This window comes from Bradyrhizobium sp. INPA03-11B (assembly GCF_040446015.1).
Classification (GTDB): Bacteria; Pseudomonadota; Alphaproteobacteria; order Rhizobiales; family Xanthobacteraceae; genus Bradyrhizobium; species Bradyrhizobium macuxiense_A.
In genome coordinates this window covers 1-57671 of record NZ_JASGSR010000033.1, presented here as the reverse complement: position 1 = coordinate 57671, position 57671 = coordinate 1, and the positions used below count along the sequence as shown (strand labels likewise).

Here is a 57671-nt window from a genome sequence, read left to right as displayed (position 1 = left end):
CGGCTTGATTTTTAGGCCGATTCTGCCTGTCGCGCGGCGCCACCGCGCTCCCGGAACAGCTTCTCCTCCCAGGCCAGCGCGTGGCTCGCGATGGTCTCGAGATCGTCGTAGCGCGGGGTCCAGTCGAGCAGCGAGCGGATCCTTCTCGTATCGGCCACCATGGTCATGATGTCGCCGGGCCGCCGCGCGGCATAGGCGACGGCAAAATTTCGCATTGAGACCCGGCGCACCGCCTCGATGGTCTCGAGCACGGAATAGCCGCGGCCGTAACCGCAGTTCATCGTCACCGATTGCCCGCCGGAGCGCAGATAGGAGAGCGCCGAGCGGTGCGCCTCGACGAGGTCGCTGACATGGATGAAGTCGCGCACGCAGCTGCCGTCCTGGGTCGGATAGTCGGTGCCGAACACGTCGATCTTGGCGCGCTGGCCGGTCGCCGCCTCGACCGCGATCTTGAGCAGATGGGTGGCGCCGATGGTGGCAAGACCGACCCGGCCCTTCGGGTCGGCGCCGGCGACGTTGAAGTAGCGCAGCACGACGTAGCTCATGCCGTGGGCGGAGGCGACATCGTGCAGCATGATCTCGGTCATCAGCTTGGATGAGCCGTAGGGCGACAGCGGACGCGTTGGCGCGATCTCCGGCACCGGCACCTGGTCCGGATTGCCGTAAACGGCCGCGGTCGAGGAGAAGATGAAGCGGCTGACGCCGCCCTTCACGGCGGCATTGAGCAGGCTGCGCGTCGTCATGGTGTTGTTGCGGTAATAGCCGAGCGGATCGCGCATCGAATCCGGCACCACGACCGAGCCGGCGAAATGGATGATGCTGTCGATGCCGTGCTGTGCGATCACGCCCTCGACGAGGTTCTCGTCGCCGGCATCGCCGATGAACAGCGGCACGCCCTCGGGCAGGAACGCGGAGAAGCCGGTGGAGAGATTGTCGACGACGACGACGCTCTCGCCGGCATCGACCAGCGCATGAACCATGTGACTTCCGATATAGCCGGCACCGCCGGTCACGAGCACGGTCATGGTAGAGCTCTCCCGATATCTTTAACCGGCGATGCTAGCGGGAGTGCGGTGAAGAGGGGGTTTCGCCGCGGCCGAACTGGCCACTATGCTTAATGTTGCGTATAGGAACTGGCGCGAAACGGAGACTTGCGTGCCGATCGAGAACACACCTGCCGGCGAGCTGCAGCTCATCGTGCCGAACCTGCACCGACGCTATTCGGGTGTCACAGCGACCAACCGCATGGTCGCGCCGAAGCTTGCAAAGATGTTTCGCGCAGGCTGGCTCGGCTCGCATCGGCCTGACGGCATCGATGCGATGGGATTCGCAGATCTGATGCGGCTGTGGCGGCGCGCGCAACCTGTGATCTGGCACGCGCGGCGCAATGACGAGATGATCGTGGGGCTCGTGCTGCGCGCGCTCGGCTGGCCGCTGAAGCTGCTGTTCACCTCGGCCGCGCAGCGTCATCACACCTGGCTGACGCGCTGGCTGATCCGCAACATGGATGCGATCATCGCGACCAGTCCACTGTCGGCCTCGTATCTCAAGCGCGAGGCCACCGTGGTGATGCACGGCGTCGACACCGACCGCTACGCGCCGCCGACCGACCGCGCGGCAGCCTTCGCCGAGAGCGGATTGCCGGGGCGCTATGCGATCGGCTGCTTCGGGCGGGTACGCGCGCAGAAGGGTAGCGATGTGTTCGTCGAGGCGATGTGCAGGCTGCTGCCGCGCTATCCCGATTTCACCGCCGTCATCGTCGGTGCCGTGGTGCCGGAGCAAATGGCCTTCGCGGGCGAGCTGAAGCGCAGGATCGAGGCCGCCGGCTTGCAATCGCGCGTCATCATCACGGGTGAACTGCCGATCGAGGATGTCGTGCGCTGGTACCAGCGGCTGACGATCTACGCCTTTACCTCGCGCAACGAAGGCTTTGGCCTGACCTTGATCGAGGCGATGTCGGGAGGCGCGGCGCTGGTGGCCGCGCGGGCGGGCGCTGCCGAGTTCGTGGTCGAAGACGGCGTCACTGGCGTGCTGACTCCGCCGGGCGATGCCGACGCGCTGGTGGCCGCGCTCGAGCCGTTGATGCGCGATCCGGCTGCGGCCGCGGCGATGGGCGCGCGGGCGCGCCAACGAGTTGTGGATAAGTTCAGCCTCGATGCCGAGGCCAATGCCATCGCCGAGGTCTATCGCACGTTGATCTGAGCCAGCACGCGCTCGGCGATGGCGACGACCTCCTCGGCCGCGATGTCGCGCATGCAGCGATGGTCGTTCATGGTGCAGACCGTGCGCTGGCACGGCTGGCACGGCAGCTTGCTCTTGGTCTGCCGCACGGTCGCGGCGAGGCCGTTGAGCGGAGCCCAGAGATAAGGATCGGTCGGGCCGAAAATGCCCATGGTCGGGGTGCCGATTGCGGCCGCGATGTGCATCAGCCCGGAGTCATTGGAGATGGCGACACTGGCCGCGGCCATCGCCAGCACGCCGTTGCGCAGATCGGTGCCGGTGAGATCGCGGACCCGGGCGCCGCCGGCGGCCACGATCTCCTGCGCCAGCGCCTTCTCGCCGGGCCCGCCGACCACCCAGACATCGAAGCCGCGTTCGGCGAACAGCCGTGCGGCTTCCGGATAATATGTCCAGCGCTTCGAGACCCCGACCGAGCCCGGTCCCAGCGCGACGGCAGGTCCGCTACCGAGGCCGTTGGCATGCCGCCACCGGCTGACGTCATCGGCGGGAACCCGGAGCTGCGGCACCGGCCATTCCGGCGGGCGGGTGGCGCCATCGGGCAGCGCCAGGATGGCGTTCTTGTCGATGAAGCGCGGCTGCTGCTTCTCGCCCCATCGCATCGCGTTGATCAGGCCGAACCGCGCCTCGCCGAAGAAGCCGACCCGCTCCGGGATGCCCGCCAGGGCCGGCGCGATGGCCGCCTTCCAAGTGCGCGGCAGCACCAGCGCGGTGGCGTAGTTCCGCTCCCGAAACTCGGCCGCCAGGGCCCGCTGCCGGGCCAGCGCAAGCCGGCTGCGCGGCAGGTCGAAGACAATTCCGGCGCGGACACCGGGCATGTAGTCGACCAGAGGGGCGCAAAGCCTTGACGTCAGAAGGTCGACCGGCCGGTTGGGCCAGCGCTTGCGGAGCACCCTGACCACGGTGTGGCCGCGCACGAAATCGCCGATCCATAAATAGGGCACGACGAGGATCGGTCTGGTATCCTCGGCATCCTGGGTTTCGATATCAGATGTTGAATCAATATTCATTTCTAAATAGGCCAAGGCCGGACCGGCGCGGCCAAGTCGGTAACCGGTTCGCGATAAGAGGTAAAGCCGTCGTTGCCTGTGGCGCGGGAGTGGGGCAAAGCTGGCGGCTGCAAAGGAATCTGGCGGGATTTCATCATGTTTCTGGTAACCGGGGGCGCCGGTTTTATCGGCTCGAACGTCGTGGCTGCGTTGAATGACGCCGGGCACAGCGACGTGGCGGTCTGTGACATTCTTGGGAACGACGGCAAGTGGCGGAACCTGGCCAAGCGTCAGCTGGCCGACGTCGTTCCCCCGGCGGAGCTCGGCGGCTGGCTGAAGGGGCGGCGGCTGACTGCCGTCATCCATCTCGGCGCCATCTCCGAGACCACTGCGACCGACGGCGATCTGGTGATCGAGACCAATTTCCGCCTCTCGATGCGGCTGCTCGACTGGTGCACCGCGAATGTGACCCCGTTCATCTATGCATCCTCCGCCGCGACCTATGGCGACGGCGATCAGGGCTTTGACGATGACGCGTCGGTCGAGGCGCTGAAGCGGCTGCGGCCGATGAACCTGTACGGCTGGAGCAAGCAGCTGTTCGACCTTGCGGTCGCCGGGCGCGTCGCGAAGGGCGAGCCTCTGCCGCCACAATGGGCCGGGCTGAAATTCTTCAACGTGTTCGGCCCGAATGAATATCACAAGGGCTCGATGATGAGCGTCTTGGCACGCCGCTTCGACGACATCAGAGCGGGCCGGGTCGTGCAGCTGTTCAAGTCGCATCGAGAGGGGATCGCCGACGGCGACCAGCGCCGCGACTTCATCTATGTCGACGACGTCGTGCGGGTGATGATGTGGCTGATCGCGACGCCGCGGGTTTCCGGCCTGTTCAATGTCGGCACCGGCAAGGCGCGCAGCTTCAAGGACCTGATCGTCTCGGCCTATGGCGCGCTCGGCCTTCCGCCGAACATTGAGTATGTCGACATGCCCGAGCAGATTCGCGGCAGCTACCAATACTTCACCGAGAGCGTCGTCGATCGTCTCGCGCACGCCGGATACAATGGCGGATTCACCCGCCTGGAAGACGCGGTCGGGGCCTATGTGAACGGCTTCCTCGATCGCGCGGATCGCTATCGCTAGAGCGGATGACGGTGACTGATGTTTGATTTTGAAGCGATCTCGCGTGCAATGTCCGGCCAGACCGTGCTCTGCGTCGGCGACCTCATGCTCGACGAGTTCGTGTATGGCGAGGTGTCGCGGATCTCGCCAGAGGCGCCGGCGCCGGTGATCGCAGTCAGGCGCAGCGAGATCAATATCGGCGGCGCCGGCAATGTCGCGCGCAATATCGCCTCGCTCGGCGGGCGCTGCATTTTCGTCGGCCTGATCGGCGAGGATGCCGCCGGCACGGTGCTATCGGAGGCGCTGGCGAAAGAGGCCGGCATCGAGACCGTGCTGGTGCGCGACGCCGCGCGGCCGACCACGCGCAAGGTGCGCTTCGTCTCCGAGCAGTTCTCGACCCACATGCTGCGCTCCGATTGGGAGCTCGCCGCGCCGGCTGCGCCGGCCGTCGAGCAGCAGCTGATCGACGCGATCCTGCCGCGCCTTGCGCAGGCAGACATCGTGCTGCTGTCCGACTACGCCAAGGGCGTGCTGACCGCGCGGGTGATCCGCAACGTGATCGACGCCGCGCGCCAGGCGAAAAAGCGCGTTATCGTCGATCCCAAGAGCGCCAATCTCGCGATTTATCGCGGCGCGACCGTCTTGACGCCGAACCGCAAGGAATTCGCCGAGGCGACCCGCAGCCGCGCCGACAGCCAGGACAGCATCGCGCAGGCCGCGCCCGATGCGATGTATCTCGCCGATTGCGAGGCGATGCTGGTGACGCAGGGCGAACGCGGCATGACGCTGGTGACGCGGGAGGGCGGGTCGATCCATGTGCCGGCGCTGCCGGTCAAGGTGCGCGACGTCTCCGGGGCCGGCGATACCGTTGCCGCGGCGCTGGCGCTGGCGCTCGCCGGCGGTGCCGACTGGGAAGGCGCGCTGCGGATCGCGAGTGCGGCAGCCGCAGTTGCGGTCGGCAAGACCGGCACCGCGATCGTCAGGTCGGCCGAATTGCGGCGACGGATCCTGCCGCACGCTTTGCTCGCGGCCGAGGAGAAGATCGTTCCGGCCGGCGGCGATATCGATGCATATCTCGAGGAATGGCGCCGGCAGGATCTGCGGATCGGCTTCACCAATGGCTGCTTCGATATCCTGCATCCCGGCCACGTCAAGGTGCTGACCGCCGCGCGCAGCGCCTGTGACCGCCTGATCGTCGGATTGAACAGCGACGCCTCGGTGAAGCGGCTGAAGGGCGAGGGGCGTCCGGTGCAGAACGAGCGCGCCCGCGCCGAGGTGCTGGCGGCGCTGGAAGCCGTCGATCTCGTCGCGATCTTCGAGGAGGACACGCCGATCAACCTGATCACGAAGGTGCGGCCGAGCGTGCTGGTCAAGGGCGGCGACTACACCCGCGAGCAGGTGGTCGGCCACGAGATCGTCGAGGCCGCCGGCGGCGAGGTGGTGCTGGTCGAGATCCTGCAGGGCCACAGCACGACGTCGCTGGTTGCCCGGGCCCGCGAGGGCAAGGCGTGAGCGCGAGCATGGCATCCCCGGCAGGCGCCGCGGCGTGTCCGGCCTGGCGCGATCCCGCGCGCTGGCAGACCACGACCGACGTGGTCGCGGTCCTGATCGCGCTGTCGCTGCCGTGGTCGACCTCGCTGGTCGGCATCTTCGGCGTGGTGCTGCTGATCGCGATTGCGCCGACCGTCGACCTCCGGGCGTTCTGGACGCTGCTGAAGCGGCCGATCTGCGTCGCGCCGATCGCGCTGTTCTGCCTCGCGCTCGTCGGCACGCTCTGGTCTGACGCCGCCTGGGGCGCGCGGCTGTACGCAGTCGGGCCGACCGCAAAGCTCCTGGTGCTTCCGGTGCTGCTCTATCATTTCCAGCGCTCGACCCGCGGGACGTGGGTGTTCGTGGCTTTCCTCGTCTCCTGCACGCTGTTGATGCTGATGTCGTGGCTGGTGCTGGCCTATCCCCACCTCGCGCTGCGGGCGCCCGGCCCCGGCGAGCAGGGCGTGTTCGTCAAGAACTACATCGACCAGAGCCAGGAATTCACGCTGTGCGCGGTTGGGCTGGCCTATCCGATCGTGATGCTGGTGCGGGACAAACGCATCTTGCCGGCCGTCCTTTTGACCGCGATCGCGCTCAGCCTGTTCGCCAACATGGCGCTGGTGGTGGTGTCGCGGACGGCGATCGTGACGATTCCGATTATGTTCGCGGTGTTTGCGCTGCTGCATCTGCGCTGGCGCAGCATCGTCCTGATCCTTTGCGCGGCCGCCGCGTTGTCCGTGGTGGCGTGGTATGGATCGTCGCCACTGCGACGGACGGCCGAGTCATTCGGGCGTGACTACAAGCTCTACATGGAGCGCAACGAGCCGACGTCGCTCGGCTTGCGGCTCGAATTCTGGCGCAAGTCGCTCGGCTTCTTCGCCGAGGCCCCGGTCATCGGCCACGGCACCGGAGCGACGCGGGGCCTGTTCGAGCGCGTCGCGACCGGTGGTCTGAACCAGGCATCCGGCGAGGTGATCGGAAACCCCCACAATCAAACGTTGAACGTCGCCGTGCAGTGGGGCATTGTGGGTGTAGCAATACTGTACGCGATGTGGCTCCTGCACCTGTTGCTGTTCCGCGGCGACGGTCTCGTCAACTGGATCGGGCTTCTTGTCGTGGTACAGAATATTTCAAGTTCGTTGTTTAATTCACACATCTTCGACTTTCACGAAGGCTGGATGTATGTGCTGGGCGTCGGGGTTGCGGGCGGCATGGCGTTGAAGGGCCGATTGGGGGCCGATTTGGAACCCGAGCCCCCGATCCGTCCATGATCGCTGGCATGGGCTCCGCAGATACGCTACAGCCTGCCAATGTCTTGTCGCCAACTCCCAGTTGCCAGCAACCCGTCTGCTAGATGACGCGCCTTTCACAATTCACCCTGCGCAACTTCCTGATTCTGGCACATGACGCGCTCGCGACGACGTTTGCGTTGCTGGCGAGCTTCTATCTGCGTTTCGAGGGCAGCCTCCTTACCGATCGACTGCCGCATTTGCTGCGCATCCTGCCCTGGTTCGTGCTGTTCAGCATCGTGGTCAGCTATTTCTCCAATCTGACCACGGCGAAGTGGCGCTTCACCTCGCTGCCGGACGCGGTGAACATCCTGCGGGTGGCAGCGGTGCTGACGCTGGCGCTGGTCGTGCTGGACTACGTCTACTTTTTCACGGGAGCGGCTTCGCTAAGCCCGGTGTTCCTCGGCCGGGTCACGATCATCCTGTTCTTTTTCCTTGAAGTATTCGCGCTGAGCGCGTTGCGGCTGGGCTATCGCTACTTCCGCTATTCGCGCACGCGCCTTCATGCCCGGTCCGACAATGCCGCGCCGGCGCTGCTGGTCGGACGCACGGCCGACGCAGAAGTGGTGCTGCGCGGCATCGAGAACGGCGCCATCAAGCGGCTCTGGCCGGTCGGCGTGCTGTCGCCGTCGGTCGCGGATCGCGGCCAGATGATCCGCAACATTCCCGTGGTCGGCGGCGTCGATGATATCGAGGCCGTGATTCGCGATTTCGAGAGCCGCCAGCGGCCGATCAAGCGCGTGGTCATGACGCCCTCGGCCTTCGAGCCGGACGCGCATCCGGAAAGCGTGCTGATGCGCGCGAAGCGGCTTGGTCTGATGGTCAGCCGCCTGCCGTCACTGGAGGGCGGCGATACGCCACGGCTCACCAATGTCGCGGTCGAGGACCTGCTGCTGCGCCCGAGCCAGAAGATCGACTATGCCCGGCTCGAGACGCTGGTGAAGGGCAAGTCCGTCATCGTGACCGGCGGCGGCGGTTCGATCGGCGCTGAGATCTGCGACCGGGTCGCGACCTTCGGCGCGGCGCGCCTCCTGGTCGTGGAGAACTCGGAGCCGGCGCTGTATGCGGTCACCGAGGCGCTGTCCGCGCGCGACAGCGGTCCTGAGATCGAGGGCCGGATTGCCGACATCAGGGATCGCGAGCGCATCACGCGCCTGATGAGCGAGTTCAAGCCCGACATCGTGTTCCATGCAGCGGCGCTCAAGCATGTGCCGATCCTCGAGCGTGACTGGAGCGAAGGGGTCAAGACCAACATCTTCGGGTCGGTGAACGTCGCCGATGCCGCGCGTGCCGCCGGCGCGAGCGCCATGGTGATGATCTCGACCGACAAGGCGATCGAGCCGGTGTCGATGCTGGGTCTGACCAAGCGGTTCGCCGAAATGTACTGTCAGGCGCTGGACCATGACCTGATGACCGAAGCCAAGGGCAGGGCGCACATGCGGCTGATCTCGGTGCGGTTCGGCAACGTGCTGGCGTCCAACGGATCCGTGGTGCCGAAGTTCAAGGCGCAGATCGAGGCTGGCGGACCGATCACGGTGACCCATCCGGACATGGTTCGTTATTTCATGACGATCCGCGAAGCCTGCGATCTCGTGATCACGGCGGCCACGCACGCAGTGACCCCGGCGCGGCCCGACGTCTCGGTCTATGTGCTGAACATGGGGCAGCCGGTGAAGATCGTCGATCTCGCCGAGCGGATGATCCGTCTGTCGGGCCTGCAACCGGGCGTCGACATCGAGATCGTGTTCAGCGGCATCCGTGCCGGCGAGCGGCTGAACGAGATCCTGTTCGCAAGCCAGGAGCCGACGCTCGAAATCGGCGTCGCCGGCGTGATGGCGGCCAAGCCGAACCAGCCGCCGATGTCGACGCTGCGCAAGTGGCTCGCGGCGCTGGAGGATGCGATCGAGCGCGATGACCGCGTGACCATCCGTGCCGTCCTTCAGGACGCGGTGCCCGAGTTCGGATCGAATGCCGCCTGACCGCGCCGTCCTGCGGACGACGAGGCAGGACCGTTTCGAAAGCCATTGATGCCCAGTTCTCGAAAAGTCGTGGTCGCCAGCCAGCACTATCCGCCCGACCACAGCACGACCGCCGCGATCATGTCCGCGATCGCCGAACGGATCGCGCTGGAGGCGGAGGTGGTGGTGGTCTCCGGGATGCCGGGCTCGGCGAGGGCGCCGGCGCCGGGGCGGCCCGCCGTCGTCGAGGTCAGGAACTGGCTGCCGGGAAAGGCGGCGTTGATCAAGCGCGCGCTGGCCGAGGCGCTGTTCACCGGCCGGATGTTCTTTGCATTGTTGTCGCGGCTGAAGCCGGGTGATGTGGCCCTGACGGTGACCGCACCCTTCGCGCTTCCCTATGCGGTTGCCGCCGCGGCGCGGCTGAAGGGCGCGAAGTCGGCGTTGATCCTGCACGACCTGTTTCCGGATGTTCTCGTGATGGCCGGGCTGCTGCGGCCGTCCTCGCTGGTCGCGCGGGCGATGCGCGGCATCAACACGCTGATGTTCCGTGCCCTGAGCGCCGTCATCGTGATCGGCCGCGACGCCGAGAAGCTGCTGCTGCGCTATGGCGGAATGACGCCGGACAAGATCAGGTTCATCCCGAACTGGGCCACGCTCGTCCCCGGCAGTCGTCCCGTCAGCCCCGACAATCCGTTTCGCAAGGCCATTGCCGCCCGCTTCGTCGTCGGCCTGTCCGGCAACCTGGGCTTCACCCACGATCCGGACATCGTCTTCCAGGCCGCGCGGCTGTTGCGCGACGAGCGCGATATCCATTTCCTGCTCTCGGGGTGGGGCATGGGCTTCGCGCGGTTGAAGGAGATGCAGGCCGCGGCGCAACTCGCCAACGTCACGCTGGTCGACCGCGTCGCGGATAGCGAGCTGGATGCGCTGCTCTCCAGTGCGGACGTCTGGCTCATCCCCTATCGCAAGGACGTTGCCGGTGTATCGGTCCCGAGCCGGTTCTATAATCTGCTCGCTGCCGGCCGGCCGGTCATCCTGGTCTCCGAGCCCGAGGCCGAGGCAGCCCTGACCGTCAGCGAGAACAGGCTCGGCTGGGTCGTCACACCGGGGCGGCCCGACCAACTCGCCGATGCCGTCAGGCTGGCGTCGCGATCGCAGGACGCGGAGATGGCCGAGCGCGCGGTCGCGACCGCACGGACCTTCAGTGCCGAGCGGGCCCTGTCGAGCTATGCTGCGCTGGTCGCGGAGCTGCTATCCAATCACGATGCGGAGCGGACAGCATGACTGATCGTCGCCCGACGGTTCTGGTGACAGGTGCGAGCGGCTTCGTCGGTCGCCACGTGGTGCCCGAGCTGGCGCAGAACGGCTGGCTGGTGCGGCGCGCGGTGCGAACCTCGCCGCAGGATGCAAACGACGTGGCGATCGGCTCGCTCAGCCCCGCCACCGATTGGCGCGCCGCGCTCGAGGGCGTGGACGCCGTCGTTCATCTTGCGGCTCGCGTTCACCAGCAGTCCGACGAACAGGCGATCGAGCTCTACCGCAACGTCAACATCGAAGGCACGCTGCATCTGGCGCGTTCGGCGGTTGCGGCGGGCGTTCGGGATTTCGTCTTTGTCAGCACGATCCTGGTGCATGGGCGCAGCAATTACGGGCGCCCTCCGTTTCGCGAGGACGACGTCCTGACGCCCCGCGGGCTCTACGGAAACTCGAAGGCGGCCGCCGAAGTCGGCCTCAAGGAGATCGCGCCGGGCAGCGGCATGAGGGTGACCGTGATCAGGCCGCCGCTGATCTACGGCGCCGGCGCGAAGGGAAATTTCGCCTTGCTCAAGCGCGCGGTGCTCAATCGCATGCCGCTTCCGCTCGCTTATGTGAAGAATCGCCGCGCGTTCCTGTCGGCGGAAAACCTGGCGTCGTTCATCCTGTATCGCTTGTCGCAACCGGGAAACGATTTCGACGTGTTCCTGGTGGCCGACCGCGAGCAGGTCTCGACGCGGGAGTTCGTCGAGCGGCTCGCCCGCGCGGCAGAAACCTCGCCGCGCCTGTTCTGGCTGCCGCCGCCGCTCTTGAAGGTGTCCCTGACGATGGGCGGCCGCAAGGAAGCCTATGACAGCCTGTTCGCCTCGCTCGAGCTTGATCTGTCCAAGATCGCGAGCACCGGATGGCAGCAGCCGATCAGCCTCGATGAGGGGCTGAGGCGCGCGCTGAGCCGAACCGATATCTGAGGTGATCAGAACGCGCGCGAGAACCGGCGCAGCTGCCAGACGACCGCGATCGCGCCGGCCAGCAGCAGGGCGAGGCCGGCAGCCAGCGAGTTGAGGGCGACCGAGGCGAATGCCAGCAGCGCCAGCACCACGTTGAGCGCAAAGACCTCGCCGACGACGCGCCAGACCGTGAATCCGTTGTCGGTCGCGCGCTGGTAGAAGTGTGAGCGGTGGGCGGCCCAGAACGGCTCGCGCCGCGCCATGCGGCGAAACAGCGTCACCGTCGCATCCGTCAAATAGTACAGCGGCAGCAGCAGCGCGGCGGCGAATTGTTGGCGCAGGGCGAGTTCAAGCAGGCACCAGCCGAGCAGCAGGCCGATCGGCAGGCTGCCGACGTCGCCGAGGAATATCTTTGCCACCGGCCGGTTGAACGGCGCGAAGCCGAGCAGCGCGCCGCACAGCGCCGCCGCGACCAGCGCCGGAGCGACCGGGACATGGCCGAAGCTGCCGAGCAGGGCGACCGCCACGGTGATCGGCACGGCCTCGGCCGCGGTCATCAGGTCGAGCCCGTCCATGAAGTTGACGAGGTTCACGAACCAGAGGCCGGCGATCAGCAGCAGGCCGCGTTCGAGCCAGAGCGGGCAGGCCGGGACCAGCCTGAGCCCGGCGGGCACCGAGAACAGCACGGCCGCAACGGCGGCAGCCTGCAGCAGCAGCCGCGGGACCACGGGCAGCGAGCGGATGTCGTCGGCAAAGCCCACCACCGCGATGAACAGGCAGGCCGCAAACACCGTGAATGGAATCGTCAGGAAGGGCGATCCGACCAGCACGATGACGATCCCGCCCGCGAGCAGCGTGGCCACGGTGACCGCGATGCCGGCGCCCTGCGGGGTGGGAATGCGGTGCGACGAGCGCGCATTCGGTTTCGCCAGCGCCACGCGCAGCAATAGCGGCCGCGTTAGTTGGATCAGGACGGCCGAGATCGCTGCGGCCAGAACCGCGGCGATCAACAACAGGAGGGTTTCGAAAACGCTCATTCTGGTCCGGTCATTGCGATCCCGGGACTCACGCTTGTGATCCCGTGACTCACGATTGTGATCCCGGGACTTCGATCGGCGCTGCGCCCTTGGCGGCCTTTTCCGGGCTCAGGATCCACACCAGGCCGCCGAATACGCCGACCACGAACGACACCGCGCCGAACAACAGCGAGATGTTGACGCCCTCATTGGCGATCAGTCCGGCATAGCCGAAGGCCAGCGCCATGGTGGCCTCGCGCACGCCCCAGCCGGCGATCGAGATCGGCATCATCGTGATCAGCATGACCGGCGGCAACAGCTGGAAGATCTGGCCGAAGGTGACCGGGGCGGTAATGGACTTCACCACGCACCAGGCGATCACGACGGTCACCACGTGGATGGCGATCGAGAGGGTTGCCACCCGCAATCCGTGCTTGCGGCTGAACAGCACCCGGTTCGCGATGACCGCGCAGGCGTGGATGTGGTGCGTTGCCCACCACTGCTTCAGCCAGGCCCACGGCAACAGGCCGATCACCAGGAAGCCGAATCCGGCCGCAAGCGCCGCGAGGTCGAGCAGCAGCAATGCCGTCCAGCCGTTGGAATCGGAGATCAGCCGGTAGCTCCAGGGCAGGGTGGCGGCGATGACGACGGCAAGCGCGATCAGTCCGACCGCGCGGTCGACGAAGATCGAATAGGTGGCCGCGCGCCAGCCGGCGCCGGCGCGCGCGACGAGCCAGAGCCGCACGGCGTCGCCACCGATCGAGGACGGCAGGGTCTGGTTGAAGAAGGTGCCGATCACGTTGAAGCGCATCGCCTGCGCGGTCTCCAGCGGCGCGCCGCACTCGACGCTGATCTCGCACCAGCGCAGCACCCCGAGAAAGATCTGCAGGAAGGTGACCGCAATCGCGAGGCCGAGCCAGCCCAGGCTCTCGACCTGGATGCGGGAGGCCAGATCGTACAGATTGACCTTGCGCAGCGAGAAATAGAGCAGCGCGGCCGAGATCAGGATCTTGACGGTCGAGAGCAGGATTCGGCGCATTTCCGTTCGCGCTGCCAGGTTTCAGGATGTGTCAAAACAGCGCAAAACGCTTTCGCGCGCCCAAATTCGCCGCCTTGGTATGGTTTCCGCACCGATCTGGCAATACCCGTACTGGTCCCTATTGCGGCAGGTGCGAAGGGGCGGCTAAAGAGGCCGGAGCGGGGACGCCCCGCCGCTCACCGGGGGTTTACGATACCGGTAAAATCCAACCAGACGCGTGGGGGCGCGTGACTGCTCGGACAGTGCTTCCCAAGGTAAAAAGGGGCTGCCGGCCGCGGCGGCCCGGGCCAATTTGGTATGCCGTCCGCGGACGGGTACCATTGGACCTGCACGACAGGACTTGAGGCATCGATGGACCGACGAATTATTCCCCTGATCATGTGTGGCGGCGCAGGCACGCGGCTTTGGCCGGCGTCACGCGAAGTGCATCCGAAGCAATTCCTGTCGCTGTTCGGGGCGCGATCGACCTTCCAGGAGACGCTGCTGCGGGTCTCCGATGCCGGCCTGTTCGAACGGCCGATCGTGATCACCAACGAGGCCTATCGCTTCATGGTGCTGGAGCAGCTGGCCGAGATCGGCCGCGAGGCCGACGTGCTGCTCGAGCCGATGCGCCGCGACTCCGGGCCCGCCATTGCAGCCGGTGCAGCATTCGCGCAGAGCCGTGACGGCGAAGCGATCCTGCTGGCGCTCGCCGCCGACCATCTGGTGCGCGACACGCCGGCCTTCGTTGCCGCGTGCCGCGGCGGATTGGTGGCTGCCGAAGCCGGCCGCATCGTGACGTTCGGCGTCAAGCCGGAACGGCCCGCCACCGAATACGGCTACATCAGTCCGGGTGACGTGGTCGCCGGCGAGGTGCGCGCGGTGGCAAAATTCGTCGAGAAGCCGGATGCCGCAACCGCAGCCGGCTATATCGATGCGGGTTATCTCTGGAACAGCGGCAACTTCATGTTCCGCGCCAGCGTGCTGCTCGACGAGTATCGCAATGTCGATGCGGACAGCATCGCCTCGGTGGAGCAGTCGGTCGCATCAGCGACGCGCGATCTCGGCTTCGTCAAGCTCGATGCATCGGCGTTCGGCGCGGCAAAGGCGATCTCGATCGACTACGCCGTGATGGAGAAGACCGCTCATGCCGCGGTGGCGCCGGTAGCGTGCGGCTGGTCCGACATCGGCTCGTGGCGTCAGGTCTGGGAGCTGTCCGACAAGGACGGCCTCGGCAACGCGGCGCGCGGTGCAGCGGTGTTCGAGGACAGCCGCAATTGCAACGTCGCGACCGACCGGGCGCTGGTCGCGCTCGAAGGCGTCGACGATCTCGTCGTGGTCGCGACCCAGGACGCCGTGCTGGTGTCACGCCAGAAGGACGCCAACGGGCTGAAGCGGCTGGTCGCGAAATTGAAGGTCGCAGCGCCCGAGGTGACCGAGGATCACATCAAGGTGCATCGCCCCTGGGGCTCCTATCAGGCGGTCGACAATGGCGACCGCCACCAGGTCAAGCGCATCATCGTCAAGCCGGGCGGGCGGCTGTCGCTGCAGAAGCACCATCACCGCTCCGAGCACTGGATCGTGGTGCGCGGCACCGCGCAGGTCACCGTCAACGAGCTGATCAAGACAGTGCACGAGAACGAGTCGATCTACATCCCGATCGGCGCGGTGCACCGGCTGGAGAACCCCGGCAAGATCCAGCTCGAGCTGATCGAGGTGCAGACCGGCAGCTATCTCGGCGAGGACGACATCATCCGTATCGAGGATGACTATCGGCGCAGCTGAGGGAGCTGGTTCCCGCGCGAATCTTCCGGCGCGGGGCGATGTAACTCTTTGAATCAAAACGTGTCCGGATTTCTCCCTTGGCAATCGCCACATTTGTGACGCCGTGCTATAGCGGCTGCCAACGAAGCGGGGTGATTTGCGCCGAAGGCGCAGATCGGGAAGAGGGCCTAGGTGCTGATTCCCTCGGAGCCGGTGTGGCTCCCTGAGGAGCCGGGACACCCGCCAGAACGTTACTTGGGGTCTACGATATGAATGCAAAAGTGTCCGCAGCCGGCGCGAAGGCCGATATCGGCCGCGCATTGCGCGTTGGCGTGATCGGCGCAGGCGTCATGGGCAGCAACCATGCCCGCGTGCTGGCTGGACTGCCCGGTGTCCTGCTGATCGGCATTGTCGATCCGCTCCCGGAACACCGCACGCGCGCCATCGACCTGGTCGGTTGCCGCGCCTTCGAAAGCCTCGATCAACTGCTCGCCGAGGGCATCGATGCGGTGACCATCGCAGCTCCCACCCATCTGCATCACGAGATCGCGCTCGCCTGCATCGCGCGCAACATCCATATCCTGGTCGAGAAGCCGGTCGCATCCACGGTCGAAGAGGGCCGCGAGATCGTCGCCGCCGCCGAGCGGGCCGGCGTCACGCTGATGGTCGGCCATGTCGAGCGCTTCAACCCTGCGGTTGCCGCAATCAAGCAAGCGATTTCGGGCGAGGACATCCTGTCGATCGGCATCACCCGGGTCGGCCCGTTCCCGCCGCGGATGTCCAATGTCGGCGTCGTGATCGATCTCGCCGTGCACGACATCGACCTGATCCGCTGGTTCACCGAGTCCGACATCGTCGAGGTGCAGCCGCAGCTCTCGAGCGCAGTCGCCGAGCGCGAGGATATCGCGCTGCTGCAATTCCGCACCGCGTCCGGCGTGCTCGCCCACATCAACACCAACTGGCTGACGCCGTTCAAGGCGCGCAACGTCACGGTCGCAACCCGCGGCAAGTATGTGATGGGCGACCTGCTGACGCGCCAGGTCACCGAATGCTTCGGCTTCAAGCCGGACGGCAGCTATTCGATGCGGCATCTGCCGGTCGGACACGACGAGCCGCTCCGCGCCGAACTGATTGCCTTCCTCGACGCCGTGCGCAGCGGCAAGCTGCCGGCGGTGTCCGGCGACGAAGGCGTCGCCAGCCTCGAGATCGCGATCCGCTGCCTGGAATCGCCCGCGCGGCCCGCCGCCTCGACGATGCGCAAGGGACCGCGCCGCGTCGCCGGCTGATTGCCTTCACCGGCTGATTGTCATCCATTCAACACGTGCAAAGAGCTTCCATGAACCAGCATATGCAGCTTGAGCCCATTCCCTTCATCGATATTTCCGCGCAGCGCCAGCGGCTCGGCAAGTCGATCGATGACGCGGTCGCGCGCGTGCTCGACCATTGCCAGTTCATCAACGGGCCCGAAGTCACCGCGCTGGAGAAGGCGCTGGCGGACTATACCGGCGCCAAGCATGTGGTGAGCTGTGCCAGCGGCACCGACGCGCTGCTGATGGTGCTGATGGCGAAGAATGTCGGCCCGGGCGATGCGGTGCTGTGCCCGACCTTCACCTTCTGCGCGACCGGCGAAGTTGTGACGCTGACCGGCGCGACGCCGGTCTTCATCGATGTCGACGAAGAGACCTTCAACATCGACATCAACTCGCTGAAGCGCGGCATCGCAACGGCGCGGGCGCGCGGGCTGAAGCCGGTGGCGGTGATCCCGGTCGATCTGTTCGGCCAGAGCGCCGATCACGATGCGATCAGCGCGGTCGCCGAGGCCGAGGGACTTTTTGTGTTGGATGACGCCGCGCAGGGTTTTGGCGCAACCTACAAGAACCGCAGGCTCGGCACCTTCGGGCTCGCGACCGGAACGAGCTTCTTCCCGGCCAAGCCGCTCGGCTGCTTCGGCGACGGCGGCGCGATCTTCACCGACGACGAGGAACTCGCGCGCACGCTGCGCAGCATCCGCGTCCACGGCCAGGGCTCGGACAAGTACGACAACGTCCGGCTCGGCCTCACGGCGCGGCTCGACACCATGCAGGCGGCGATCCTGCTCGAGAAGCTGAAGATCTTCGACGACGAGATTGCAGCGCGCAACAAGGTCGCGGAACGCTATTCGCGCGCGCTCGGCAACCTCGTGGCGGTGCCGCGCGTTGCTCCCGGCTGCACCTCGGTGTGGGCGCAGTACACCATCCGCCTATCCGAGGGCATCGATCGCGACGCCTTCGCGGCCGCGCTGAAGGCGCAGGGCGTCCCGACCATGATCTACTATCCGAAGTCGGTCCATCAGCAGACGGCCTACAGCCACTATCCGGTTGCCGACGGCGGCCTGCCGGTCAGCGAGCGGCTGTCGAAGGACGTCATCGCCCTGCCGATGCACCCCTATCTCGACGAGGCGGCGCAGGACCGCGTCATCGCGGCTGTGCGCAGCGCGCTACAGGCATGATCCCGAAAAGTGGTTTCCGGTTTTCGGGCTCGATCATGCCTAAATCGTTAACGGCCTGATACGAAACTTTTTCGTAACGCAATCATGCGCTAGAAGCAGCGCATGCTTGGGCGCATCTTCACCGTCGGCGGCTATACCCTGCTATCGCGGGTCACCGGGTTCGCACGCGACATCATGCTCGCGGCGATCCTCGGTGCTGGGCCGGTCGCCGACGCTTTCTTCGTGGCGCTGCGGCTGCCCAATCATTTCCGTGCGATCTTTGCCGAAGGCGCCTTCAACGCCGCCTTCGTGCCGGCCTATGCCCATGTCCATGGCGAACGCGGCGAGGCGTCGGCGCGGCTGTTCGCCGACCGCATCTTCACGCTGCTGTTCGCCTCGCAGGTGATCCTGCTTGTGGTGGCGATGGCGTTCATGCCGCAGGCGATGAGCATCCTCGCGCCGGGCTTCACCGACGACGCCGCCCAGCGCAAGCTCGCGATCGAGCTGACGCGGATCACATTCCCTTATCTGCTGCTGATCACGCTGGTGACGCTCTATGGCGGCATGCTCAACGTGATGCATCGCTTCGCCAGCGCGGCCGCGGCGCCGATCTTCCTCAACCTCGCAATGATGATGACGCTGGCGCTTGCCGCGTTCTTCCCCAGCGCCGGTCACGCCGCCGCCTGGGGCGTCCTGATCTCGGGCTTCCTGCAATTTGCCCTGCTCGCCGGCGACCTCGTGCGCCACGGCGGCCTGCCGCGATTCGCGCCGCTGAGGCTCGACGAGGACGTCCGCGCCTTCTTCCGCGCGCTGGGACCGGCAACGCTAGGTTCGATGGGCACCCAGGTCGCGCTGTTCGCCGACACCATCATCGCGACCTTCCTGCCCGCAGGCGCGCTGTCGGCGCTGTACTATGCCGACCGCCTCAACCAATTGCCGATCGGCGTGATCGGGATCGCGATCGGCACCGTGCTGCTGCCGGAGATGTCGCGTCGCCTGACCGCCGACGATCACGCCGGCGCCATGGCCGCACAGCGCCGCGCCTTCGATTTCACGCTGCTGTTCTCGGTGCCGTTTGTGGCGGCGTTCCTGACGGTTGCCGATCCGATCATGCGCGCGATGTTCGCCCGCGGCGCATTCTCGAAGGCCGATGCCGCAAGCGCGGGCGCGACGCTCGCGGCCTATGCGATCGGCCTGATTCCCTTCGTGATGATCCGCAGCGCGGTTGCGACCTTCTATGCCCGCAAGGATACCGCAACCCCGGTGAAGGCGGCGCTGACCGGGGTCGCGGTCAACGTCGCGCTGAAGATCGCCCTGGTCGGCACGCTGGCGCAGGTCGGGCTGGCGCTCGCGACCGCGATCGGCGCCTGGGTCAACCTGCTGCTGGTGCTGATGTTCGCCGTGCGCCGCGGCTATCTCGCGCTCGATCGCGCGCTGATCCGCTCATTCGGCATCTTTGCGCTGTGCGGCCTGCTGCTCGCGCTCGCGCTGTGGCTGACCTCGCATTTCGCCTATGTGTGGTTCGCGCCGATGCAGATCTTCCGCGACGAGATGATCCTGCTGCTGCTGATTGCGGTCGGCGTCTTCGTCTATGCCCTGCTGATCCTCACACTGTTCGGCCGCGGTTGGCTGTTCGCACTCCGGCGCGTATAGTTTTACCTGTTAAATCAAATGCATAGGAGCCGGTTGTGCGATAGCGCCGCGTGCGGCGGAAAGCGGTTTGCGCTTCGCGGACAACCACGCCAATATGCGCAAAACACACCAAGGCAATTGGAGAGACGATGGCAGCTCCCATCAAATTCGGCGTCGGACAAAGTGTGCGGCGCAAGGAGGACGACGCTCTGATTCGCGGCAAGGGCCGCTATACCGACGACGTCGCACCGTCTCCCGCATTGCACGCGCTGATGCTGCGCTCGCCGCATGCGCATGCCACCTACACCATCGACGCCGGCAAGGCCCGCGGCATGCCCGGCGTGGCGCTGATCCTGACCGCGGCCGATGTCGCCGAGCTCGGCGGCCTGCCGTGCCTGTTCAACCTCGAAACCGATCCGTTCACCGCACCGCCTTATCCTATCCTCGCCAAGGATGAAGTGCGCCATGTCGGCGATGCCATCGCCTTTGTGGTCGCCGATACCGTCGATCATGCCCGTGACGCGATCGAGGCGATCGACGTCAAGTGGACGCCGCTGCCGGCGGTGGCGGGCCTCGTCAATGCGGTGAAGAAGGACGCGCCGCAAGTCTGGCCGGACAAGCCCGGCAATGTGCTGTTCGACGTCTCGATCGGCGACAAGGGCGCCGCCGAGGCCGCATTCGCCAAGGCGCATGCGGTGGCCGAGATCACCATCGTCAATCCGCGCGTCATCACCAATTTCATGGAGACGCGCGCAGCGGTTGCCGAATACGACGCCAAGAGGGATCACCTGACGCTGACGATCGGCAGCCAGGGCAGCCATCGCCTTCGCGAGATCCTCTGCGACATGATCCTGAAGATGCCGAAGGAGAACATGCGGGTGATCTGCCCGGATGTCGGCGGCGGCTTCGGCACCAAGCTGTTTCCCTATCGCGAATATGCGCTGATCTCGGTCGCGGCGCGCAAGCTCAAGAAATCCGTCAAATGGACCGCCGAGCGCTCCGACCATTTCATGGGCGACGCGCAGGGCCGCGACAATCTCACCACCGCGAAGATGGCGCTCGCCGAGGACGGCAAATTCCTCGGCATGGATGTCGATCTGATGGGCGACATGGGCGCCTATCTCTCGACCTTCGCGCCCTATATCCCGCATGGCGGCGCCGGCATGCTGCCGGGCCTCTATGACATCCAGGCCTTCCATTGCCGCGTCCGCACCGTGTTCACCAACACCGTGCCGGTCGATGCCTATCGCGGCGCCGGCCGCCCCGAGGCCGCGTATGTGATCGAGCGGCTGGTCGATGCGGCGGCGCGAAAACTCGGCATGACGCCTGACGCCATCAGGCGGAAGAACTTCATTCCGCCGAAGTCGCTGCCGTACACGACCGCGACCGGCAAGGTCTACGACTCCGGTGACTTCGTCGCGCACATGAAGCGCGCGATGGAGATCGCTAACTGGAAGGAGTTTCCAAAGCGCGCCAAGGCGGCCAAGAAGGACGGCCTGGTGCGGGGCATCGGCATGGCGAGCTATGTCGAGGTCTGCGGCACCATGGGCGAGGAGACCGCCAACGTAGCGCTCGATCCCAATGGCGACATCTCGATCCTGATCGGCACGCAGTCGAGCGGGCAGGGCCACCAGACCGCTTACGCACAGATTGTCGCCGAGCAGTTCGGCGTGCCGCCCGAGCGGGTCCACGTGCTGCAGGGCGACACCGACAAGATCGCGACCGGGCTCGGCACCGGCGGTTCGGCATCGATCCCGTCCGGCGGCGTCAGCGTGCAGCGGGCGACGCACGAGCTCGGCAACAAGCTGAAGGAGCTGGCGGCGCAGGCGCTGGAAGCCGGCGCCGGCGATCTTGAGATCGCAGACGGCCGCATCCGCATCGCCGGCACCGACCGTTCGGTCAGCTTTGCCGATCTCGCCAAGCGTCCAGGCGGCGATACGTCGAAGATGAATGCGAGCGCGACCTTCGCCAGCGCCGACGGCACCTATCCGAACGGCACGCATCTCGCCGAGGTTGAGATCGATCCCTCAACCGGCATCATCAAGATCGTCAGCTACGTCATCGTCGACGATTTCGGCGTCACGCTCAATCCGCTGATGCTCGCGGGCCAGGTTCATGGCGGCGCGATGCAGGGCATCGGGCAGGCGCTGATGGAGCAGGCGGTCTACAGCCAGACCGACGGTCAGCTCGTCACCGGCACCTTCATGGATTATGCGATGCCGCGTGCTTCGGACGGGCCGTCCTTCGTGTTCGAGACCCACAACGTGCCGTGCACGACCAATCCAATGGGCGTGAAGGGTGCGGGCGAGGCCGGCGCGATCGGCTCATGCCCGGCGGTCGTCAACGCCATCGTCGAGGGGCTGCATCGTGAGTTCGGGATCGACCACATCGATATGCCGGCGACGCCGGAGCGGGTCTGGGTCGCGATCCGCGAGGCGCAGCGCCGCCATACCCTCTGATAAATTGTCGCAGGCGGAATGAACATTCCGCCTGCGGTGTTTGCAAACCAGGCCGGCCGCGTACCTGCGGACCAGGACAGAGCGGAATTGAGGGGTTTTGCCGATGAAGCGGATTGTCGTCGTTGCTGCGATGCTTGCCTTGAGTGCCGGTGCGGTCGTGGCCGATCAGGAGCAGGTCAAGAAGACCCAGGGCATGATGAAGGGCAATGGCAAGAATGCGGGCGCGCTGGTGGCGATGCTCAAGGGCGAGAAGCCCTACGACCAGGCCACCGTCGATGCCGCGCTGGCCCAGTTCGAGGACACCGCCAAGCAGCTTCCGACGCTGTTCCCCGAGAGCATGAAAGGCGTCAAGTTGGATGGCGATTACGCCCCTTCGCCGAAGATCTGGGAAGACAAGGCCGGCTTCGAGCAGCACATCGCGAGCTTTGCCAAGACTGTTTCGGAAGCCAAGGGCAAGGTCAAGGATGTCGACACGCTGAAGGCGGAGCTCGGTGTGATCGGCAAGCAGTGCGGCGGCTGCCACGAGACCTATCGCCTCAAGAAGGGCTGATCGCCATTCGGTCATCGTCGTTCGATCAATGAAAAGGGCGGACGCCGTGAAGCGTCCGCCCTTTGTTGTGTCGGCCGTTTGTTGTTGAGGTCTTACTTCGTCACTTGGCCGCGGATCTCACCGCCCGGGTTCGCCGCGGTGTGGACGTTGACATAGTACTTGCCGGCGAGGAGGTCGGCGGCCTGCGCGTCGGTCAGCGTGGCGCTGCCTTCGACCGGGCTCGATGTCGCGTTCGGGATCGCGACCGCGACACCGGAGTTCTTGCCGGCCTCGGCGGGGCCGTGGAAATGCGCGGCGGTCGCAGGGCCCGACAGGCCGGAATAGGTCAGTTTCCAGCTGAGCTTCTTGGTGGCCGCATCGTAATCGATGTCGGCGGTGCCGGTACCGGCGCTGGTGTTCGCAGGCACTTCGGACTTGGCGTCCAGCTTGGCGTGCAGCTTTTCGGCAAGGGCCGGGCCGGCGAATGCAATCGCGGCGCCGAGCGTCAGCGTGGCAAGCAAGGTCTTGTTCGACATGGTTCTCTCCCCTTTGACGTCACACGATGGTTGCAATCTTCAAACCGCGGCTCACCGGATTTATTCCCAAAATGATCGTGAGTGCGGCAAATTTGATGCGAGCTTGTGCGACCGGTTGCCATCATACTGGTTGATGAACTGACGCGACCAATGACGGATCGGTGAATGTTGCGACGAATTCTCCTTCTGGCCGGCCTGGCCGGCCTCATCGGCTTCGGCGTGTTCTGGTGGCTGACGATCCCCGCGACCGTCGCCGCGAGCGCGTTGCCTACCTACCAGCCTAACCTCGCCAACGGGCTCACAACGTTCAATGCGGGGGGATGTTCCTCCTGCCATGCCGTGCCGAAGCAGGATGACCGCACCAGGCTCGGCGGCGGGCTCGCGATACCGTCGCCGTTCGGCACCTTCTACGCGCCGAACATCTCGCCCGACCCGAACGACGGCATCGGGCGGTGGAGCGAGGCCGATTTCGTCACCGCTGTCATGAAGGGCACCTCGCCGTCGGGGACGCATTACTTCCCGGCGTTTCCCTACACGTCCTATCAACACGCCAGGGTCAATGACGTGCGCGACCTGTTCGCCTATCTGAAGACCTTGCCGCCGGTCGCCGGCAAGGTGCGCGAACACGATGTGCCGTTCCCCTTCAACATCAGGCGCGATGTCGGGGTCTGGAAATTCCTGTTCATGGACGGCAAGCCGTTTATCGCGGATGCAAGCCGCTCGTCGCATTGGTATCGCGGCGCCTATCTCGTCAACAGCTTCGGTCACTGCGCCGAGTGTCACAGCCCGCGGAATTTTCTCGGCGGCATCGTCAGCTCGCAGCGCTTCGCCGGTGGGCCGAATCCGGAGGGCGAAGGCTGGGTGCCCAACATCACGCCGCGGGGGATCGCGGACTGGAGCGCGAAGGATATCGCCTATTTCCTCGAGAGCGGCCAGACGCCGGATGGCGATAGCGCCGGCGGATCGATGGTGCGCGTGATCCGCAACACCTCGCAGCTCTCGCCTTCCGATCGCGACGCGATCGCCGACTACATCAAGTCGCTGCCGCCGGTCGACGGGCCGCCAAAGCCGACGCGCAAGGCGGACAAGACGGATCCCTCCTGATTGCACGTATGATGCTTGCTATCCGCGATGCTTGGCCGGCTATCCGCGCCACGCGCTGGCGGTAATGACCATCAAGCCACCGGCAAGCGCGAGGTCCTTGAAGAACAGCGTTCGTTCCGCCTTGTCGGCGAGATCGAGGTGAAAGCCGAATGCGGTCGCGAGGCAAAACAGCGCCAGCGCACCGGCGGCAAATGCCGACTGCCAGCCGATCAGCAATGCCAGGCCCGCACCAAGCTCGAGCGCGATGACCAGCGGCAGCAGCACGCCGGGAATATGGTGTGCCGCCATGTGGTCGAGGAACGGCTTCGGGCCGGCGATCTTGGCTACGCCGGCGAGGATGAACAGCAATGCGAGCAGGCTTCGTCCGGCAATCGTGACCATCGAGATCGGCATCAGGGGACCCTCCGGGCTGGTTATTGGCTGTTGCGAGCGTGGTATCTCGCCTGTGAAGCAAACAGGACGGCGGACAGGATGAAGGCGAAGACGAAGAAGATCGTCCGTCCCAGGACCAGCGCCTTCGCCTGCTCCACCGGCGTGACCGAAATCAGGACCCCGAACGGGATGTAGCACCACAGCACCACCGCGATGGTCCTGCCGAGCCTGCCGAACTGCAGGAAGCCGAACGAGAACAGCAGGGCTGCGAGATAGCTGGCGTGAAACTTGACCTGGGAGGCGATCATCTGCAGCTCCCCGTCGGCCGGCGACAGCGGCAATCCGCTCTGGATCGCATGCACCATGGTCATGATGTGGTGGTTCTCGACGCAATCGAGCAAAACCGTGAGCATCATGGCGGCCAGCGCAATGCCCAGCACATAAGGGTCCATCATCGTGCGCAGCCGGGCGGCCAGCACGGTGAAAAATGCGCCGTAGAAGATCATGAAAAGATTATCGAGCCCGAGATTGAGCCGCAGGCCCAACGGTACGAGGGGGGTCCCCAGATGCGCGCCATAAGCCTCGACGGAGCGGGCGGTCTGGAAGAAGTCCTGCGAACCTTTGGTGGCGAGGATGCCGATCACCATGACGCCGACGGTCGACGCCGCGAGCGTCGCCAGAATGGCAAGCGTACGGTCCATTGGACTGCTCTGCATGATATAGCTACTCCGTGCGCGTCCAGCCGACTCGTCGAGTTACAAATATCAACTGCTATCTGAAAATGGATACCAGATGATATCTGAAAATCAATTGGTATTTGCATGTTCGGGAGCCCGATCCGTTGCCCAGGCTAAATCGCGAGGAAAGTCAGGCCCGTACGAAGAGTCTCCTGATCGAGGCGGCGCGCGAGGAGATCATCAAGAAGGGGTTTGCGCAGGCCTCGGTGCGCGACATCGCCGACGCCGCCGGATTTTCGCAGGGCGCGTTCTATTCGAACTTTCCCGACAAGGAGGCGATCCTCCTGGAACTGGTGCAACAGCACCAATCCGAGGAGCGTGCAAAAATCGAAGGCGTATTGGGACAGGCGTCGGGCGAGCCTGCGAAGCTGATGGCCGGGCTCGAAAAATGGGCCGCCACCGCCAATTCGGATCCGGGGTTCGCCGTGCTGGCGATCGAGCTGCAATTGCAGGCGCTGCGCAGCCCGACTTTCGCGCAGGGCTATAACGAACTCAACCGCAAGCACCGCCGGGCCCTGGGCGTGCTGGTGACGCGCCTGTTCGAGTTGCTTGGCAAGCAGCCGCCCGCCGATCCCGTGGAGATCGCCACCGGCTTCATCGCATTGGGCCGCGGCATGGCGCTACTGTCGAGGGCCGGCGAAGTGAGCCGCAGCGGCCGGATCGTCGTCACGTTCCTGAAGGCGCTGATCGACGCGGCGCCTTCAGCCTAGAGCATGATCCGGAAAAGTGCGAAGCGGTTTTCCGAAAAGATCATGCTTAGACAAGAATCCAAAGCGCGATGATGATTCAACCTGAACTCATCGCGCTTTAGCCGCGCGCCTCGCCAATCGGGCATGAACGAAGATCGATGCGCTACTTCGCGCCGAACGCCTTGAAGGTGATGATGGTGAGGGTGTCCTGGATGCCCGGGATCACCTGAACCTTCTCGTTGATGAAATGGCCAATGTCGGTGTCGTGGTCGACGTAGAACTTGACCAAGAGGTCGTAATTGCCCGCGGTGGAATAGATCTCGGACGCAATCTCGGCTTCCGCCAGCGCATTGGCTACGGTGTAGGACTGGCCGAGCTTGCATTTGATCTGGACGAAGAAAGGAACCATCAAAGTCGTCTCCGGGGATTTGGCCGACTATAGGCCAAAAACCGGCGGCCAAGGCAAGGGGACAAGAAGGGGCAGGGCAGGGCCAACGCCCGGTAAAGTCAGGCGAACTTGCTGGCAATCGGCGGCCGGGCTAGGACAGGCGCAAGGACAGACGATGGTCTCATTCGCGATGGTCTCATTCGTATCAACCGCCGGTGCCGCAAAATGACGCCGGTCGCGCTCACCATTGCCGGCTCGGATTCCTCGGGTGGGGCAGGCATCCAGGCCGACCTCAAGAGCTTTGCCGCGCTTGGGGTTTACGGCGCCTCGGCGATCACGGCGTTGACCGCGCAGAACACCACGGGGGTCAGCGGCATCCATCCGGTGCCGGCTTCCTTCGTCACGGCGCAGATCGATGCGGTGTTCTCCGATCTCGACGTCGGCGCGGTGAAGATCGGCATGGTCGCGCAGGCCGAGACCATCGCGGCGATCGCCGATGGGCTGAAGCGCTGGGCGCCGCGCCATATCGTGCTCGACCCGGTGATGGTCGCAACATCAGGCGACCGCCTGCTTGCCGCCGAGGCGGTCGATGCGCTGAAGACCATGCTGTTTCCGCTGGCCTCGCTGATCACGCCGAACCTGCCGGAAGCGGCGGCGCTGCTGAACGAGCCGGTTGCTTCGAGCGAGGCCGATGTCGAGCGGCAGGGCAGGCAATTGCTCGCGATGGGATGCAGCGCGGTGCTGGTGAAGGGCGGTCACAGCCACGGCGCCGAGAGCACCGACTATCTGATCGACGGCGCGCGCAGCATCGCGCTCGCGGCGCCGCGCATCGCGACCGCAAACACACATGGCACCGGCTGCTCGCTCTCGTCGGCGATCGCGGCAGGGCTCGCGAAGGGCGAGAGCATGGAGGCCGCCGTGCGCAACGCCAAGGCCTGGATCTCTGATGCGATCGCCGCCGCCGATCGCTTCGCCGTCGGCCGCGGCCACGGACCGGTGCATCACTTCCACAAGTATTATTGAAGCTACTATTGAAGCCGCGTAGCCCGGATGCAGCGAAGCGAAATCCGGGAACGGTTCATCCGCGGACGAAGACTCCCCGGATTGCGCTTCGCTTCATCCGGGCTACGTATTGACTGCTTCGTCGACAGCGCGTTGTTCCACTGCGATATGCAGCAACACCACGCCTGTTCCTCACAGCCGCGGCCGCCGATGTCGCCAGATTGTCGCATGCGGCTGTTATCCGCAGGGCAGGGGCGCGCTGCTGATTCTCGTTAACTCTTTGTGGAGCCTCAGGTCGCGGGGATCGTCATCGCCTTGTCACAGGAATCTGTTAGGTGCACAGGCATGGGAAGTGACTCCTTGAGTGAAGAAAGCCCCGAGCGGCGCTTTCGCACTTTGTTTATCTCCGATGTCCATCTCGGAGCCCGCGGTTCGCAAGCCGACCGCCTGCTGGACTTCCTCCGCTCTCACGATGCCGATACGATCTACCTCGTTGGTGATATCGTCGACGGCTGGGCGCTGAAGTCGAACTGGTACTGGCCGCAGACCCACAACGACTTCGTGCAGAAGATGCTGCGCAAGGCGCGCAAGGGCGCCAAGGTGATCTACGTCCCGGGCAACCACGACGAGTTCCTGCGCAAATATTACGGCACGCATTTCGGCGGCATCGATGTGGTGGAGAACACCGTCCATACCGGCGCCGACGGCAAGCGCTACCTCATCATCCATGGCGACATCTTCGATCTCGTCGTGCAGAACGCACGCTGGCTCGCCCATCTCGGCGACAAGGCCTACGACTTCGCGATCCAGATGAATCGCTTCGTCAACTTCTTCCGCAAGATGTTCGGCGTTCCCTACTGGTCGCTGTCGCAATGGGCCAAGCTGAAGGTCAAGAAGGCGGTGAACTATATCGGCGCGTTCGAGGCGACGCTTGCCGGCGAGGCGCGGCGTCACGGCTGCGACGGCGTGATCTGCGGCCACATCCACTACGCGACGATTCATGACGAGCACGGCATCCGTTACATGAATTGCGGCGACTGGGTGGAGAGCTGCACCGCGCTCGCCGAGCATGAGGATGGCCATTTCGAAATCATCACCTGGACCGACCCGGTGCGCCGGATCGCGCCAGTTCCGCGAGTGACGGCACGCGCTGCATGACGCATATCCTGGTCGCGACCGATGCGTGGCATCCCCAGGTCAACGGGGTTGTCCGCACGCTGACCATGATGGCACAGGCGGCGAACTCGCTCGGCGTCGAGGTCAGCTTCCTGACGCCGGACGAGTTCCGCACCTTCGCGATGCCGAGCTATCGCGATCTCCGGCTGGCGCTGCCGTACCGGGCCAAGGTCGCGAGCCTGATCGAAGCGGCCAAGCCCGACAGCATCCATATTGCGACCGAAGGCCCGATCGGGCTTTCGGTCCGCCGCTATTGCCGCAAGCGCGGCCTGCCGTTCACGACGAGCTTCCACACCCGCTTCCCCGAATATGTCTCGGCCCGGACGCCGGTTCCGGAAGCCTGGGTGTGGCGCGCGCTGCGCTGGTTCCACAAGCCGAGCCGGGCGGTGATGGCGGCGACCCCGGCGCTGGCCGCCGAACTGCGCCAGCGCGGCTTCCGCAACGTGGTGCTGTGGTCGCGCGGCGTCGATACCGCGCTGTTCCATCCGCGCGACGTCGACCTGTGCCTGCCGCAGCCGGTCTATCTCAGCGTCGGCCGGGTGGCAGTGGAAAAGAACCTCGAGGCATTCCTCGATCTCGATCTGCCCGGCACCAAGGTCGTGGTCGGCGACGGCCCGGCGCGGGCGGCGCTGGAGCGGAAATATCCGGAAGCCGTCTTCCTCGGCGCCCGCCATGGGGAAGAACTGGCTGAAATCTATGCTGCGGCCGATGTGTTCGTTTTCCCCAGCCGCACGGATACGTTCGGTTTGGTGCTGCTCGAGGCACTGGCGAGCGGCCTGCCGGTTGCCGCTTTTCCGGTCACAGGTCCCCGCGACGTGATCGGCGCGGCGCCGGTCGGCGTGCTCGACGAGGATCTGCACCATGCCTGCCTGGAGGCGCTCAGCATCCCGCGCCAGGCCTGTGTCGATTTTGCCGCGCTCCACACCTGGCAGGCGTCGGCCAGGGTGTTCATCGAGCGCTGCATGAACGTCCGCCCGGCTCCGCCTGATGGCGAGGGCGAAGTGTTCGAATTCGGTGCCGAGGAGCACCATTTCGCAGTTTTGCCGGCCAGTCACCCAACCTCACACTAAACAAACTCACGCCAAAGCGTCTTGCCGGGCTGTATCCCGCCGCGATACAAATTGCGGATGACGGACACCGTTTTAAATCCACCCGTCGCTGCCGCGGACATCGATGCCGCCGCAAGGGTGGTCGCGCCGTTCGCGGTGCGCACGCCGCTCCTGACCTTTCCCGTTCTCAACGAACGCGTCGGCAGCCGGGTTTTCCTCAAGCCCGAAATGCTGCAGCGGACCGGATCGTTCAAGTTCCGCGGCGCCTTCAACAAGCTCGCCTCGATCCCGCAGGACAAGCGGAGCGGCGGCGTCGTCGCGTTCTCCTCGGGCAACCATGCCCAGGGCGTTGCCGCGGCGGCCAGGATCCTCAACATGCAGGCGACCATCGTGATGCCTGCGGACTCGCCGCTCACCAAGCGTGAGCGGACCAAGTCGTATGGCGCCGAAGTCGTGCTCTACGACCGCGATCGCGACGACCGCGCGGCGATCGCCAGCGGCATCGCCAGCAAGCGTGGCGCGACCTTGGTGCCTCCCTATGACGATCCGCTCGTGATCGCGGGCCAGGGCACCGCCGGCCGCGAGATCGCCGAGGACATGGCGGCGCTCGGGCTGACGCCCGATATCGTCGTGGCGCCGGCGTCGGGCGGCGGATTGATCGCGGGCGTTGCGACCGCGGTGAAAGCGAAGTATCCGCAGGCCCAGGTGATCGTCGCCGAGCCCGCGGGCTATGACGATCACGCGCTGTCGCTCAAGGTCGGACATCGCGAGGCGCATGCGGTTGCGCCGCGCACCATCTGCGATGCGCTGATGGCGATGATGCCGGGCGAGCTCACCTTTGCGATCAACAGCAAGCTGCTCGCAAACGGTGTCAGCGCTTCCGACGAAGAGGTTGGTGCGGCTGTAGCTTTTGCCTATCGCGAGCTGAAGCTCGTGGTCGAACCCGGTGGCGCCATCGGGCTCGCCGCGCTGCTCGCGGGGCGGATCGACGCCAGGGGCAAGAACGTCGTCATCGTGCTCTCGGGCGGCAATGTCGACGCCGATTTGTTCGCGAAGCTCGTCGCCTGAGATCGGCGTTTTTGAAAAGCGGCGGGGGCAGGGCGGTGATCGCTCTGCCCCCGTTTCGTTGTGCGGCGTGGCCGATCAGTGCCTGAAGCCGCCATGATGCCCGCCGCCCATGCCGCCGACATGCGAGCTGGACTGACTTGAGCGGAACGTTGCACGCTCGCCACCGCCCGATCGCGTCCGGTCGACTTGCATGCTCTGCCGCCCGGCGCGGAAGCGGTGGTGGTCGCTGTCTTTCATGATCGGGCTTGATGCGTTCTTGCCGGCATTTGCCGCAGGAAGGCTCGCGATGTTACCTTTGCCAATCGTGTTCGGCATCCCGATCGGCTTCGCTCCGGGCGCGGGCATGTTGACGATCCTACCGCCGCCGATCTGGCCGTTGCCGCCGGCGCCTTGCAGGCCCGCATTGATCGGCTGCAAGGCCTGACGATTTGACAGCCGCGTGAATTGCATCAGCGGCACCAGCTTCGGCTGGGCCTGCAGCTTCAAGGCCTGCTGCGCGTAGGGGCCGCCAGCGAAATTGTCGTGGAAGGTCTTGTAGGCGAACGGCGTGTTGGCCAGCACCGCCTTGTGCCAGGCAGCGACCTGCAGCCAGTTGGTCAGCAGGAAGCGGATGCGGTCGCACAGCGGATCGCGCGGATAGAGCCGGATGAATTCCTCGTAGTAGTCCGGCCGGCCCTCCGACAGCACGAAATCGTAGGCCTGGTGCACCGAGCGGTTCGGCAGGTTCGACGCCATCTGCACGATCGGCCCATTCGCCGGCGCGCGGGACGACGCGACAGCGGTGTCGCCGAAGAAATAGAAGTCGGAGGTCAGCGACGAGCTTTCCCAGGGCGTCTGCCGGCCGTCGGTCGTCGAGTTGACCTCGAGGCGAACGCGCTTGAACAACTGCTCGATCGGCAGGTTGGGCTCGCGCGCCAGTCGCAGGAAGGCGTTGGTGTAGGGGCTGTGGCCGTTGTTGCCGTCCTGTGCCTCCATGCCGGGCGCGGTCGAATAGCCGACGATCGAGCCGTTCGGCGCGTCGACGACGGCAAGGCCGCGGCCGGCATCGTTGACGTTGGGAAACGGGTTGTTGCGGCAGGCATCGAGCACCACGATCCGCATCCGGCTCGGGATGTTCTCGAGCGTGCCCATCACGTCGACGAGGCGCACCGCATTGCCGTCGAGGTCGGACGGCGTCGCGATCTTCGCATCGACCGGAATCAGATAGTTCTCGCCGGCGAGCTGCACGCCGTGCCCGGCATAGTAGATCATGGCGACCGTGCTCGGGCCCCGCGCCGCGACCTTGTCGGAGAAATCCCGCAACACCTTCACCATGTCGCCCTGCCTGAGGTTGGTCGCGGAGATCACCTCGAAGCCGGCCGCGTTCAGCAGCTCGGCCATCGACTGCGCGTCATTGCCGGGATTGGCGAGCTTTGGCGCATTCTCGTAATTCGCATTGCCGATCACGAGCGCCACGCGCTGCTCGGGACCGCGGAGCGCTGCTGGTGTCGCTGCGGCTGATGACGCAGGTGAAACACCCTGATCGAGGGATGGCGCTGGCGTCTGCGCTGCATTGCCGACCGTGAGACTGCTGCTCTCGGCAAGCGCCGCACCGGGCGCACCGAGGCTCAACAGGCCGAGCAATGCGGCCGATATCATCATGGATGTCAGGCGGACCATCGCGCGCTCCCAAAAGCTGATCCCGGTGCGAGACCGGTCGCGGGGACGCTAGACGCAGACGCGGTCGCGGTACGTGAGCTGGGTCACGGAGCGTGGGAGGTCAATCGGAGGTGAACGCGTCGCGTGAACACGTCCGCGCTTACGAGAAGAACGCCATCTTCTCGGCTTGGCTCATGCGGCGGATCGGCGCGAGCGGATCGTTGGCCGCGACGGTCGGCTTTTTCAGAAGGCCGCTGGCGATGATGGTGGAGCCGAGCGAGACCTCGGCCGCGGGAGCGGGCGCTGCGCCAACGGTCGGCGGGAGAGGCGGCGGCACCGCCAGCGGAGCCGTAGCAATCGACGCGACAGCGACCAGTGCTGGCTCGACCTTGAGCTCGACCTTCGGCTCGGGCGCCGGTGCAGGCTCGGGCTGAATGGCCGGTGCAACCATTTCGGGCTCGGGTTCGGCGGCCATCGCCTCGGCGACACGCAGCTCTTCGGCGGCGCGCATTTCCTCGGCGATCGCCTCTTCGTCGATCGGATCGGGTGCGCCCATTTCCATCGCGATCAGGTCGAGCATCGCTTCGTCATGGGCGTCGGCGGCGGCCTCGTCGGAGACGCGGGCGAGTTCGGCGGCCTCGGCTTCGGCCAGTGCAGCTTCGGCCTTGAGCCAGGCTTCGCTCGGCTGCGGGACTGCCGCTGTGGCAGCCTCGGTGGGCGGCGTTGCAGCTTCGGCGTTCGGCGTCGCCACGGCTTCCTGAGGCGGCGCTGGCGGCGTGGCGGCCATCGGTGCATCGGGGGCCGCGCTCTCGGCGGCAGCGCTTTCGGCTGCCGGCGGCGATGAAGGCGCCGCCGCGGCCGGTTCGGCCGCGGGCGTCGCCACCTTGTCTGGATCGAACTCGCTGAGCCGGCGGGCCAGCCCCGCGAAGGCAGCGTCCAGCACGGCCTTGGCGTCGTCCATCGAAACCTGGGACGCACCGGCCTCGATCGCGCTGGCCTGCGAATCGATGATGTCGCAGATCCGGCCGTCATTGCCGATCTCGCGCAGCCGCCAGGAGATCTCCCGGATCACCCGCACGCCCTTGCGCACCGGCGCAAGGTTCTGCTCGAAGCTGACGCCGTCGAGCGCCGCGATGGCGGAGGCCTGGGCGGCCTCGATCGCGCCGCGCAGCGCGCCCAGCGCCTGCGCCAACTGCTCGTCCCTGATCGCCGCTGCGGCGGCCTGCCGCTGCGCGCTGAGACTGTCCTCGATCCGCGCCACGGCATCGAGCACCATGCGGGTGTCGGCGTTGCGGTTGCGCTTGGCGTATTCGCCGAGGAACCAGCGGCCCCGCGAGGTCTCCATGAAGGCCGCGCTGATCGCAGCATAGTCCTCCTCGCTCGGCAGGGCCGCGCGGGCGGATATCGGCGACAGGGCGAATGCTTCTTCGGCCATCACAATCTCTTCGCGCAAATCACAGCGCGTTACGCTAACGATCACCACGATATCGCGCGAATCGCAATTGAATTGATGTCTTCCGAATCACAAATCCCCATTGCAGCAAAAGTTGCATCGCGGCGATTCGCGCGCAGCCTCGCGGCATTCTATGCCACGCTGTTCGGCATGACCGGGGTCCATCTGCCGTTTTTCACGGTGTGGATGAAGGCGATCGGGATCGATGCCACCTGGATCGGCATCATCACGGCGGTGCCGCCGGTGACGCGCTTCACCGTGCTGCCGCTGGTCACTGCGGCCGCGGAACGCCGCCAGATGCTGCGCGGCGCGATCATCGTCACCGGGTTTGCGACGGCATTCGGCTTTGCCGTGATCGGCACCCAGCACCAGCCGTTCGTGCTGCTCGCGGTCTATGCGCTGACGTGTTGTGTCTGGACGCCGATGGTGCCGCTCACCGACGCCTATGCGCTGCGGGGCGTCAGGCAATTCGGCCTCAGCTATGGGCCGCTGCGGCTGTGGGGCTCGGCGGCCTTCGCGGTCTGCGCGCTGATCAGCGGGTTCCTGCTGCGCTATGTCGCGGAGGTCGACCTGATCTGGATCATCACGGCCGTGACGGTGCTCGGTGCGCTCGTCGGCCTGACGCTGCGGCCTCTGGGCCGCCCGGTGGCATCAGTCGCGCACGCGGCCGGTTCGCCAAAGCTGCTGCGCAATCGCACCTTCCTCGCTATCATCGTGTCCTCGGCGCTGATCCAGGGCAGCCACGGCGCCTATTACATCTTCGCATCGATTGCCTGGCAGCAGGCCGGTTTCAGCGGCCTGACCATCGCGGTGCTCTGGGTGCTCGGCGTGATCGCCGAGATCGTGCTGTTTGCGGCCTCGCCGCGCTTCACGCTGCCGTCGGCTGTGCTGGTGATGATCGCGGCGGCCAGCGCGGTGGCGCGCTGGGCGATCACCGCGCAGGACCCGCCGCCGGCGGTGCTGGCCGTGGTCCAGCTCGGACACGGGCTGAGCTTCGGCCTGACCCAGGTCGGCATCATGGGGCTGATGGTGCATCACGTGCCGGTTCATGTGATGGCGCGCGCGCAGGGCTATCTCACCGCCTGCGGCGGCATCGTCGCGAGCACCACGGCGATCGTCAGCGGCATGGTCTATGCGCGCTTCGGCCTCGGCGTCTACGACATGATGGCGACGATGGCGGCCACAGGCGGGCTCGTGATGTGGCTGGCGCGTCGACGCCTAACCCGCCATCATCCCCACAGCGCGGCATCCGGCGGATAGACCAGGCTGCCCTCGTAGCGCAGGCCGTGGTCGCGGTCCTTGGCCAGCAACAGCGGGCCGTCGAGATCGACGAAGCGCGCGGCTTGCGCGATCAGCATCGCCGGCGCCATCGCCAGCGAAGTCGCGACCATGCAGCCGATCATGATCTCGAAGCCGAGCGCGCGGGCGGCATCCGCCATCGCGAGCGCTTCGGTCAGCCCGCCGGTCTTGTCGAGCTTGATGTTGACGGCGTCATAGCGGCCGCGCAGGCCCGCGAGCGACGCGCGGTCATGCACGCTCTCGTCGGCGCAGACCGCGACCGGGCGCTTGATCCGCGCCAACGCTTCGTCCTTGCCCGCCGGCAGCGGCTGCTCGATCAGCGTGACGCCGGCATCGGCGCAGGCTTTGAGGTTGGCGGCGAGGTTGTCCTCGGTCCAGGCTTCATTGGCATCGACAATCAGTTCGGAGCGCGGTGCCGCCTTGCGCACGGCGGCGATCCGCGCGCCATCGCCGTCGCCACCGAGCTTGATCTTGAGCAGCGCGCGGTGCGCGGCCTTCGCGGTGGCCTCCGCCATCGCCTCTGATGTCCCGAGCGAGATCGTATAGGCTGTTGTGCGCGGTTCGGGCGCGGGCCGGCCGAGCAGGTTCCAGATGCGCTGCCCGGCGCGCTTGGCCTCGAGGTCCGCCAGCGCGCAATCCAGCGCGTTGCGGGCGGCACCGGCGGGCATCCGGGCCTGCAGGGCGATGCGGTCCATGCCGGCGGCGAGCGGCTCCTGCATCGCCTGGATCGCCTCGAGCGTCGCCTCCGGCGTTTCGCCATAGCGCGGGTAGGGCACGCATTCGCCGCGGCCCACCAGACCGCCCTGGCTGACCTCGGCCACCACCACGACCGCCTCGGTCTTGGCGCCGCGGCTGATCGTGAAGGTCCCGGCGATCGGCCAGCGCTCGATCCGGGCATTCAAGGAAATGGTCCGGGATGGGCTGGAAGTCATTTTAAAGTCTACTATTTCCTGAACCGTAGCTTGCGACGCGCAAACAACTATGGCTGGTTAGTGACAGATTCGACAAGCCGATCCGGCATCGCCGGAGATCTGCGTGAGCGGCGGCCAGTCGGCTTGAGGGGTAGGCAAAAGGTGAGCGGCGACCCGACACTGGAGCGGATAGCCCAAGGCGAAGGACTGGCGTTGTGCGCGGCGGGCAACTGGACCGCCCGCTTTGCCCCTGCGCTCGAGCGGATCGTCTCCGACGCCGAGAAGCTGCGCGGCAGCCGCCCCCACATCTTCATCGACGTGTCGCAGGTCGCAAGCCTCGATACCTTCGGCGCCTGGCTGATCGAGCGGCTGCGCCGCAGCCTCAGCGATGCCAGCGCGGAAGCGGAGATCGCGGGCCTGTCCGCAAATTACTCCAGCCTGGTCGACGAGGTCCGCCGCGTCGGGCCCGCGCCGAGGGTCGTGAGCGAGGGGCTGTCGATCACGGGCATGCTCGAGCAGATCGGCCGCACCGTGGCCGGGGTCAGCGGCACCATCATCGGCCTGGTCGACATGCTCGGCGCGGTGCTGGCCGCCGCCGGCAAGGTGCTGATCCATCCGCGCAGCTTCCGCCTGACCTCGACGGTACATCACCTCGAGCAGGTGTGCTGGCGCGCGGTGCCGATCGTGGTGCTGATCACCTTCCTGATCGGCTGCATCATCTCGCAGCAGGGCATCTTCCATTTCCGCAGGTTCGGCGCCGACATCTTCGTGGTCGACATGCTGGGGGTGCTGGTGCTGCGCGAGATCGGCGTGCTCCTGGTCGCGATCATGGTCGCGGGCCGCTCCGGCTCGGCCTATACCGCCGAGCTCGGCTCGATGAAGATGCGCGAGGAGATCGATGCGCTGCGCACCATGGGCTTCGATCCGATCGAGGTCCTGATCCTGCCGCGCATGCTGGCCTTGGTGCTGGCGCTGCCGATCCTGGCCTTCCTCGGCGCGATGGCTGCGCTCTATGGCGGCGGCCTGGTGGCCTGGCTCTATGGCGGCGTCGATCCGGAGGCCTTCCTGCTCCGCCTTCGTGATGCCATATCGATCGACCATTTCATCGTCGGCATGGTCAAGGCGCCTGTGATGGCGGCGGTGATCGGCATCGTCGCCTGCGTCGAGGGGCTGGCGGTGCAGGGATCGGCGGAATCGCTCGGTCAGCACACCACCGCGTCGGTGGTGAAAGGGATCTTCTTCGTGATCGTGATGGACGGCGTTTTCGCGATCTTCTTCGCCTCGATCGGGATGTGATCATGGCGGAGCAGGACATCGACGCCATCATCCGGGTTCGCGACGTCACCGTGCAATTCGGCACCACGCGCGTGCTCGACGGCCTCGACCTCGACGTCAAGCGCGGCGAGATCTTAGGCTTCGTCGGCCCGTCGGGCGCCGGCAAGTCGGTGCTGACGCGCACCATCATCGGGCTCGTGCCGAAGGTCTCCGGCCGCATCGAGGTGTTCGGCGTCGATCTCGATGCCGCGAGCTCGTCGCAGCGCCGCGCCGTCGAGCGGCGCTGGGGCATCCTGTTCCAGCAGGGCGCGCTGTTCTCTTCGCTCACGGTGCGCCAGAACATCCAGTTTCCGGCGCGCGAATATCTGCGCGTCTCGCAGCGGCTGCTCGACGAGATCATGGTCGCGAAACTGGTGATGGTCGGCCTCAAGCCCGAGGTCGCCGATCGCTATCCGTCGGAACTGTCCGGCGGCATGATCAAGCGCGTCGCGCTGGCGCGCGCGCTCGCGCTCGATCCTGAATTGGTGTTTCTCGACGAGCCGACGTCGGGGCTCGATCCGATCGGCGCCGGCGATTTCGACGAGCTGGTGCGAACGTTGCAGCGCACTTTGGGGCTGACCGTTTTCATGGTAACCCACGATCTCGACAGTCTTTACACCGCGTGCGACCGTATCGCCGTTTTAGGGAACGGTAAGATCATTGCTGCAGGATCGATCGCCGACATGAAGGCATCGCAGCATCCATGGCTGCAGCAATATTTCAACGGCAAGCGCGCCCGAGCCGTTGTGGCCTAGCCCATGATCCCGAAGCGAGAAGACCGGTTTTCGGACGAGATCATGCGCCAACAGGGAATTCGACCGGCTCGAACGCAGGCTGACTGCGCGAAGGCCCAAGAGTAATTCAAGAGCGATGAACGCGAGCAATTGATGGAAACGCGGGCGAACTACGTCTTGATCGGGGCTTTCACGCTGGCGGTGATCGCCGCCGCGTTCGGCTTCGTGCTGTGGTTCCAGAGCCTGCACACCACCAAGCAGCGCAGCCCCTTGCGGGTGATCTTCGAGGGACCGGCGTCGGGTCTGCGCAATGGCGGCAATGTCAACTTCAATGGTATCCGGATAGGGGAGGTGGTGTCGGTGAAGCTCGACAATCCGCGGCGCGTGGTGGCGCTGGCGATGATCGAGAACAACGCACCGCTGCGCAAGGACACCCTGGTCGGCCTCGAATTCCAGGGCCTCACCGGCGTCGCCGCGATCTCGCTGAAGGGCGGTGAGGAGGCCGCCCCGCCGGTGCCGCTGGATGAGGACGGCATCCCGGTTCTGACCGCCGACCCCAACGCACTGCAGGACGTCACCGAAGCGATCCGCGCCACCCTGCAAAACGTCAACCGCATCGTCGCCGACAATCAGCAGTCGGTGAAGAATTCGCTGAAGAACCTCGAGGTCTTCACCGAGGCGCTGGCGCGCAATTCCGAGAAGATCGACAACGTCATGCTCAAGGTCGACGGCGTGATGGCCAAGGCCGACAATCTGATGCTGGGCCTCAATGCAATCGCCGGCGGCAACAATGGCAGCGAGCTGAACCTGATGGTGAAGTCGATCCGCGAGCTCGCCGACAATGTCGACAAGCGGACCAATCTCCTGATCAACGACGGCCGCCGCACGCTCGCCGACATCAGCCGCGCCGTGAACAATTTCGACCGCAACCCGAGCCGGGTGATCTTCGGCGGCAGCAACAACGCCGCACCCGAGCCCGCGCCCGCTCCCGCAGCAGCACCGGCAGGCCCGCGGCGCCGGCAGTAGCAGTAGGCTGCGCGAATGGTGAGCGGCGAATAGGGTTCGCTGCCTGCACGCACACGACCGTCATTGCGAGCAAAGCGAAGCAATCCATCGCTCCGCATACACGGCGGCATGGATTGCTTCGTCGCTTTCGCTCCTCGCAATGACGGTGGTTGGCTCCGCCGCCCTACCACCGCGACGCAGTCCGGACACTCTCACTTGGCCCAAACAAAAACGGAGGCCTTTCGGCCTCCGTTTTTCATTCGCTATTCGCCACTCACTATTCGCAAGCTTACCCCAGCCGTCCCGCGGCGTGCGCGAGCAGGGTGTAGACCAGCCCGGTCTCCGAGGTCAGGTGGCCGGCCAGCTCCTGCTGGCCGCGACCTTCGCGGGCGACCTCGTCGAGCAGGCGCTCGAACTCCGCGATGTAGCGGTCGACCGTCTGCTTGAAGCCGCGGTCGGCGCGGTACTTGCGGGCGACCTCGTCGAAGGCCTTCTGGCCGGCCGGCGTGTAGAGGCGCTTACTGAACGCCTTGTTCTCGCCGCGCTGGTAGCGATCCCACATCTCGGCCGCGAGGGTGCGATCCATCAGCCGGCCGATGTCGAGCGACAGCGACTCCAGCGGATTGGCGGCCGGCTGCTGCTGCGGACGCGGCCGCTGCTGGGCATCGCGGCCCTGCGGGGCGGGCGGCGGCGCGTCGCTGCGGTTGAGCAGGTCGGACAGCCAGCCGTCGCCGTTGTTGTTGGGGCCGGCCGGGCTGACCGACGGGGCCTCGGTGCGGCGCGAGCTCGCCATGCCGAGATCGGGCGGCGGCAGCGTCGAAGCGCTGTTGCCGTTGTCCCGCATCCGCACGTCGGCACGGCCGCCGGCGGCGGCAGCCATCACCGGCTCCTCGTGGCGGACGCTGGCGCGGTTGCTCGAGACCACGTCGAGCCCGCGGCCGTGATGGGCGACGATGCGGTTCAACTCGGCCAGCGCCTCGATCTGGTCGACGATCACCTTGCGCATCTGCGCGGTGTTTTCGGCTGCCTCCTGCGGCATTTCGAGCACGCCGCGGCGCAGCTCGCTGCGGGTGGCCTCGAGCTCGCTGTGCATCTCGCTCGCCATCTGCTTCATCGCCGTGACCATCGCGGAGAACTTCTCCGTCGATTCCTTGAACATCGCATCGGTCTCGGCGTTGCTCTGCTGGTAGAGCTCGTTCATGGCGTCGACGGTCTGCTGACGCTCGTTCTCGGCCGCCTGGCGCACCGCTTCGAACTGCCTGCTGATCGCAGCCGAACCGGCGCCTGCGGTCTCCGCCACCACGCGGGCGATGTCGCGGGCGCGTTCCTCGGCCGCGCCGAGCGATTCATCGAGCAGCCCGGTGAAGCGCGACAGCCGCTGGTCGAGATCGGTGGTGCGCAGGTCGATGGTGGTGACCAGCGCTTCCAGCGCCTCCTTACGCTCGCTGACGGAGGCCGTCGTCGAGCGGTTGGCCTGCTCGACCACGGCAGCCGCGTCGATCAGCGCCTTGCCATGGGTCTCGAACTGGCTCGACAGCGCGCCGAGATCTTCCAGCGCCTTGCCGGTCTTGCTGTTAAACACCGTGAGCTGGTCTTCCAGCGTCTGGGTTGCGACGCCGTTGCGCGAGGTGACGTCGTTCATGGCGGACACGAAGTCGGCCACGCGGGTCACCAGCGCGCGCTCGAGCGAGTTGAGGTTGTCGTGGGCGCCGGTCAACACTTCCTGCAGCAGGATGTTGCCCTCGCGCAGCCGCTCGAACAGCGCCACCGTATCGGTGCGCAGGATCTTGCTGGTCTCCTGCATCTCGGTGACCGCGGAGATCGAGACCTGGCGCGACTGGTCGATCGCCGCGCGCGAGGCGTGCTCGAGCTCCTTGAGCGACTTCGCCACCGCGCCGGTCGCCTGATCGCCGGCCGAGGTGATGTTGCGCGCGACATCGCCGCCATGCGCCGACATCGACTGCGAGAAGGCGAGGCCGCGGGTTTCGATCGCTTTCAGCGCGTCTGCCGTGGCGCGATCCATGTCAGCCGACAGCTGCGTGGTCTTGGCGGTCAGCGCCTCGACCAGCGAGCCGCGGCGGCCGTCGACCATCTGCGACAGACGCTCGGCCTGCTGCTGCACATAGGTGACGATCTCGTCGGTCTTGCCGGTCATCGCCGAGCCGAACGCGCTGGTGGCGGACAGCACCGAACGCTCGATGTCGGCGGAGGTCGTCTTGACCTTGGTCGAGACCTCGTTGGACATCGTGACCAGTGCGGCCTGTGCGTTCTGCGCAGAGGTCTGGATGTTGTCGGTGGTCTTGGCCGTGACCGAGCCCAGCGTGCGCTCGATATCGGTCGAGAGCGTGCGGATCTGCGCGGCGGCATCGGCGGAGGTCGCCGCAAACGAGCTCTGGGCTTCGCGGGCGCTGCCCAGGATGGTCTGTGCGGTCTCCGCGCTGGCCGTGGTCAGCGAGCGCTCGATCTCGACCGAGATCGCGCGGATCTGGGTTGCGGCCTCGCTCGACGTTGCGACGAACGAGTTCTGGGCGTCGCGGGCACTGCCGAGGATCGACTGGGCAGTGTTGGTGCCGACCGACGTCAGGGTGCGCTCGACATCGGCAGCCAGCGACTTGACGTGGTTGACTGCATCGGTCGACGCGGAGACGAGGGTGTTCTGCGCCTCGCGAGCGCCGGCCGTCAGCACCTCGGCGGTGCCGGAACCGGCCATCGAGAGCGCGCGCTGGATGTCGGCGGCGAGCGCCGACACCTTCTCGGCAGCCTCGGTCGACGCATTGACCAGCGTGCTCTGGGCTTCCCGCGCACCTGACGTGATCGATTCCGCGGTGGCCGAGCCGGCCATCGACAGCGAGCGCTCCATGTCGGCCGCCAGCGTGCGCACCAGATCGGCGGCTTCGGTGGATGCACCGGCCAGCGTGCTCTGGGCCTCGCGGGCGGAGGCGACGACGGCTTCCGCGGTTGCGGAGCCCGCCATCGACAGGGAACGCTCGATGTCGGCCGACAGCGTCTTGACCAAATTGGCGGCATCGGTCGACGCACCGGCCAGCGTGCTCTGGGCCTCGCGGGCGGAGGCGACGACGGCTTCCGCGGTGGCGGAGCCGGCCATCGACAGCGAACGCTCGATGTCGGCCGACAGCGTGCGGACCAGGTTGGTGGCGTCGGTCGATGCGCCGGCCAGCGTGCTCTGGGCCTCGCGGGCGGAGGCGACGATGGATTCCGCGGTGGCGGAGCCGGCGGTCGAGAGCGAGTGCCGCATGTCGGCCGCGAGCGCGCGGACGAGGTTGGCGGCTTCGGTGGATGCGCCGGCCAGCGTGCTCTGGGCTTCGCGGGCGGAGGCGACAACGGCTTCCGCGGTTGCGGAACCGGCCATCGACAGCGAGCGCTCGACGTCGCTGGCAAGCGACTTGACCTGGCCAGTGACGTCGGTCGAGGTCGAGATCAGCGTGGTCTGGGCCTCGCGCGCACCGGTCATGATCGCTTCGGCGGCAGCGGAGCCGGACATCGACAGCGATGCCTCGACATCGGCGGCCAGCGACTTGACCTGGCTTGCGGCCTCGACCGAGGCGCTGACCAGCGTGGTCTGCGCGTCGCGGGCGCCCGACAGCACGGAGGCCGCGGTGGCGCTGCCGGCCGCCTGCAGGGTGCGTTCGACGTCCTCGGACAGCGCCTTGATCTGCGAGGCGACGTCGCCGGAGGCGGAGACCAGCGAGACCTGCGCATCGCGGGCACTGGTGAGGATCGAGTTGGCGGCGCTGGTGCCGACGGCGGTCAGCACGCCCTCGACCTCGGCCGAGCTCATCTTGAGCTGGTTGCCGACGTCGGCGGACACGGTGAGCAGCGCCTGCTGCGCGGTGCGCGCGCCGGTCTGGATGGTTTCGCTGGTGTTGACCACGAGATTGGTCAGCGAGCGCTCGGCGTCCTCGACATGCGACTTGATGCTCGACGACAGCAGCTCGGCGCGGGACATCAGGTCCTCGCTGGCCTGGCGGCCGCTGCTCTCGATGCGGCCGGCGACGGCCTCGACGCGCGAGCCGAGCAGGTCCTCGAACTGCGCGACGCGGGTGTCGATGTCACCGGCGATGACGCCGACGCGGCTCTCGATGCCCTGCTGGATGTCGGCGAAGCGCGCCGAGATGGTGTCGGTCAGGTTCGAGCTGTGGCCGCTGATGGTCTCGACGAGGCGGCTGTTGTGACCATTGATGGTGTCGGCGAGGCGGGTGCTGTGGCCGTTGATGGTGTCGACCAGGCGGATGCTGTGGCCGTCGATGGTCTCGGCGACGCCGTTGATACGGTGGTCGACCGCGGCGATCGCCTGCACGGTGCCTTCGGTCAGGGTCGTGGTGAGCAGGCCGAGGCGCGAGTCGATCGAGTGGATCGCCTGAGTGGCGCCTTCGGTCAGCTGCGTCGCGAGCGTGCCGAGATGGCCGTCGATGGTGTCGGTGACCGACTTGGCGCGGCTCTCGAAGGTGACCTCGATCGTCTTCATGCGGCCGTCGATCGCATCGTCCAGCGACTGCAGGCGGCCGTCGAACGAGCCGATCTTGCTGGCGAGCGAGCTGTCGAACGACGACAGCTTGTCGGTCAGCGAGGCGTCGAGCGTGGTGACGCGGCTGCCGAGCGTGGTCTCGAACTGCAGCAGGCGCTGGTCGAGCGAGGCGGTGATCTCGCCGCTATTGCTGGTGACGCGATTGTCGAAGGTGTCGACATAGGTCTTCAGGCTGTCTGCGATGTCCTGGGTGCGCTGGCCCATGCGCTCGACGATGTCGCCGCCGAAGGTCTTGACCGTGCGGTCGAATTCCGAGATGTGGCGGGTGATCAGCGCGCCGAGCGTGCCGGAGTCGCGGGCGAATTTCTCGGCGAGCTCGCTGCCGTGGTTCTTCACCAGGTCGTCGAACGCGCTCATCTGCAGCGACAGCGAGTCGTGCGCGGTCTCGGTCTGGCCCACCACCTTGGCGACCAGCGAATTGACGGTGACGTCGAGCGCCTCGCTCGCGCGGTCGCCGGACGTCATGATCTGGCCGGCGAGGCGGTTGCCGGCGTCGTCGATCTTGCTGACGAGGTCGTTGCTGCGCAACTCGAGCTCGAGCAGCAGCGAGTCCGCGGAGTTCTTCAGGGAGTCGTGGACCTCCTCGGTGCGGTCGGAGATGCCGTCGACGATGGCGGACGAACGCTGCTCGAACTCGCCGGTGATGCGGTCGATGCGCTCGTTCAGCATCTCGTGGACGCGGTCGGCCAGATCGACGAACTCGTCATGGACGTGGCCGGTCTTGAAGTTGAGGCTGGTGGTGAGCCGCTCGGAGGCGTCCATCACCGCGCGCGTGGTCTCGGCGCTGGCTTCCTCGAGGCGGTCGAGCAGGTCGCCGCCGCGCTCGCCGAGCGCGAGGATCATGTTGTCGCCGGCATGGCTCAGCGCGGTCGTGATGTGCTGGCCGCGCTCTTCCAGCGCACCGGTGATGCTCTTGGCGACCTCGTCGACGCGCGATGCGATCGCGTCCGAAATCAGCGCGATGTCGTGGCGCAGGTCGATCTGCACGCCGGAGATGGCGCTGCGCACCTGCTCGGCCTGGCCGACCAGATTGTCGCGCTGGTGGGCGATGTCCTGCAGCAGCGCGCGGATGCGCACTTCATTGTCGGAATAGGCGCGTTCGAGCGCCGCGACCTCGTTGGCGACGAGGGTTTCGAGCTCGCCGGCGCGCGCGATCGCGCGTTCGACGCCATCGCCCATCGCCGCGACCTCGCGGCGGATCGCCTGGCCGACCGTCACCATGGAATCCGCGGCGGCGTTTTCCGGCTCGGAGAATCGCATTGCGACCTGCGCCATCGATTGCGCGATCATCTGCATGCGCTGGCCGTGCGAGGCGAGGCTGGCGAGATAGTAGAACAGCAGAATCGGAACGGCGAACAGCGCGGCGAGGCCGGCGAGCACCAGGACGCCGGTGCCCTGGGCCATCGACGCTTGCAGCGCGGGCCAGAACGCGATGGTGAGGATCACGCCGCCGAGCAGCCATGCGCCGGAGCAGACGAAGAACAGCGTAAAGGCGTTGCGGGCGCGCCCTCCCTGCAATGTCTGCAGCATCTGGCCGATGGTCTCGCGATCATCATTGGCGGCGCGGCGAGGGGCACGCGGTTCTTCGATCGGCTCGAAGGCCGAACGGTCGGTATTCGGACGTTGATCGAACGATGTGGCGGAAAAATCCGACGCCGACGGCGGCAGGCTGGGCGGCGCCGCGCCTTCGTTGAGGGAGCTGCGGTTTTCGGCGCCCTGTTCGCTGATGTTGAGAGCTTCCTGGATGGCAGAAAGCGCGACTTCGGTGGGATCTTTGACCTTCTTGGGAGTGTTCGCCATGTTCAGTCTGAGCCCTCTCACTATTTTACGCGTCGGCGAGCCTGCGATCGTCCCCACGCATGCTCGAAGCCGGTGCCCACAAGCGGAGCGCAAGCGCCCCCTCGGCGGCTTGTCCGCTACATCCGCAAACATCCTATGGGGAGAGTGATGCGAATGAAATGCTTGCGATTAATACTTTCTTAATCATCGTTAACAGCTTTGCGCCATAAGGCCTTATGGGTACTCGAAATTCCCGCCGCAGAGGGTCGATTGTGTCCGGAAATTGTCCAGAATCGGGCGGTTTTGCCGATCATCCCGACAACAATTCGTTAACCAGTTTCGTGATTGGCTCGCCGATGGTCCGCCGGTGAAGGCCCGGTGGAAACGACAGGGACAGGTCATGCCGCTTCATCTCGAACGGGTTGAATGGACCCAATCGCCGCCGCTCGCGCCTGGCGACGGGCCGATCGACGTCGATCACCTCCGGCGCATGACACTGGGCGATCCTGCCCTGGAGCGGGAAGTGCTGGCGATGTTCTCGACCCAGTCTGCCCGGATCCTTGGCGAGCTGGCTGCCCTGCCGCCCGAGGCGACGACCCATGCCCACACCCTGAAGGGATCGGCGCGGGCGATCGGCGCCTTCGGCGTCGCCGAGGCGGCCGCCAACCTGGAAACCGCGCTGGCCGGCGGTTTCGATCCGGCCCAGCCCCTTGCTGCGCTCGGGGCCGCGATTGGCGAGGCGCGCACCGCGATCGAGCTGATTCTGGGCCGGTCCTAGGCCTCTCGCATCTCCAGGGCCTGCCGCAGCGGCCGGGATACCGCCCGGGCCGGCCGGCAGGTTTTCGGTCTCCACGCTGGCGCTGTGCGGATCGACCCGTTATACGACTGCCCGGGACCTTTCCATCCATCGTCCGGCGCATTCCGGCAGCACGAGCAATCATGGCCAAAATCCACTTTATCGACCATAGCGGCGAGAAACGCACAGTTGAGATCGAGAACGGCGCGACGGTGATGGAAGGCGCGATCCGCAACGCCATTCCCGGCATTGAAGCCGAATGCGGCGGCGCCTGCGCCTGTGCGACCTGCCATGTCTATGTCGATGAAGCGTGGCGCGAGAAGGTCGGCGCGCCGTCGCCGATGGAAGAGGACATGCTGGATTTCGGTTTCGACGTGCGCCCGAATTCGCGGCTGTCCTGCCAGATCAAGGTGACCGACGAACTCGACGGCCTGGTCGTGTCGACGCCGGAACGGCAGGCCTAGACCCTTTCCGTTCCGATTGAATCGGAACGGGGCTCTAGATTTTGTTTTGACGCGTTTTCTTCACGCGAACCGGCGCCCACTTCGCTCGAAAACGCTCTGACGTCTCTTATTCGCCGTCCGGATTGACACCGCGACGGACCCAGCGGCGGAAGTTCTCCCTGACCTCCGCCGGCAGCGGCGTCGGCCTGCGCGTGGCCTCGTCGATCATCACGGTGACCGCCTTCGCCGACGCAACGCATCTCCCCTCCGAAAACACCACCTGATCGAAGGTGGTCGATGTCCGCCCGAACTTGACGAGACCGAGCCCGAGCTCGATCTGGCCCGGCCAGTGCAGTTCGGCGCGGAAATGGATGTCGAGGCGCACCATGATCCAGCCGAGCCCGGCCGGCATCAGCCCCATGCTGCGGTCCTTCACCAGCGTGACGCGGCCGGTTTCAAAATAGCTCGCATAGACGGCGTTGTTGACGTGCCCGTTCGGGTCGAGATCGGCAAAGCGCACATTGTCGGACAGCCGATAGGGAAAGTCTTCCAGGCGCAGTGCATCGTTGGCGCGGACAGGGGCATTCACGAGGGGGCTCTCCGTCGGTTTCCTGCCCATACAGCCGAGTTGCGCAGGCTCGGCAAGGGGTTGCCGCGCCAGCCGCTGTCCCTATTATGCATGTCACGATCCGGCCCACTTGGCTGGACAGGCGAAAAGCCGTCCAGTCGACCTCAACTGAAAAGAAGCGGACATGAGCGAAGCGATCAAGACCGATGTGCTGATTATTGGCGCGGGCCCCTGCGGACTGTTCGCCGTGTTCGAACTGGGCCTGCTCGACATGAAGGTGCATCTGGTCGACATCCTCGACAAGATCGGCGGGCAGTGCGCCGAGCTTTATCCCGAGAAGCCGATCTACGACATTCCCGGCATTCCCTTCGTCACCGGCCAGGGGCTCACCGATCAGTTGCTGGAGCAGATCAAGCCGTTCAATCCGACCTTCCATCTCAACGAGATGGTGGAGAGCATCGAGAAGATCGGCGATCCCTTGTTCCGCGTGAAGACCGATGCCGGCAAGGAGTTCGAAGCCAAGGTGGTGGTGATCTCCGCGGGCGGTGGCTCGTTCCAGCCGAAGCGTCCGCCGGTGCCGGGCATCGAGGCCTATGAAGGCACCTCGGTGTTCTATGCCGTGCGCAAGATGGAGCAGTTCCGCGACAAGAACATCCTGATCGTCGGCGGCGGCGACTCCGCACTCGACTGGACGCTCAATCTGCATCCGATCGCCAAGCGCATCACGCTGCTGCACCGGCGCGACGATTTCCGCGCCGCGCCGCACAGCGTCGAGCAGATGCGCTCGCTGGTTGCGGACGGCAAGATGGATCTCAAGATCGGCCAGGTCACCGGGCTCGAAGGCGCTGGCGGTCAGCTCTCGGGCGCCGCGTTGAAGGGCAACGACAATGCGATGTCGACGATCGCCTGCGATACGATGCTGCCGTTCTTCGGGCTCACCATGAAGCTCGGTCCGGTGGCGAACTGGGGCGTTGCGCTCGAGAACAATCTGGTGCCGGTCGACACCGCGGCGTTCGAGACCAACGTGTCAGGCATCTTCGCGATCGGCGACATCAACACCTATCCGGGCAAGCTCAAGCTCATCCTCTCCGGCTTCCACGAGGGCGCGCTGATGGCGCAGAAGGCGCACCGCTACGTGTATCCGGACAAGCGGCTGGTGTTCCAGTACACAACCTCGTCATCAAGTCTGCAGAAGAAGCTTGGCGTGAACTGATTCCGCTCCAGCAGCGACCAATGCCAGGGGCATGGGGCATTTCCCGCGCGGCGCGGGTACTGGAACGCTCCGTCAAATGGCCGTAGTCTGCGCGTAGCCGAGTTCGTCGATTGATCAGGTGAATGATGATGCGGAACACGCGATCCAGACTTCGGCTGATCTTGGCGCTCGCCGCGGCCTTTGCGCTAACTGCTCCGCTTGCGGTGTCCGCGGCCGAGCTGTCGGCGGCCGGCCTCTGGCAGAAGGTCGAGGAAGGCAAGACCGAGGGCTGGTTCCTGGTGATCGAGCGCAACGGCCTGTACGAAGGCATGATCGCCAGGATGTTTGCAGCGCCCGGCGATCCGCCCAATCCGGTCTGCTCGAAATGCACCGACGATCGCAAGGACATGCCGTGGCTCGGCATTCCGCTGATCCGCGACATGAAGCGGAACGGGCTCGCCTATGAAGGCGGCAACGTGCTCGATCCGCGCAACGGCAAGGTCTACAAGGCCAAGATGACGCTGAGCGCCGACGGGCAGACGCTGACCATGCGCGGCTATCTCGGCATCTCGCTGTTCGGCAAGGACGAGGTCTGGACCCGGCTGCCGGACACCGCGATGGCGCAGCTCGATCCCGCGCTCGTCGCCAAATATCTGCCGGCGCAGGCCGCAGCGGTGAAGCCGCCGCCGCCGGCGCCCTTGCCGGCGACGAAGCGGCATTAGGACTTTTCACGCTCCGATCGAGATCACGTTCGCCCCCGTGCTGCGCGGGCGATCAGCGCTGCTCCGGTGCCGTCGGCAATGGTGCGACCGGCTCGGAAAGCACCTCGGGCACCGTGGTGTTCAATTGCAGCACGGTGGCGGCCGCGGGCACCGCCGCATCGGCCATCGCCGCATGACCTTCGGCGCTGGGATGCACCGCGCCGCCATACACCGCCGACAGGATGCCCCATGTCGCGTCGTGGATGTCGGTTGGCTGCATCGAGGACGGCAGGCCCTGCGGGTAGGTCATCGCCGCGAAGTAGCTGTCATTGGCGTCGCGGATCCAGCGCGCGCGCGGCAGATAGGCACGGTATTCGCCGGCGCTGCGGCCGCATTTCAGCGGCTGGCTCGCCGCGGCGACGATGTCGGAGACGAAGCTGTCGCCGTTGGCGGCGAAGCAGTCGCGGTCGAACTCCGGATCGGTCGAGGCGCGCGCGCAGAAGCCGTGGCTTGCAAACGCGTCCTGATGCGCATCGACGAAGGTCATGCGGTCGGCCTGCGGATTGCGGCAGATGATGCCGGACTGGCACTGCGCGATCGCCTTGAGCTGCGGCAGGAACTCGTTCTGCACGAAGCTCGAGACCGAGGCGAGCCGCTTCGGATCGGCGTTGAACGAGGGGTGGATCTCGAAACCGGCGCGGCCGCCGGGGCAGGGCGCGCCGCCATTGGCCAGCGCCGGATTGGCATAGGCCGTGTAGATCACGTGCGAGAGGTCGCCGCCGAGCAGCGGCTTCAGCGCATCGCGCAGCTTGGCGAAATCGGCCGGCAGGTCGCGCGCCAGCGCCGAACGCGCATCGTCGACGCTGGCCATCGAGCCGCCCTGGCTGAACAGCGTGCGTTCGGTCGGCGTGTCGACGATCACGTTGGCGACGAGGCCGGAGAAGTAGATGTCGTTGGCGCCGATCGACAGCAGCACGAGATCGAGCGCGCGGTCCGGCTGCCGGCGCTTGGCGGCTGCGAGTGCCGTGCGCAGCTCGGCGATCTGGCCGTTGACGGTGCCCGAGCAGCTGCTCGCGGTTTTCGTCGGCAGACATTCGCGCGCCTGCTGCGAGCCGAGCAGCCCGTCGGCGATGGTGGCGCCGGTGCAGGCCAGCGGCAGATAGGTCACCGCGATGTGCGGATATTGCACGGCGAGCGCAAGCGCGGTGCGGGTCTGGTAGCTGTACAGTGAGCGATGACAGGCCGAGTTGAGCCACAGCGCGCCGTGGCGCTGCCAGTTCGCCAAGGTGTCCGGCGCTTCGCAGGCGCGTCCGCCCTTGAAGCCGGCGCGGCTCGGCCGGTAATATTGCGCTCCGCCGAGATAGGAGCGGAAACAGAATCCATCGTCGGAGAGTGCAATCGCGCGATCGGGATTGCCCTCGCCGGATGCGATGCTGTCGCCGAGCCCGGCGATCAAGAGGTCGCGCACCGCGATCTGCGTCGTCACGCGCTGGTTGGCGTCCGAGCCGCTGGCGACGTCGACGGTTGCGACCGTGGTGCGGCCGTAGCGGACGCGCAGATTGACCGGCTCGGCGCAATCGAAGGTCGACGATTGCGGCCCATCGCCGTCGTCGAACGACCAGGCGCAGGTCGCACCGACCGGAACCGGGCCGGTGAGCCGCACGACGATCGGGTGGTCGATCGGCGTCAGATAGCTTTCCTTGACGTTGTCGCGGGTGCAGGGCTCGCTGACGCGGCCCTGCAGGTCGATGCAGAGCCGGTTGACCGTGTTGCGCGCCCAGCCGCGGCCGTCGCTTTGCAGTTCCAGCGCCTGTTCCGAGGCCAGCACGCTGCGGCCGAGCCCGCTTTCGACATGCAGGCGGAAGTCGCGTTCCTCGCGGAACAGGCGGAAGCGGTTGCGGACCTCCCAGGAGATCGAGAGCTGGGTATCCTGCGCCTCCGCGGCTGAAGCCAATACCGCCGCAAGCGCGCTGCCGAGCAGCACGCTGCAGACCGTTACACGAAACGAAAATCGAACCAAAAAGCCAATCATGGCGCGGTTTGACGCGAGTGGTACGGCGAAAATAAGAGAAGCGGCTGCAGGGATCAAAATCCGGGATCGAAGAAACCCGGGGCAGGGGCTGATAACGTCGCTGTTACCGTCTCAGCCGCCTGATCTGCTGCTGCCGGCTTTCGATCGGTTGCCGCACGGTCGCCGAAGCCGTGCAGGCTTGGCTTAATCTTTTTCGTTCCTGCCATGGCCGCACCACGTTCAGCCACAGCTCGCGCATGCCCATGATCGAGATCGAAATCCCGAACGGGATCAGGAAATAGAGGATCCGGAACACGACCAGCGTCGCCAGCAACTGCTCCTTGCTGAACTCCGGCAGCGCCACCAGCATCGCGGCGTCGAACACGCCGATCGAGCCGGGGGCATGGCTCGCAAAGCCGAGCAAGGTCGCCAGGATGAACACCACCGCCAGCGAGACGAAGTCGATATGCGGCTCGGTCGGCATCAACAGATACATCGCGAGCGCGCAGAAGCCGAGATCGACCACGCCGATGATGATCTGCAGCAGCGTCAGCTTGGCCGAGGGCAGCACCACCTTCCAGCCGTTCTGGCCGAGCTCGCGGCGCTTCTCGCCGGTCAGCAGCCAGACGAAATAGGCGCCGATGCCGGCAAGGCAGCCGAGCGCGATCAGCCGGTTCATCGCCGGCGGCAGCAGGTCCATCGCCGACGCCGCGCCGGGGTGCCAGGCCATGCCGAAGCCGAGCACGAACAGATTGCCGAGCCAGAAGGTCAGGCCCGAGAGAAAGCAGATCTTGGCGACGTCGATCGCGGAGAGGCCGTAATCGGAATAGATCCGGAAGCGGATCGCGCCGCCGGTAAAGACGGTGGCGCCGATATTGTGGCCGATCGTGTAGCTGGTGAAGCTCGATAGCGCTGCGATGCGGTAGGGGACGTGGTTCTTGCCGATCGTGCGCAGCGCGAAGAAGTCATAGAAGGTCAGCGTGCAGAACGCGCCGACCACGCAGAGCGCCGCGAGCGCGATCCGGTGCGGCGCGATGTCGGTCAGCGCGGTGAGGATGATCCCGGTATCGACGCCCTTCAGGGTGTGGATCAGCGTCGTGATCGCGAACACGATGATGAGCACGCTCGCAGCGATCCCGAGCCGTTTCCAGCCGATCTTTTCCTTGAAGCCACGCCCGAGCGTGGTCAGCAGCCGAAGCATTCATCCTCCCGGCAGGGACAATTTCAGTGGGACCCGGTCACGGACGGCGACGGGTGACGGGCAAACGCACCGTACGCGATGACCCATAAGGCAAAACCGATGCGTTGTGCAGCCCTTGACAAGCCAACCTTCGGCTCCTGTGCAGCGTTGTTGTCATACTGGCTACATATGTTCTCGCTCTGCGGAATGTGAGTCGCGGCCATGTCGCGCGCCGCGACGGGACCATTGCGTGTTCCGCCGTCAATGGGCCGTTCACGGCGATTTCATCGGCATTTTTGCCGATTTTGCCGCCGTTGCGGGGACCATGGGAGCGAAGCGAATAGACGATATGCATCGGCATGGGGGAGGTCGGGGCCGGCTGCGGCGTTTACCAAAGCGTGAAGTCGATACGCGCATCTGCGTGATCGGGCTGTGAACCGCGGTTGGGGCCGGAATGAGGCGCCCGGAGGCCGGTCCGTAGGTCTATTGAGGCAAAACGCCGCGCAACATCGTTGCGGCCACATGGCCCAGGTCGCCGTCGCAATGCCATACTTCGATCGGTGGCGAAGTATCATTGAGCAACGAAGACCTATCTCTCGCATTGGTTGCGCAGAGCGAGGTCAAGACCATGCGACAGACATCCCTGAACCTCCGGCGCGTGCCGGACCAGCGCGCGGTGTCCCAACAACCGTCGACCGGGCTTGCGGCGACGTTGACGCTCGCCGCTATGAGTCTCGGTTACGGCGTCGTGCAGCTCGACGTCACCATCGTCAACACGGCGCTCAACGCGATCGGCGCGTCGCTCGGCGGCGGCGTTGCCGAGCTGCAATGGGTGGTCAGCGCCTACACCATCGCCTTCGCCGCCTTCATCCTGACCGCGGGCGCGCTCGGCGACCGGATCGGCGCCAAGCGGATCTTCATGGCCGGCTTTGCCATCTTCACCGCGGCATCGGTCGCCTGCGCGGTCGCGCCTGATGCCGTGACGCTGATCGCCGCGCGCTGCGTGCAGGGACTGGCCGCGGCCATCCTGGTGCCGAACTCGCTCGCGCTGCTCCGCCACGCCTATGCGGACGAGACGGCGCGCGGACGCGCGGTCGGCGTCTGGGCCGCCGGCGCCAGCCTTGCCTTGACTGCCGGCCCGTTCGTCGGCGGCGCGCTGATCACGCTGGTCGGCTGGCGCGCGATCTTCCTGGTCAATCTGCCGATCGGCCTCGCCGGGCTGTGGCTCGCCTGGCGCTTTGCTGACGAAACCACCCGCCATCAGCAGCACCAGCTCGATCTGCCCGGGCAACTTGCGGCGATCGCCGCGCTCGGCACGCTGGCCGGCGCGCTGATCGAAGGTGGTGCGCTTGGCTGGGACAGCCCGTTCGTGATCGCAGGCTTCGCGCTGGCCGCCGTCTTCTCCGTGCTGTTCGTCTGGCGCGAGGCGCGCGCGGCACAGCCGATGCTGCCGCTCTCGCTGTTCAGGCAGCGGATGTTCGCGTTGACCTCGATGGTCGGCCTGCTGGTCAACGTCGCGTTCTACGGACTGATCTTCGTGCTCAGCCTGTACTTCCAGCAGGTCAACGGACTATCCGCGTTCGCAACCGGCCTCGCGTTCGTGCCGATGCTCGGCGCCGTGCTGCCTGCCAACCTGATCGCGCCGCATGTCGCAGAGCGGATCGGCGCGCCGGCGGCGATCGCGCTCGGCGCCGCACTCTCGGCGGCCGGATGCCTGGCGATGCTGTTCATCGGTCCCGGCACCTTCTATCGCGCGATCTGCCTGCAATTGCTGGCGATCAGCGGCGGCCTCGGCCTCCTGGTGCCGCCGTTGACCTCGACGCTGCTCGGCAGTGCCGAGCCGCAGCATGCCGGGATCGCGGCCGGGGTGCTGAATGCGACCCGGCAGACCGGCAGCGTGCTCGGCGTCGCGCTGTTCGGCTCGATGGTCGGCCGGTCGGCGGCCTTCATGGCCGGCCTGCATGCGGCCCTCGTGATCTCCGCGGGCGTCTTGCTTGCCGCCGCCGCGCTGGTCTGGATCGGCGCCTCATCACGAGCGCGGCGGTGAGTGAAGCTTGCTCCCGACGGGCGGCCGCCGACGGGTAGCCGAGGCTGCGACAAGACTGAGACGGGACTGAATTGAGAGGACTGCGGTTTTCCTCGACGGTATTCCGTTCATTCAAGGCTTCTTCACCATGCGTGGAACCTTGCTGCGGTGCGTTACCGTTCGTACACGAATACGCTTGTTCTTATGGGTCCATAACGGGGGCCTATATGTATCGCGTACTCACCTGTCTCACCTTGGAACATGACTGGCGGTTGGTCGTCCTCGGTGGGGTGATCTGCCTGCTCGCCAGCGCCGTCGCGATCAGCCTGTTTCACCGGGCCCGCGCTGCAGAGGGCCGCGCCCGCGAGATCTGGATCGGCCTCGATGCGGCCGTCGGCGGTTGCGGTATCTGGGCCACCCATTTCGTCGCCATGCTGGCATACGATCCCGGCATCGAGGCCGGATACAACATTCCGATCACGCTGCTGTCGCTGGTGCTCGCGGTTGCGATCCTGGCCGTTGGCCTTGCCGTCGCATCGCTCGATGAACGCTGGTGGACGGTCGCCGCCGGTGGCGCCATCGTCGGCATCGGTGTCGCGGCAATGCATTACACCGGCATGCTGGGACTGGAATTGCCCGCGCGCATCGTCTGGTCGCCCGGCATCGTCGTGACCTCGATCGCATTCGGAAGCCTGTTCGGCGCGCTCGCGCTGGTCGTTGCCACGCGCGGCGAACGCCTTGGCGCCACTGCGGCTGCGACCGGTCTTCTGACGGTTGCGATCGTCTCGCATCATTTCACCGGGATGGGTGCGGTGACGCTGGTCCCGGACCCGACCATCGTTCCCGACGGACTTTCGGTCTCGCCGCGCGTGCTCTCGTTCATGACCGCGGTTGCCGCCTTCGCGATCCTCGGGCTGTCACTGATCGCCTCCATCCTCGATCGCCGCGCCAAGACCGAGCTTCACAAGCAGAAGATGGTGCTGGATACCGCGCTCGAGAACATGTCGCAGGGGCTGTGCATGTTCGATGCCGACGGCCGCATCATGCTGTTCAACGAGCGCTACAGTGAGTTGATGGGGCGCAATCGGGTGCCGCTGCAGGGGCGATTGCTGATCGACGTCCTGCAGGACCTGCATTCCATCGGCGAGTGGGACGGCGACCCCGAGGAATTCTGCCATGCGCTCGTCGCCGAGGCAAAGGCCGGCAACGGCGCGACGCGGATCGTCAGCCGCAACGAGCGCGCGATCCGTGTCGTCGACCAGCCGATGAAGGGCGGCGGATGGGTCGCGACCTTCGAAGACATCACCGAATGGCAGCAGGCCCAGGAACAGATTTCACACATGGCGCGGCATGACGCGCTGACCAATCTGCCGAACCGCACGCTGTTCCGCGAGCAGCTCGAGAAGGCCTCGCGGCTCGCCAAGCGCTCCGACCAGCTCGCGGTGCTGTGCCTCGATCTCGATCATTTCAAGGAGATCAACGACACGCTCGGACATCCGGTCGGCGATGCGCTGCTGCGCGAGGTCGCGCGCCGGCTCGGCGAATGCGTGACCGAGCACGACACCGTGGCGCGGCTCGGCGGTGACGAATTCGCCATCGTGCAGTTCTGCAGCAATTGCGAACCGTCCGTGGTGGCGTCGCTGGCGAGTTGCGTGGTCGAGCGGATCGCCGCGCCCTACGAGATCGAAGGCCATCAGCTCGTGATCGGCGTCAGCATCGGCATCTCGCTCGCGCCCGAGGACGGCAAGGATCCCGACGAACTGCTGCAGAAGGCCGATCTCGCGCTGTACCGCGCCAAGGCCGATGGCCGCGGCACCTACCGGTTCTTCGAGACCGGGATGGATGCACGCGCGCAGGCGCGCCGGCTGCTGGAGCGTGACCTGCGGCTCGCGCTCGAACGCGACGAGTTCGAGGTCTATTACCAGCCGATCCGCGATGTCGAGGGCGATCGGGTCGTCGCCTTCGAGGCGCTGGCACGCTGGAATCACGCGCAGCGCGGGCTGATCGCGCCCAACAATTTCATTCCTGTCGCCGAGGAAACCGGACTGATCGTCCCGCTCGGCGAGATCGTGCTGCGCAAGGCTTGCGTCGAGGCCGCACGGTGGCCCGCGGACATCGCGGTTGCCGTCAACCTGTCTCCGGTGCAGTTCAAGAATCCGAACCTGGTGTCGTCGGTGAGGGCGGCGCTGGATGTGTCGGGCCTGTCGCCGGATCGGCTCGAGCTCGAGATCACCGAATCGGTGCTGCTGCAGAACAGCGAGGCGACGCTCGCGGTGCTGCACGAGCTGCGTGGTTTCGGCGTCCGCATCTCGCTCGACGATTTCGGCACCGGCTATTCGTCGCTGAGCTATCTGCGCAGTTTCCCGTTCGACAAGATCAAGATCGACCGTTCGTTCGTGACGGATCTCGCGACGCGCGAGGACTCGATGGCGATCGTGCGTGCGGTCACCGGTCTCGGCAAGAGCCTCGGCATCGTCACCACGGCGGAGGGCGTCGAGACCGATACCCAGTTCGACCTGCTGCGTCAGGAAGGCTGCACGCAGGCGCAAGGTTATCTGTTCAGCCCGCCGCGGCCGGCGGCTGACGTCGCCAAGATGTTGCGCCGGGCGCCGGAACGGTCGGTGGCGTGATTGAACAGGCGCCCGCTTACTGCTGTCGATCACTCGCTGCTATGCAGTCTGTTTCCCATCCATAAGCCAATAGACGATGGCCGTCAGAGCAAAGGTCGATGCGCCCGCAACGGCGAACGCGGCAAGATAGTCGCCATTCGAACTGCGCTGCAGGACCGCGCCCAAAAGTGCAATCCCGAAGCTGAAACCGATTTGGCGCATCGTGACGCAAATGGCTGATGCGGTCGACGCACGATCGCTTGGAACGGCCGACACGGCGGCAGCGGTGATCTGAGCGTTGATCACCGCACAACCTGACCCGCTGACGAGCAGCGCAATGACTGTCATAGCCAGCGTGCCCGGCCCCCGATTTGCGCCGGAGATCGCACCGAGTGCCACGTCAGCCATCCCGATCAGCGCGAGGCCGCCACAGAAGAACGACCGTTGGGGGATGCGGCTCGTCAAGGCCGCTCCATAGCGCGGCAACACCATCATCGGCAATGTGAGCGCGACCAGGAGCCAGCCCGCCTCGAGCGGATTCAGTCCCAATGGTCCGCGCGCCAATTGCGGCACGTAGACGAGCAGCGACCAGAATCCGATCGATCCCGCTATCGGGACGAGGCACATTGCGATGAACCGTCGCGATCCGAATAGCCTGGGATCGAAGGCGGGGTTGGGGTGCCGGTGTTCCACCCAAACGAACAGGAGCAGCGCAATCCCCGAAGCGGCGAGGCCGGTCAGGCACGTCGCCGACGCGATGCGGCCAAGCACGGGTGCTTCCAGCAGCATGAACGCGAACGCCGCCGACGTGATCGCGAGAAGGCCGGCACCGAGCCAGTCGACCTTGGCGTTCGAGCGCTGCCGGTCGAGGCCGTTGCCGATTCTGCATTGCGCCAGAGAAACCAAAACTGCGCAAAGCGGCAAGTTGATCCAAAAAATCCAACGCCACCCGATCGTATCAGCCAGCAACGATCCGAGCGGCGGGCCAGCGACCATCGAGGCGCCGACGATGGTGCCCCAAAGCCCAAACGCCCGCGCGCGCCGAGGTCCCTCGTAGGCACCAGCCAGGAGGGCGGACGAGGTGCTGGTGATGCAGGCACCCGCGATACCTTGCAACGCACGGAATGTCAGCAAAACGT

At 65.9% G+C, this 57671-nt stretch carries 46 protein-coding genes; 30 read left to right on the top strand and 16 right to left on the bottom strand.

Annotated features, from left to right (window positions below):
- Nucleotides 1-11: 11 nt before the first annotated feature.
- Nucleotides 12-1025 (bottom strand): UDP-glucose 4-epimerase GalE, encoded by a 1014-nt coding sequence (gene galE, locus QMZ05_RS16420; RefSeq protein ID WP_353701697.1) that lies wholly within the window; start codon nucleotides 1023-1025, stop codon nucleotides 12-14.
- Nucleotides 1026-1161: 136 nt separating this feature from the next.
- On the opposite strand from galE, the gene QMZ05_RS16415 reads away from it, so the two are divergent.
- Nucleotides 1162-2202: a glycosyltransferase family 4 protein gene (locus QMZ05_RS16415; RefSeq protein WP_353701712.1), complete on the top strand. Its 1041-nt coding sequence runs from the start codon at nucleotides 1162-1164 to the stop codon at nucleotides 2200-2202.
- On the opposite strand, the gene waaF is transcribed toward QMZ05_RS16415, so the two are convergent.
- Nucleotides 2184-3248, bottom strand: a complete 1065-nt coding sequence (gene waaF / locus QMZ05_RS16410; protein WP_353701696.1) for a lipopolysaccharide heptosyltransferase II — start codon at nucleotides 3246-3248, stop codon at nucleotides 2184-2186. The genes QMZ05_RS16415 and waaF overlap by 19 nt on opposite strands.
- A gap of 135 nt (nucleotides 3249-3383) precedes the next feature.
- On the opposite strand from waaF, the gene rfaD reads away from it, so the two are divergent.
- From rfaD to QMZ05_RS16380, 6 genes are all read left to right on the top strand, one after another.
- Entirely contained in the window at nucleotides 3384-4364 is a 981-nt protein-coding gene (rfaD, locus tag QMZ05_RS16405) for an ADP-glyceromanno-heptose 6-epimerase (protein ID WP_353701695.1), read from the top strand.
- 18 nt (nucleotides 4365-4382) lie between these two features.
- Nucleotides 4383-5855, top strand: coding sequence for a D-glycero-beta-D-manno-heptose-7-phosphate kinase (gene rfaE1 / locus QMZ05_RS16400; RefSeq protein WP_353701694.1), 1473 nt, complete (start codon nucleotides 4383-4385; stop codon nucleotides 5853-5855).
- Between the two features lie 8 nt (nucleotides 5856-5863).
- A complete protein-coding gene (locus QMZ05_RS16395) occupies nucleotides 5864-7144 on the top strand; it encodes an O-antigen ligase family protein (RefSeq protein ID WP_353701693.1) in 1281 nt (426 codons plus the stop codon).
- 83 nt (nucleotides 7145-7227) lie between these two features.
- Nucleotides 7228-9141: a nucleoside-diphosphate sugar epimerase/dehydratase gene (locus tag QMZ05_RS16390; protein ID WP_353701692.1), complete on the top strand. Its 1914-nt coding sequence runs from the start codon at nucleotides 7228-7230 to the stop codon at nucleotides 9139-9141.
- Between the two features lie 48 nt (nucleotides 9142-9189).
- On the top strand, nucleotides 9190-10404 hold the full coding sequence (locus QMZ05_RS16385; RefSeq protein WP_353701691.1) for a glycosyltransferase family 4 protein: 1215 nt from the start codon (nucleotides 9190-9192) through the stop codon (nucleotides 10402-10404).
- Nucleotides 10401-11342, top strand: a complete 942-nt coding sequence (locus tag QMZ05_RS16380; RefSeq protein WP_353701690.1) for an NAD-dependent epimerase/dehydratase family protein — start codon at nucleotides 10401-10403, stop codon at nucleotides 11340-11342. The genes QMZ05_RS16385 and QMZ05_RS16380 overlap by 4 nt, the downstream gene beginning before the upstream one ends.
- Before the next feature lie 5 nt (nucleotides 11343-11347).
- Here QMZ05_RS16380 and QMZ05_RS16375 read toward each other — a convergent pair whose 3' ends face one another.
- Nucleotides 11348-12358: a glycosyl transferase gene (locus QMZ05_RS16375; RefSeq protein ID WP_353701689.1), complete on the bottom strand. Its 1011-nt coding sequence runs from the start codon at nucleotides 12356-12358 to the stop codon at nucleotides 11348-11350.
- Between the two features lie 49 nt (nucleotides 12359-12407).
- Nucleotides 12408-13376: a lysylphosphatidylglycerol synthase transmembrane domain-containing protein gene (locus QMZ05_RS16370; RefSeq protein ID WP_353701688.1), complete on the bottom strand. Its 969-nt coding sequence runs from the start codon at nucleotides 13374-13376 to the stop codon at nucleotides 12408-12410.
- Nucleotides 13377-13727: 351 nt separating this feature from the next.
- Here QMZ05_RS16370 and QMZ05_RS16365 point away from each other — a divergent pair, with 351 nt between their 5' ends.
- The 6 genes from QMZ05_RS16365 (at nucleotide 13728) to QMZ05_RS16340 (ending at nucleotide 22227) form a co-directional block, all read left to right on the top strand.
- Nucleotides 13728-15140 (top strand): mannose-1-phosphate guanylyltransferase/mannose-6-phosphate isomerase, encoded by a 1413-nt coding sequence (locus QMZ05_RS16365; protein ID WP_353701687.1) that lies wholly within the window; start codon nucleotides 13728-13730, stop codon nucleotides 15138-15140.
- Between the two features lie 248 nt (nucleotides 15141-15388).
- A complete protein-coding gene (locus QMZ05_RS16360; RefSeq protein ID WP_353701686.1) occupies nucleotides 15389-16405 on the top strand; it encodes a Gfo/Idh/MocA family oxidoreductase in 1017 nt (338 codons plus the stop codon).
- 50 nt (nucleotides 16406-16455) lie between these two features.
- Nucleotides 16456-17607, top strand: coding sequence for a DegT/DnrJ/EryC1/StrS family aminotransferase (locus QMZ05_RS16355; RefSeq protein WP_353701685.1), 1152 nt, complete (start codon nucleotides 16456-16458; stop codon nucleotides 17605-17607).
- Between the two features lie 102 nt (nucleotides 17608-17709).
- Nucleotides 17710-19239, top strand: a complete 1530-nt coding sequence (gene murJ / locus QMZ05_RS16350; protein WP_353701684.1) for a murein biosynthesis integral membrane protein MurJ — start codon at nucleotides 17710-17712, stop codon at nucleotides 19237-19239.
- 128 nt (nucleotides 19240-19367) lie between these two features.
- On the top strand, nucleotides 19368-21677 hold the full coding sequence (locus QMZ05_RS16345) for a xanthine dehydrogenase family protein molybdopterin-binding subunit (RefSeq protein WP_353701683.1): 2310 nt from the start codon (nucleotides 19368-19370) through the stop codon (nucleotides 21675-21677).
- A 103-nt stretch (nucleotides 21678-21780) separates the two neighbouring features.
- A complete protein-coding gene (locus QMZ05_RS16340) occupies nucleotides 21781-22227 on the top strand; it encodes a cytochrome c (protein ID WP_353701682.1) in 447 nt (148 codons plus the stop codon).
- 92 nt (nucleotides 22228-22319) lie between these two features.
- On the opposite strand, the gene QMZ05_RS16335 is transcribed toward QMZ05_RS16340, so the two are convergent.
- The gene (locus QMZ05_RS16335) at nucleotides 22320-22742 is read right to left on the bottom strand and encodes a CHRD domain-containing protein (RefSeq protein ID WP_050423183.1); all 423 of its coding nucleotides are present in this window, start codon (nucleotides 22740-22742) and stop codon (nucleotides 22320-22322) included.
- Between the two features lie 165 nt (nucleotides 22743-22907).
- Here QMZ05_RS16335 and QMZ05_RS16330 point away from each other — a divergent pair, with 165 nt between their 5' ends.
- Complete coding sequence (locus tag QMZ05_RS16330; RefSeq protein ID WP_353701681.1) at nucleotides 22908-23846, top strand: cytochrome c; 939 nt, start codon at nucleotides 22908-22910, stop codon at nucleotides 23844-23846.
- 39 nt (nucleotides 23847-23885) lie between these two features.
- On the opposite strand, the gene QMZ05_RS16325 is transcribed toward QMZ05_RS16330, so the two are convergent.
- Together QMZ05_RS16325 and QMZ05_RS16320 are read right to left on the bottom strand one after the other, a co-directional pair.
- Complete coding sequence (locus QMZ05_RS16325; protein ID WP_353701680.1) at nucleotides 23886-24239, bottom strand: DoxX family membrane protein; 354 nt, start codon at nucleotides 24237-24239, stop codon at nucleotides 23886-23888.
- Nucleotides 24240-24259: 20 nt separating this feature from the next.
- Entirely contained in the window at nucleotides 24260-24919 is a 660-nt protein-coding gene (locus QMZ05_RS16320) for a hypothetical protein (RefSeq protein WP_353701679.1), read from the bottom strand.
- A 116-nt stretch (nucleotides 24920-25035) separates the two neighbouring features.
- On the opposite strand from QMZ05_RS16320, the gene QMZ05_RS16315 reads away from it, so the two are divergent.
- Nucleotides 25036-25665, top strand: coding sequence for a TetR/AcrR family transcriptional regulator (locus tag QMZ05_RS16315; RefSeq protein WP_353701678.1), 630 nt, complete (start codon nucleotides 25036-25038; stop codon nucleotides 25663-25665).
- 142 nt (nucleotides 25666-25807) lie between these two features.
- On the opposite strand, the gene QMZ05_RS16310 is transcribed toward QMZ05_RS16315, so the two are convergent.
- Nucleotides 25808-26053: an Lrp/AsnC ligand binding domain-containing protein gene (locus tag QMZ05_RS16310; protein ID WP_016845986.1), complete on the bottom strand. Its 246-nt coding sequence runs from the start codon at nucleotides 26051-26053 to the stop codon at nucleotides 25808-25810.
- A 204-nt stretch (nucleotides 26054-26257) separates the two neighbouring features.
- Between QMZ05_RS16310 and thiD the strand changes: the two genes are divergently transcribed.
- The 4 genes from thiD (at nucleotide 26258) to QMZ05_RS16290 (ending at nucleotide 30327) form a co-directional block, all read left to right on the top strand.
- Nucleotides 26258-27055, top strand: coding sequence for a bifunctional hydroxymethylpyrimidine kinase/phosphomethylpyrimidine kinase (gene thiD, locus QMZ05_RS16305; protein WP_353701677.1), 798 nt, complete (start codon nucleotides 26258-26260; stop codon nucleotides 27053-27055).
- Nucleotides 27056-27379: 324 nt separating this feature from the next.
- Complete coding sequence (locus tag QMZ05_RS16300) at nucleotides 27380-28192, top strand: UDP-2,3-diacylglucosamine diphosphatase (protein WP_050423189.1); 813 nt, start codon at nucleotides 27380-27382, stop codon at nucleotides 28190-28192.
- Complete coding sequence (locus QMZ05_RS16295) at nucleotides 28189-29280, top strand: glycosyltransferase family 1 protein (protein WP_353701676.1); 1092 nt, start codon at nucleotides 28189-28191, stop codon at nucleotides 29278-29280. The genes QMZ05_RS16300 and QMZ05_RS16295 overlap by 4 nt, the downstream gene beginning before the upstream one ends.
- A gap of 57 nt (nucleotides 29281-29337) precedes the next feature.
- Nucleotides 29338-30327 (top strand): threonine/serine dehydratase, encoded by a 990-nt coding sequence (locus QMZ05_RS16290; protein WP_353701675.1) that lies wholly within the window; start codon nucleotides 29338-29340, stop codon nucleotides 30325-30327.
- Between the two features lie 75 nt (nucleotides 30328-30402).
- Here the strand turns inward: QMZ05_RS16290 and QMZ05_RS16285 are convergent, their stop codons facing one another.
- Complete coding sequence (locus QMZ05_RS16285; protein ID WP_353701674.1) at nucleotides 30403-31986, bottom strand: caspase family protein; 1584 nt, start codon at nucleotides 31984-31986, stop codon at nucleotides 30403-30405.
- 139 nt (nucleotides 31987-32125) lie between these two features.
- Nucleotides 32126-33400 carry a hypothetical protein gene (locus QMZ05_RS16280; RefSeq protein WP_353701673.1) on the bottom strand — a complete coding sequence of 425 codons (1275 nt, stop codon included), beginning with the start codon at nucleotides 33398-33400 and terminating at the stop codon, nucleotides 32126-32128.
- A 75-nt stretch (nucleotides 33401-33475) separates the two neighbouring features.
- Between QMZ05_RS16280 and QMZ05_RS16275 the strand changes: the two genes are divergently transcribed.
- Nucleotides 33476-34678 (top strand): MFS transporter, encoded by a 1203-nt coding sequence (locus QMZ05_RS16275; RefSeq protein ID WP_353701672.1) that lies wholly within the window; start codon nucleotides 33476-33478, stop codon nucleotides 34676-34678.
- Here the strand turns inward: QMZ05_RS16275 and dgcA are convergent.
- Nucleotides 34648-35649, bottom strand: a complete 1002-nt coding sequence (dgcA, locus tag QMZ05_RS16270) for an N-acetyl-D-Glu racemase DgcA (RefSeq protein ID WP_353701671.1) — start codon at nucleotides 35647-35649, stop codon at nucleotides 34648-34650. The two genes, QMZ05_RS16275 and dgcA, sit on opposite strands and share 31 nt — an antisense overlap.
- Nucleotides 35650-35790: 141 nt before the next feature.
- Here dgcA and QMZ05_RS16265 point away from each other — a divergent pair, with 141 nt between their 5' ends.
- From QMZ05_RS16265 to QMZ05_RS16255, 3 genes are all read left to right on the top strand, one after another.
- Nucleotides 35791-36924, top strand: coding sequence for an ABC transporter permease (locus tag QMZ05_RS16265; RefSeq protein ID WP_074131925.1), 1134 nt, complete (start codon nucleotides 35791-35793; stop codon nucleotides 36922-36924).
- A 2-nt stretch (nucleotides 36925-36926) separates the two neighbouring features.
- Entirely contained in the window at nucleotides 36927-37697 is a 771-nt protein-coding gene (locus tag QMZ05_RS16260; RefSeq protein WP_074131927.1) for an ABC transporter ATP-binding protein, read from the top strand.
- Between the two features lie 132 nt (nucleotides 37698-37829).
- Nucleotides 37830-38702 (top strand): MlaD family protein, encoded by an 873-nt coding sequence (locus tag QMZ05_RS16255; RefSeq protein ID WP_353701670.1) that lies wholly within the window; start codon nucleotides 37830-37832, stop codon nucleotides 38700-38702.
- A 268-nt stretch (nucleotides 38703-38970) separates the two neighbouring features.
- Here the strand turns inward: QMZ05_RS16255 and QMZ05_RS16250 are convergent, their stop codons facing one another.
- Nucleotides 38971-45027: a negative regulator of septation ring formation gene (locus tag QMZ05_RS16250; RefSeq protein ID WP_353701669.1), complete on the bottom strand. Its 6057-nt coding sequence runs from the start codon at nucleotides 45025-45027 to the stop codon at nucleotides 38971-38973.
- A gap of 379 nt (nucleotides 45028-45406) precedes the next feature.
- Here QMZ05_RS16250 and QMZ05_RS16245 point away from each other — a divergent pair, with 379 nt between their 5' ends.
- Nucleotides 45407-45784 carry an Hpt domain-containing protein gene (locus QMZ05_RS16245; RefSeq protein ID WP_353701668.1) on the top strand — a complete coding sequence of 126 codons (378 nt, stop codon included), beginning with the start codon at nucleotides 45407-45409 and terminating at the stop codon, nucleotides 45782-45784.
- 161 nt (nucleotides 45785-45945) lie between these two features.
- The gene (locus QMZ05_RS16240) at nucleotides 45946-46266 is read left to right on the top strand and encodes a 2Fe-2S iron-sulfur cluster-binding protein (RefSeq protein ID WP_050424119.1); all 321 of its coding nucleotides are present in this window, start codon (nucleotides 45946-45948) and stop codon (nucleotides 46264-46266) included.
- Between the two features lie 106 nt (nucleotides 46267-46372).
- On the opposite strand, the gene QMZ05_RS16235 is transcribed toward QMZ05_RS16240, so the two are convergent.
- Nucleotides 46373-46834: a thioesterase family protein gene (locus QMZ05_RS16235; RefSeq protein ID WP_353701667.1), complete on the bottom strand. Its 462-nt coding sequence runs from the start codon at nucleotides 46832-46834 to the stop codon at nucleotides 46373-46375.
- A gap of 163 nt (nucleotides 46835-46997) precedes the next feature.
- Between QMZ05_RS16235 and QMZ05_RS16230 the strand changes: the two genes are divergently transcribed.
- Together QMZ05_RS16230 and QMZ05_RS16225 are read left to right on the top strand one after the other, a co-directional pair.
- Nucleotides 46998-48026, top strand: a complete 1029-nt coding sequence (locus tag QMZ05_RS16230) for an NAD(P)/FAD-dependent oxidoreductase (protein ID WP_074129236.1) — start codon at nucleotides 46998-47000, stop codon at nucleotides 48024-48026.
- A gap of 128 nt (nucleotides 48027-48154) precedes the next feature.
- Nucleotides 48155-48727, top strand: coding sequence for a DUF2147 domain-containing protein (locus QMZ05_RS16225; RefSeq protein ID WP_353701666.1), 573 nt, complete (start codon nucleotides 48155-48157; stop codon nucleotides 48725-48727).
- 52 nt (nucleotides 48728-48779) lie between these two features.
- Here the strand turns inward: QMZ05_RS16225 and QMZ05_RS16220 are convergent, their stop codons facing one another.
- Nucleotides 48780-50738 carry a hypothetical protein gene (locus tag QMZ05_RS16220; RefSeq protein WP_353701665.1) on the bottom strand — a complete coding sequence of 653 codons (1959 nt, stop codon included), beginning with the start codon at nucleotides 50736-50738 and terminating at the stop codon, nucleotides 48780-48782.
- A 103-nt stretch (nucleotides 50739-50841) separates the two neighbouring features.
- Nucleotides 50842-51918 (bottom strand): YbhN family protein, encoded by a 1077-nt coding sequence (locus tag QMZ05_RS16215; RefSeq protein ID WP_353701664.1) that lies wholly within the window; start codon nucleotides 51916-51918, stop codon nucleotides 50842-50844.
- 229 nt (nucleotides 51919-52147) lie between these two features.
- Between QMZ05_RS16215 and QMZ05_RS16210 the strand changes: the two genes are divergently transcribed.
- The 3 genes from QMZ05_RS16210 (at nucleotide 52148) to QMZ05_RS16200 (ending at nucleotide 56553) form a co-directional block, all read left to right on the top strand.
- Nucleotides 52148-52333, top strand: coding sequence for a hypothetical protein (locus QMZ05_RS16210; protein WP_353701663.1), 186 nt, complete (start codon nucleotides 52148-52150; stop codon nucleotides 52331-52333).
- A gap of 192 nt (nucleotides 52334-52525) precedes the next feature.
- Complete coding sequence (locus QMZ05_RS16205; protein WP_353701662.1) at nucleotides 52526-53944, top strand: MFS transporter; 1419 nt, start codon at nucleotides 52526-52528, stop codon at nucleotides 53942-53944.
- 206 nt (nucleotides 53945-54150) lie between these two features.
- Nucleotides 54151-56553: an EAL domain-containing protein gene (locus QMZ05_RS16200; RefSeq protein ID WP_353701661.1), complete on the top strand. Its 2403-nt coding sequence runs from the start codon at nucleotides 54151-54153 to the stop codon at nucleotides 56551-56553.
- 39 nt (nucleotides 56554-56592) lie between these two features.
- Here the strand turns inward: QMZ05_RS16200 and QMZ05_RS16195 are convergent.
- Nucleotides 56593-57671, bottom strand: a 1079-nt coding sequence (locus tag QMZ05_RS16195) for an MFS transporter (protein WP_353701660.1), incomplete at its 5' end; no start/stop codon positions are given.

What these genes read in the sequence shown, in the direction of transcription:
- QMZ05_RS16260 (WP_074131927.1), top strand. Translation starts at nt 36,927, where the DNA reads ATGGCGGAGCAGGACATCGACGCCATCATCCGGGTTCGCGACGTCACC.
- QMZ05_RS16200 (WP_353701661.1), top strand. Translation starts at nt 54,151, where the DNA reads ATGTATCGCGTACTCACCTGTCTCACCTTGGAACATGACTGGCGGTTG.
- rfaE1 (WP_353701694.1), top strand. Translation starts at nt 4,383, where the DNA reads ATGTTTGATTTTGAAGCGATCTCGCGTGCAATGTCCGGCCAGACCGTG.
- QMZ05_RS16375 (WP_353701689.1), bottom strand. Translation starts at nt 12,358, where the DNA reads ATGAGCGTTTTCGAAACCCTCCTGTTGTTGATCGCCGCGGTTCTGGCC.
- QMZ05_RS16380 (WP_353701690.1), top strand. Translation starts at nt 10,401, where the DNA reads ATGACTGATCGTCGCCCGACGGTTCTGGTGACAGGTGCGAGCGGCTTC.
- QMZ05_RS16370 (WP_353701688.1), bottom strand. Translation starts at nt 13,376, where the DNA reads ATGCGCCGAATCCTGCTCTCGACCGTCAAGATCCTGATCTCGGCCGCG.
- dgcA (WP_353701671.1), bottom strand. Translation starts at nt 35,649, where the DNA reads ATGACTTCCAGCCCATCCCGGACCATTTCCTTGAATGCCCGGATCGAG.
- QMZ05_RS16325 (WP_353701680.1), bottom strand. Translation starts at nt 24,239, where the DNA reads ATGCCGATCTCGATGGTCACGATTGCCGGACGAAGCCTGCTCGCATTG.
- QMZ05_RS16230 (WP_074129236.1), top strand. Translation starts at nt 46,998, where the DNA reads ATGAGCGAAGCGATCAAGACCGATGTGCTGATTATTGGCGCGGGCCCC.
- QMZ05_RS16355 (WP_353701685.1), top strand. Translation starts at nt 16,456, where the DNA reads ATGAACCAGCATATGCAGCTTGAGCCCATTCCCTTCATCGATATTTCC.
- QMZ05_RS16285 (WP_353701674.1), bottom strand. Translation starts at nt 31,986, where the DNA reads ATGGTCCGCCTGACATCCATGATGATATCGGCCGCATTGCTCGGCCTG.
- QMZ05_RS16205 (WP_353701662.1), top strand. Translation starts at nt 52,526, where the DNA reads ATGCGACAGACATCCCTGAACCTCCGGCGCGTGCCGGACCAGCGCGCG.
- QMZ05_RS16300 (WP_050423189.1), top strand. Translation starts at nt 27,380, where the DNA reads ATGGGAAGTGACTCCTTGAGTGAAGAAAGCCCCGAGCGGCGCTTTCGC.
- murJ (WP_353701684.1), top strand. Translation starts at nt 17,710, where the DNA reads ATGCTTGGGCGCATCTTCACCGTCGGCGGCTATACCCTGCTATCGCGG.
- QMZ05_RS16255 (WP_353701670.1), top strand. Translation starts at nt 37,830, where the DNA reads ATGGAAACGCGGGCGAACTACGTCTTGATCGGGGCTTTCACGCTGGCG.
- QMZ05_RS16395 (WP_353701693.1), top strand. Translation starts at nt 5,864, where the DNA reads ATGGCATCCCCGGCAGGCGCCGCGGCGTGTCCGGCCTGGCGCGATCCC.
- QMZ05_RS16215 (WP_353701664.1), bottom strand. Translation starts at nt 51,918, where the DNA reads ATGCTTCGGCTGCTGACCACGCTCGGGCGTGGCTTCAAGGAAAAGATC.
- QMZ05_RS16225 (WP_353701666.1), top strand. Translation starts at nt 48,155, where the DNA reads ATGCGGAACACGCGATCCAGACTTCGGCTGATCTTGGCGCTCGCCGCG.
- thiD (WP_353701677.1), top strand. Translation starts at nt 26,258, where the DNA reads ATGACGCCGGTCGCGCTCACCATTGCCGGCTCGGATTCCTCGGGTGGG.
- QMZ05_RS16240 (WP_050424119.1), top strand. Translation starts at nt 45,946, where the DNA reads ATGGCCAAAATCCACTTTATCGACCATAGCGGCGAGAAACGCACAGTT.
- QMZ05_RS16340 (WP_353701682.1), top strand. Translation starts at nt 21,781, where the DNA reads ATGAAGCGGATTGTCGTCGTTGCTGCGATGCTTGCCTTGAGTGCCGGT.
- rfaD (WP_353701695.1), top strand. Translation starts at nt 3,384, where the DNA reads ATGTTTCTGGTAACCGGGGGCGCCGGTTTTATCGGCTCGAACGTCGTG.
- QMZ05_RS16330 (WP_353701681.1), top strand. Translation starts at nt 22,908, where the DNA reads ATGTTGCGACGAATTCTCCTTCTGGCCGGCCTGGCCGGCCTCATCGGC.
- QMZ05_RS16360 (WP_353701686.1), top strand. Translation starts at nt 15,389, where the DNA reads ATGAATGCAAAAGTGTCCGCAGCCGGCGCGAAGGCCGATATCGGCCGC.
- QMZ05_RS16365 (WP_353701687.1), top strand. Translation starts at nt 13,728, where the DNA reads ATGGACCGACGAATTATTCCCCTGATCATGTGTGGCGGCGCAGGCACG.
- QMZ05_RS16250 (WP_353701669.1), bottom strand. Translation starts at nt 45,027, where the DNA reads ATGGCGAACACTCCCAAGAAGGTCAAAGATCCCACCGAAGTCGCGCTT.
- QMZ05_RS16295 (WP_353701676.1), top strand. Translation starts at nt 28,189, where the DNA reads ATGACGCATATCCTGGTCGCGACCGATGCGTGGCATCCCCAGGTCAAC.
- QMZ05_RS16345 (WP_353701683.1), top strand. Translation starts at nt 19,368, where the DNA reads ATGGCAGCTCCCATCAAATTCGGCGTCGGACAAAGTGTGCGGCGCAAG.
- QMZ05_RS16335 (WP_050423183.1), bottom strand. Translation starts at nt 22,742, where the DNA reads ATGTCGAACAAGACCTTGCTTGCCACGCTGACGCTCGGCGCCGCGATT.
- galE (WP_353701697.1), bottom strand. Translation starts at nt 1,025, where the DNA reads ATGACCGTGCTCGTGACCGGCGGTGCCGGCTATATCGGAAGTCACATG.
- QMZ05_RS16290 (WP_353701675.1), top strand. Translation starts at nt 29,338, where the DNA reads ATGACGGACACCGTTTTAAATCCACCCGTCGCTGCCGCGGACATCGAT.
- QMZ05_RS16385 (WP_353701691.1), top strand. Translation starts at nt 9,190, where the DNA reads ATGCCCAGTTCTCGAAAAGTCGTGGTCGCCAGCCAGCACTATCCGCCC.
- QMZ05_RS16390 (WP_353701692.1), top strand. Translation starts at nt 7,228, where the DNA reads ATGACGCGCCTTTCACAATTCACCCTGCGCAACTTCCTGATTCTGGCA.
- QMZ05_RS16275 (WP_353701672.1), top strand. Translation starts at nt 33,476, where the DNA reads ATGTCTTCCGAATCACAAATCCCCATTGCAGCAAAAGTTGCATCGCGG.
- QMZ05_RS16320 (WP_353701679.1), bottom strand. Translation starts at nt 24,919, where the DNA reads ATGGACCGTACGCTTGCCATTCTGGCGACGCTCGCGGCGTCGACCGTC.
- QMZ05_RS16220 (WP_353701665.1), bottom strand. Translation starts at nt 50,738, where the DNA reads ATGATTGGCTTTTTGGTTCGATTTTCGTTTCGTGTAACGGTCTGCAGC.
- waaF (WP_353701696.1), bottom strand. Translation starts at nt 3,248, where the DNA reads ATGAATATTGATTCAACATCTGATATCGAAACCCAGGATGCCGAGGAT.
- QMZ05_RS16245 (WP_353701668.1), top strand. Translation starts at nt 45,407, where the DNA reads ATGCCGCTTCATCTCGAACGGGTTGAATGGACCCAATCGCCGCCGCTC.
- QMZ05_RS16280 (WP_353701673.1), bottom strand. Translation starts at nt 33,400, where the DNA reads ATGGCCGAAGAAGCATTCGCCCTGTCGCCGATATCCGCCCGCGCGGCC.
- QMZ05_RS16310 (WP_016845986.1), bottom strand. Translation starts at nt 26,053, where the DNA reads ATGGTTCCTTTCTTCGTCCAGATCAAATGCAAGCTCGGCCAGTCCTAC.